Source organism: Fibrobacter sp. (assembly GCA_024399065.1).
GTDB lineage: Bacteria > Fibrobacterota > Fibrobacteria > Fibrobacterales > Fibrobacteraceae > Fibrobacter.
This window is the reverse complement of record JAKSIB010000006.1, coordinates 1-57,671: the sequence shown is the minus strand read 5'-3', so window position 1 is coordinate 57,671 and position 57,671 is coordinate 1. Positions and strand designations below refer to the sequence as shown.

Annotated in this window: 42 protein-coding genes (1 of these 42 running past the window's edge); 8 read left to right on the top strand and 34 right to left on the bottom strand. The window is 48.3% G+C overall.

All coding sequences use genetic code 11. The features are described 5' to 3' along the window. From MJZ25_04395 to MJZ25_04350, 10 genes are all read right to left on the bottom strand, one after another. Positions 1-1,250: the 5' portion of a nucleotide sugar dehydrogenase gene (locus tag MJZ25_04395; protein ID MCQ2123406.1), read on the bottom strand. The gene continues 121 nt to the left of window position 1, outside the view; only the first 1,250 of its 1,371 coding nucleotides appear in the window; its start codon is at positions 1,248-1,250; the stop codon falls past the left edge of the window. Positions 1,251-1,293: 43 nt separating this feature from the next. Next, a complete protein-coding gene (locus tag MJZ25_04390; GenBank protein MCQ2123405.1) occupies positions 1,294-4,137 on the bottom strand; it encodes a CotH kinase family protein in 2,844 nt (947 codons plus the stop codon). A gap of 55 nt (positions 4,138-4,192) precedes the next feature. Continuing rightward, complete coding sequence (locus tag MJZ25_04385) at positions 4,193-5,059, bottom strand: EamA family transporter (GenBank protein ID MCQ2123404.1); 867 nt, start codon at positions 5,057-5,059, stop codon at positions 4,193-4,195. A 20-nt stretch (positions 5,060-5,079) separates the two neighbouring features. Further along, positions 5,080-7,518: a lytic transglycosylase domain-containing protein gene (locus MJZ25_04380; GenBank protein MCQ2123403.1), complete on the bottom strand. Its 2,439-nt coding sequence runs from the start codon at positions 7,516-7,518 to the stop codon at positions 5,080-5,082. A 13-nt stretch (positions 7,519-7,531) separates the two neighbouring features. Then, positions 7,532-9,355, bottom strand: a complete 1,824-nt coding sequence (gene ptsP, locus MJZ25_04375; GenBank protein MCQ2123402.1) for a phosphoenolpyruvate--protein phosphotransferase — start codon at positions 9,353-9,355, stop codon at positions 7,532-7,534. Further along, positions 9,327-9,599, bottom strand: coding sequence for an HPr family phosphocarrier protein (locus tag MJZ25_04370; GenBank protein MCQ2123401.1), 273 nt, complete (start codon positions 9,597-9,599; stop codon positions 9,327-9,329). The genes ptsP and MJZ25_04370 overlap by 29 nt, the downstream gene beginning before the upstream one ends. A 9-nt stretch (positions 9,600-9,608) precedes the next feature. Further along, on the bottom strand, positions 9,609-10,529 hold the full coding sequence (locus MJZ25_04365; protein ID MCQ2123400.1) for an MlaD family protein: 921 nt from the start codon (positions 10,527-10,529) through the stop codon (positions 9,609-9,611). A gap of 83 nt (positions 10,530-10,612) precedes the next feature. After that, a complete protein-coding gene (locus MJZ25_04360; GenBank protein ID MCQ2123399.1) occupies positions 10,613-11,281 on the bottom strand; it encodes an RNA methyltransferase in 669 nt (222 codons plus the stop codon). Beyond that, positions 11,278-12,342: a hypothetical protein gene (locus tag MJZ25_04355; protein ID MCQ2123398.1), complete on the bottom strand. Its 1,065-nt coding sequence runs from the start codon at positions 12,340-12,342 to the stop codon at positions 11,278-11,280. Before MJZ25_04355 ends, MJZ25_04360 begins: the two co-directional genes overlap by 4 nt. Positions 12,343-12,360: 18 nt before the next feature. After that, positions 12,361-13,863: an insulinase family protein gene (locus MJZ25_04350; GenBank protein MCQ2123397.1), complete on the bottom strand. Its 1,503-nt coding sequence runs from the start codon at positions 13,861-13,863 to the stop codon at positions 12,361-12,363. A 99-nt stretch (positions 13,864-13,962) separates the two neighbouring features. Between MJZ25_04350 and MJZ25_04345 the strand changes: the two genes are divergently transcribed. Continuing rightward, positions 13,963-14,871: a glutamate--tRNA ligase family protein gene (locus MJZ25_04345; protein ID MCQ2123396.1), complete on the top strand. Its 909-nt coding sequence runs from the start codon at positions 13,963-13,965 to the stop codon at positions 14,869-14,871. A 42-nt stretch (positions 14,872-14,913) separates the two neighbouring features. Then, on the top strand, positions 14,914-19,029 hold the full coding sequence (locus MJZ25_04340) for a hypothetical protein (GenBank protein MCQ2123395.1): 4,116 nt from the start codon (positions 14,914-14,916) through the stop codon (positions 19,027-19,029). A gap of 85 nt (positions 19,030-19,114) precedes the next feature. Here the strand turns inward: MJZ25_04340 and MJZ25_04335 are convergent, their stop codons facing one another. Continuing rightward, positions 19,115-19,531, bottom strand: coding sequence for an SPOR domain-containing protein (locus MJZ25_04335; GenBank protein MCQ2123394.1), 417 nt, complete (start codon positions 19,529-19,531; stop codon positions 19,115-19,117). Positions 19,532-19,597: 66 nt separating this feature from the next. Continuing rightward, positions 19,598-24,376, bottom strand: coding sequence for a fibro-slime domain-containing protein (locus MJZ25_04330; protein ID MCQ2123393.1), 4,779 nt, complete (start codon positions 24,374-24,376; stop codon positions 19,598-19,600). Positions 24,377-24,628: 252 nt separating this feature from the next. On the opposite strand from MJZ25_04330, the gene MJZ25_04325 reads away from it, so the two are divergent. Both MJZ25_04325 and MJZ25_04320 read left to right on the top strand, forming a co-directional pair. Continuing rightward, positions 24,629-25,513 (top strand): diguanylate cyclase, encoded by an 885-nt coding sequence (locus tag MJZ25_04325; GenBank protein ID MCQ2123392.1) that lies wholly within the window; start codon positions 24,629-24,631, stop codon positions 25,511-25,513. A gap of 88 nt (positions 25,514-25,601) precedes the next feature. Beyond that, the gene (locus MJZ25_04320) at positions 25,602-26,987 is read left to right on the top strand and encodes an MATE family efflux transporter (protein MCQ2123391.1); all 1,386 of its coding nucleotides are present in this window, start codon (positions 25,602-25,604) and stop codon (positions 26,985-26,987) included. Here MJZ25_04320 and MJZ25_04315 read toward each other — a convergent pair whose 3' ends face one another. From MJZ25_04315 to MJZ25_04285, 7 genes are all read right to left on the bottom strand, one after another. Beyond that, positions 26,988-28,001, bottom strand: a complete 1,014-nt coding sequence (locus MJZ25_04315) for a hypothetical protein (protein MCQ2123390.1) — start codon at positions 27,999-28,001, stop codon at positions 26,988-26,990. Positions 28,002-28,162: 161 nt separating this feature from the next. Then, positions 28,163-28,651 carry a hypothetical protein gene (locus tag MJZ25_04310; GenBank protein MCQ2123389.1) on the bottom strand — a complete coding sequence of 163 codons (489 nt, stop codon included), beginning with the start codon at positions 28,649-28,651 and terminating at the stop codon, positions 28,163-28,165. A gap of 35 nt (positions 28,652-28,686) precedes the next feature. Continuing rightward, a complete protein-coding gene (locus MJZ25_04305) occupies positions 28,687-29,499 on the bottom strand; it encodes a hypothetical protein (protein MCQ2123388.1) in 813 nt (270 codons plus the stop codon). 31 nt (positions 29,500-29,530) lie between these two features. Then, positions 29,531-29,842 carry an AzlD domain-containing protein gene (locus MJZ25_04300; protein ID MCQ2123387.1) on the bottom strand — a complete coding sequence of 104 codons (312 nt, stop codon included), beginning with the start codon at positions 29,840-29,842 and terminating at the stop codon, positions 29,531-29,533. After that, the gene (locus MJZ25_04295) at positions 29,842-30,588 is read right to left on the bottom strand and encodes an AzlC family ABC transporter permease (GenBank protein ID MCQ2123386.1); all 747 of its coding nucleotides are present in this window, start codon (positions 30,586-30,588) and stop codon (positions 29,842-29,844) included. The genes MJZ25_04300 and MJZ25_04295 overlap by 1 nt, the downstream gene beginning before the upstream one ends. Positions 30,589-30,778: 190 nt before the next feature. Then, entirely contained in the window at positions 30,779-33,922 is a 3,144-nt protein-coding gene (locus tag MJZ25_04290) for a cellulase family glycosylhydrolase (protein ID MCQ2123385.1), read from the bottom strand. A 218-nt stretch (positions 33,923-34,140) separates the two neighbouring features. After that, entirely contained in the window at positions 34,141-34,578 is a 438-nt protein-coding gene (locus MJZ25_04285) for a hypothetical protein (protein ID MCQ2123384.1), read from the bottom strand. Between the two features lie 97 nt (positions 34,579-34,675). Between MJZ25_04285 and mltG the strand changes: the two genes are divergently transcribed. Then, entirely contained in the window at positions 34,676-35,707 is a 1,032-nt protein-coding gene (gene mltG / locus MJZ25_04280) for an endolytic transglycosylase MltG (protein MCQ2123383.1), read from the top strand. Positions 35,708-35,790: 83 nt separating this feature from the next. Here the strand turns inward: mltG and MJZ25_04275 are convergent, their stop codons facing one another. The 7 genes from MJZ25_04275 to MJZ25_04245 form a co-directional block, all read right to left on the bottom strand. Then, the gene (locus MJZ25_04275) at positions 35,791-37,128 is read right to left on the bottom strand and encodes an MATE family efflux transporter (GenBank protein MCQ2123382.1); all 1,338 of its coding nucleotides are present in this window, start codon (positions 37,126-37,128) and stop codon (positions 35,791-35,793) included. A 91-nt stretch (positions 37,129-37,219) separates the two neighbouring features. Next, positions 37,220-39,535 carry a patatin-like phospholipase family protein gene (locus MJZ25_04270; GenBank protein MCQ2123381.1) on the bottom strand — a complete coding sequence of 772 codons (2,316 nt, stop codon included), beginning with the start codon at positions 39,533-39,535 and terminating at the stop codon, positions 37,220-37,222. Positions 39,536-39,569: 34 nt separating this feature from the next. Further along, a complete protein-coding gene (tadA, locus tag MJZ25_04265) occupies positions 39,570-40,568 on the bottom strand; it encodes a Flp pilus assembly complex ATPase component TadA (protein ID MCQ2123380.1) in 999 nt (332 codons plus the stop codon). A 12-nt stretch (positions 40,569-40,580) separates the two neighbouring features. Then, positions 40,581-42,194, bottom strand: a complete 1,614-nt coding sequence (tadA, locus tag MJZ25_04260; GenBank protein ID MCQ2123379.1) for a Flp pilus assembly complex ATPase component TadA — start codon at positions 42,192-42,194, stop codon at positions 40,581-40,583. Continuing rightward, positions 42,191-42,994, bottom strand: a complete 804-nt coding sequence (locus MJZ25_04255) for an ABC transporter permease (GenBank protein MCQ2123378.1) — start codon at positions 42,992-42,994, stop codon at positions 42,191-42,193. Before MJZ25_04255 ends, tadA (MJZ25_04260) begins: the two co-directional genes overlap by 4 nt. Continuing rightward, positions 42,981-43,892 (bottom strand): ABC transporter ATP-binding protein, encoded by a 912-nt coding sequence (locus MJZ25_04250; GenBank protein MCQ2123377.1) that lies wholly within the window; start codon positions 43,890-43,892, stop codon positions 42,981-42,983. The genes MJZ25_04255 and MJZ25_04250 overlap by 14 nt, the downstream gene beginning before the upstream one ends. 12 nt (positions 43,893-43,904) lie before the next feature. Then, positions 43,905-44,207, bottom strand: a complete 303-nt coding sequence (locus tag MJZ25_04245; protein ID MCQ2123376.1) for a hypothetical protein — start codon at positions 44,205-44,207, stop codon at positions 43,905-43,907. Between the two features lie 202 nt (positions 44,208-44,409). Between MJZ25_04245 and queC the strand changes: the two genes are divergently transcribed. Continuing rightward, a complete protein-coding gene (gene queC, locus MJZ25_04240; protein ID MCQ2123375.1) occupies positions 44,410-45,099 on the top strand; it encodes a 7-cyano-7-deazaguanine synthase QueC in 690 nt (229 codons plus the stop codon). 79 nt (positions 45,100-45,178) lie between these two features. Here the strand turns inward: queC and MJZ25_04235 are convergent, their stop codons facing one another. Together MJZ25_04235 and MJZ25_04230 are read right to left on the bottom strand one after the other, a co-directional pair. Further along, complete coding sequence (locus tag MJZ25_04235; protein ID MCQ2123374.1) at positions 45,179-46,849, bottom strand: putative transporter; 1,671 nt, start codon at positions 46,847-46,849, stop codon at positions 45,179-45,181. Positions 46,850-46,869: 20 nt separating this feature from the next. Continuing rightward, positions 46,870-47,400 (bottom strand): hypothetical protein, encoded by a 531-nt coding sequence (locus tag MJZ25_04230; protein ID MCQ2123373.1) that lies wholly within the window; start codon positions 47,398-47,400, stop codon positions 46,870-46,872. 229 nt (positions 47,401-47,629) lie between these two features. On the opposite strand from MJZ25_04230, the gene MJZ25_04225 reads away from it, so the two are divergent. Then, on the top strand, positions 47,630-48,523 hold the full coding sequence (locus tag MJZ25_04225) for a LysR family transcriptional regulator (GenBank protein MCQ2123372.1): 894 nt from the start codon (positions 47,630-47,632) through the stop codon (positions 48,521-48,523). A gap of 89 nt (positions 48,524-48,612) precedes the next feature. Here the strand turns inward: MJZ25_04225 and MJZ25_04220 are convergent, their stop codons facing one another. Both MJZ25_04220 and MJZ25_04215 read right to left on the bottom strand, forming a co-directional pair. Then, positions 48,613-49,368, bottom strand: a complete 756-nt coding sequence (locus tag MJZ25_04220) for a geranylgeranylglyceryl/heptaprenylglyceryl phosphate synthase (GenBank protein ID MCQ2123371.1) — start codon at positions 49,366-49,368, stop codon at positions 48,613-48,615. A gap of 71 nt (positions 49,369-49,439) precedes the next feature. Continuing rightward, positions 49,440-51,419, bottom strand: a complete 1,980-nt coding sequence (locus MJZ25_04215; GenBank protein MCQ2123370.1) for a family 43 glycosylhydrolase — start codon at positions 51,417-51,419, stop codon at positions 49,440-49,442. An 80-nt stretch (positions 51,420-51,499) separates the two neighbouring features. Here MJZ25_04215 and MJZ25_04210 point away from each other — a divergent pair, with 80 nt between their 5' ends. Further along, the gene (locus MJZ25_04210; GenBank protein ID MCQ2123369.1) at positions 51,500-52,477 is read left to right on the top strand and encodes a GSCFA domain-containing protein; all 978 of its coding nucleotides are present in this window, start codon (positions 51,500-51,502) and stop codon (positions 52,475-52,477) included. Between the two features lie 20 nt (positions 52,478-52,497). Here the strand turns inward: MJZ25_04210 and MJZ25_04205 are convergent, their stop codons facing one another. From MJZ25_04205 to alaS, 4 genes are all read right to left on the bottom strand, one after another. Beyond that, positions 52,498-54,120, bottom strand: coding sequence for an ABC transporter ATP-binding protein/permease (locus MJZ25_04205; protein ID MCQ2123368.1), 1,623 nt, complete (start codon positions 54,118-54,120; stop codon positions 52,498-52,500). Next, entirely contained in the window at positions 54,117-54,386 is a 270-nt protein-coding gene (locus tag MJZ25_04200; protein ID MCQ2123367.1) for a PqqD family protein, read from the bottom strand. Before MJZ25_04200 ends, MJZ25_04205 begins: the two co-directional genes overlap by 4 nt. Positions 54,387-54,389: 3 nt before the next feature. Next, positions 54,390-54,836, bottom strand: a complete 447-nt coding sequence (locus tag MJZ25_04195; GenBank protein ID MCQ2123366.1) for a S24/S26 family peptidase — start codon at positions 54,834-54,836, stop codon at positions 54,390-54,392. A 193-nt stretch (positions 54,837-55,029) separates the two neighbouring features. Continuing rightward, positions 55,030-57,666 (bottom strand): alanine--tRNA ligase, encoded by a 2,637-nt coding sequence (alaS, locus tag MJZ25_04190; GenBank protein ID MCQ2123365.1) that lies wholly within the window; start codon positions 57,664-57,666, stop codon positions 55,030-55,032. Positions 57,667-57,671: the final 5 nt, after the last annotated feature.

The window sequence follows — 57,671 nt, the reverse complement described above, 5'->3', positions numbered from 1 at the left end:
CGTTTCCAATCCAATTCAGCAAAGCACTTCCATTCAGTACAAACTACTACAGCGTGGGCACCTTCCGCAGCCTTATAGGGGTCTTCTTCAAACTGAACCTGTTCCAGCACATCCTTCAGGTCGCGCTTGGCATCAGGGATGGCCTTCGGATCGGTAACAACCGGCAGTGCATGTTCGGCCAGCAAATCACGGACGACCAGGTTAGCAGGACTTTCACGGGTATCACCGGTATTAGCCTTGAAAGCAAAGCCAAACACGGCAATCTTCTTGCCTGCGATGGTGTTGAACATGGTTTCAAGCATTCGGTCCAGCACACGGTGAGTCTGCCATTCGTTGATCTTCACAACGCTTTCCCAGTAGTCAGCCACTTCCGGAAGGCCATAGTAGCCGCACAGGTATACCAAGTTCAGGATATCCTTCTTGAAGCAGGAACCTCCGAAACCGATGGAAGCCTTAAGGAACTTGGGACCGATACGCTTGTCCTTACCCATGACGAAAGCAACTTCATTCACATCAGCACCAGTACGTTCACAGAGGGCGCTGATGGAATTGATGGAGCTAATACGCTGAGCCAAGAATGCATTTGCCGTCAGCTTGGTAAGTTCAGAACTCCAAAGATTGGTGGTCAAGATGCGATCACGGGGAACCCAGTGAGCATAGACGTCCACCAACTTCTGGCAAGCAGCAAGACCGGATTCAGTCTGGTGGCTACCAATGAGCACGCGGTCCGGTTCGAAAAGGTCATTAATTGCGGTACCTTCAGCCAGGAATTCCGGGTTGGAGAGAACTTCAAAGTGAAGTCCCTTGTCGTTGGAATTCAGGATTCGTTCCATGGCGGCAGCGGTACGAACAGGCAGGGTGGACTTTTCCACGATAATCTTGCCTTCATCCGCAATGTCCAAAATTTGACGAGCAGTCTTTTCCCAATACTGGAGGTCGGAAGCCTTGCCCGCACCGTGACCGAATGTCTTGGTGGGGGTATTCACAGACACGAAAATAATGTCCGCTTCCTTAATGGCAGCCGGGATGTCAGTGCTGAAAAACAGGTTGCGACCGCGAGCACGGCTCACCACATCATCCAAGCCCGGTTCAAAGATCGGAAGGTTTTCGCTATTCCAGGCATCAATACGGGACTGGTTAATATCAACAACAGTCACTTTAACATCGGGGCACTTATCGGCAATAACGGTCATAGTGGGGCCACCGACATAGCCCGCGCCAATGCACACAATATTAGTTTTAAAACTCATAGTAATATAAATCTAGTTAATTTCCCAAAACAAGGCCTAAAGCCTACTTGAAAACGGCTGTTAAAGACGGGATTTCCCCAGGATCTACCACACGAACCGGATCCACGACACCGTCATCCCACCCCATCCAGATTTTCCCAGGATTAGGTTCAGCAGAAACCACAACCGGGGTTCCCTTAAAGAAATTTACCGTGATTGGATATTTGTCTATCGGCAGGTCATGAACGAGAATGGAACCTCCGCCATTTACAGACAACGTAATAGGAGTTGTTTCACTCAGGTTGAAAAATTCCTGCATTTCACGAGCAACAACTCCAGGGCGATTCTTGACAAAAGTTCTGATGGCGTTCAATTCACGATCCATATGGGAACTGCTATGCCCCCAGCGCTTTTGATCCCTGGATATCTCAGCAGAGATTGCGGACATCAAAGTATTTATCCTAGCATTGACGCGAGAAGTTTCAAAATTCATGGACAACAGGGTTGTCATCCTGTTTATAAAAGCCAATCTGAAATTGTAGTTTTCCAACAGCCTCCGAAGCAGCAAGGTAGAGTTGGGTCCATTGGGCCAGCCATCTGCAGAGCCCTCGGTATTTGTTGCAAACTCGAAAATATTGTTCGTGTATTCGCTATAGGTATTTCCTAAGCCGAAATCAGTATCGTAGATAAACCATTTCCAAGGAGTATTTTGCTTGGAATTACGCCATTTCTTCAAATTATTGCTGGGCCAGTCTCGATTATTCACAAACATTTCCAGCTGCACATAATTCATGAAATTGTTCACATCAATTTGACTGGCTACTTTCGCGTAATTTTCTTCTTTGTCCAAGTGGTGGGATTCCAGCCAGTCCATCATTTGCTGGTATTCTACAGAAGATCCGTTTGTTGCAGAATTGTCGGCTTTCAGCAGGTCAATGTCATCCGGATCCATTCCATAATGGGTTTCAAAGTAGTACTCCGTCGACCTTTCACGAATATTGTGAATTCCAAAATACTCGCCGTTGTAATACACAACGGAAGCGCGGCCGCGCTGGTAATCTACACCAAGGCCTTCGCTAATGGAACTTGCCAGCATATCACGGATATAGTCATTGGTAAAGTTGCTGCCATTGTTACGCAGCACAAAAACCTTGAATTTTTTCAGTTCGGGGAATTCAGGGAAAAGTTGATACTTTAATCGCTTATTTCCATACTTTTCCCGAAAAGTAATGGACACGGATTTTTTGTCGTTGGCCCTGCTATAATTGCCAAAAATTTTAAACCCTGCATTTTCTGCAAAGGCCGGCTGATTCGTACCGGTCTCGATCAGTTCCACAAAAATCGGAAGTTCCTTGTCTTCCCAATAATTGGCGCCATAGTGCGGATCTGCGGAAGACGCATTCGGGCCTTCCATATAAATTCCAGTATCAGGGTCAAACAAAGAATTAGGATTACCCGTAAGGAACACAGCCGGCAAAGTCGGAGCCTTTTCAAACACATAGGTTCGATTCGTAACCTCGCCAGAAACCGCCCCAGGAGCAAAACTTGCACAACGGACAACCTTTGTTGAAGAAACCTCAACCTTTGTTACCAAAGGGCTTTGCGGCGAGGGTTCTGCGCCACCCATTTCACAACGAATGCTCAGGTCCGGCGGGAGGGAAACCACAAAGGCGGAAGAATAAAAACCCGAAGGCGGGAATTCCACCAACGAATCAAGGGATGGTGAACGCATTCCATTCACAAAACTCGTTGCAAGAGCATTGGGGCTCGGATCCGCATAACCCCAGCCGACATTATCCGCACCCGCAGCCAAGTTATCCGAAAAGAAACCGTAAGACCAACTTTTCCCCGCAGGAACATCCTTGTAATCGACGAATGCCACAACGCCACCCTCATCATTCATGAGATAAAGACTGCCTGGAGCATTCTTTATTTTGAAGGATGCATGAGGTTCATGCCCACGATTACGAGCAATGTAGGAGAAAGCCTTGAAAGTCACTTCCTTACGTTCGTTCGATTCTGGGCTGAATCGGGTACCATAAATATTTTCAAGGTCCGGAAGGCTCTTTCCCTTCGGAAGCAAGAATCGGTATACAGTAGAGGAATCCCCCGTTCCCGTCAAAACCGTTTCATATCCTTTCCAATCGTCAAGGCCAGCCTGCACCAATCGCAACGAGATTTTGCGATCCTTGGTAATGTAGGCATTCAAAAGAACTTCATTGGAATTGGACAAGTCTACAACATCGGATTCAGATCCACTTTTAGCACCCACAAAATCAGAAATAGAAGTCCACCCTAGTTCTTTATTTTCACCAAACTGCATTGTGGCACCAAAACGGCGAATCCCATTTTCGGTAAAGCAGAGGTTCTTTTTTCCCGGCAAATTCTTCGTAGTACTTTCGCCCGGAGGGTCTTCGTTCTGAGAATCCGTCCATGTCCAGCAACCATTGCCTGCAAGATTTACCGTATCCGACGGAGCAACATAATCGGGATAATTCTTTTCAGAAAGATAAATGAGCAAAAAAGACTGGGGTGGAACAACAACATTGCCCAATTTCCATTTTTGAGGTTCACTCAAAGAATTGGTCAAGTACATTCCTGTAAGATTCGCAGGTTCCGACGTCGTATTATAAAGTTCAATCCAACCCGCGTCATCTCCTTCATGGTCCTCGTAATCCAAATTTATCGGATCCACTTCCGTAAAAATAACAGGGCCACCCACAAAAGGATGCTTCAAGGAATCCAAAGGCGACGGGTCGGAAGAAGATCCACCCCCGGGAACAACGATCTCGGAAATAGACTCTTCTGCAAAATTATCGCTACTACAAGACAAAAGAGAAAACGTCAAAAGGACTGCGCTTCCTAAAAGGGCGCAACAAGCCATGCCTTTTTTATTGACGATTCCCATACTACGAAAATATACTTGATTCTTTGAAGAAAAGAACCAATCAAAAAATCACTTGCTAGAAACTGTGATTTTCATTTCTTTTTCTTCTGATTTTTTTACGACCGGGGCGACGAACCACAAAAAGGCAGGCGCCAATCAACACCAATGTAACGGATACCACTTTTTCTACCGGGAACGCTTCAGAGAAAACCACTGCTCCAGCGATAGTGGGAACAGCAGCTCCCACAGCGGCGCTGAACGGGATAATAAACAAGGCGCGGCCTCTGGAAAAAGAAATTTGCGAGTAAATGAACGCAATACCGTAGGTGGCCACATAAGCAAGGGTTCTGAGATCAAGGATCAAGGCTCCAATGGACGAAAGAGAAATGTTGTCCAAATCGAAATCCATGGCCAGGCTTTTATAGAACGCGGCAGAAATACCGAAGCCAACACCCATAATCAGGGAATCCACCATCTCCCGATCCTTACAAAGTAAATGGGCCAGCAAGGCGACTCCACAAACCACTCCGGCATAGATCCAAAGCATACTGACGTCCTGGACACTGGTCGCCTCACCAAGGGATTCCACAGAGCAAAGGAGGCCAGCAACCACAAAGCAGATAGCCACCACAATACGGCGGGTCAGAACTTCCTTCAAAATCACAAAGCCCATCAATGCGGTAAGCACCGGGTTCAACACCATCATGGGCTGAACCTGGCTCAAATCGTAGCGGGCCATGGCGATATAGTAGCCACCCGTTGCAAATACGGAGCAGGCGATTCCAAGCCACCAGAAACCGTTGGTAAAAACCCCCTTCCAGAACTGCCAGGGGTTGGACACACCACCAGTTCTTTTGCCCACGTTGGCCACTCCGGATTTCTCCAGGATGTTGCCGCAGGCAAAAAGGAAGGCAGGACCGATTGTCAGAAGAAGAAAGAGCATGATGAGCGATGAGTTTCGAGTTACAGTGAGTCGTAAATTTCCTGATAGATCCAGTAGTTACCCATGACGCGCTTCACGTAATCGCGGGTTTCCCAGTAGCTGATTTCTTCGGCACGAATATCCCAAGGAAGGCCCTGGCCTGCAGCCTGCCAGCGTTTGGTGGGCTTGGGACCAGCATTGTAGTTGCCGAGAACGTACATGTAGTCGTCCTTGTATTCAGCCTTCAAGTCGATGAGGTAGCGGACACCCAGACGGATATTCATGTAGGCATTGTAAAGCTGCTTCGGGTCAAAGTTTTCCAGGTTTTCAAGCTTTGCAAGCATCTTACCGGTAGCAGGCATAATTTGCAGAAGACCGCAGGCACCCACCGGGGAAGCGATCTCAAAGTTGAAGATGGATTCCTGACGCATCACGCTGTACACGAAGAAGGGGTCGATCTTTTCACCGGAGTGATACTTCACCTGATCCTTGTACGGAATCGGGTACAGGTAATGCAGAACATCGATAGGCGGCGTCATGAGGCGACGGCGATCAATGTTGTTCTGGAACTGACGAGCCAAGCGATAGCCTGCAGCTGTTTCACCCATCTCGTAGAAGAGCTGGCCGTATTCGTACAAGAAGTCCAAACGCTTTGCGTTCTTCTTGCGGGCTTCATCATAAAGGTCAAAGGCCTGATCACTGAAGCCGTAGAGGAACAAAGTCTTGATTCGGTTATAACGTTCCGGGCTGTAGGTAGCGTCGGGTTTACCCAACTTCTGGGAATCGCGAATCCAAGCCAAGGTCTGTTCCGGAGTCATCTGCACGCCATGAGCATAGGGCACATCGGCAGCGGCCATCAAGTTATTTTCCACAAGTTTCATTCGGCTGCGATGAGCGTAATAGGCCAGCGGGAAATCGCGGATACAGTCAAGGTAGGCTTCACGTGCCAAGGAGTCCTTGCCAAGTTTCATGTAGGCGTCACCCAGGAACATGCGGGCGCCACTACCACTCCATAGGAACGGTTCCTTGGAAGCATCGATGAAAGCTGCCACCGCTTCTTCCCATTTTTCCTGCTTGAAGAGCACAAAGCCTACGCGGAACTTGGCCCACTGACGCTTCACGTTATTCTTAAAACGCTTATGGGAAAGCTGCCTGAAACAAACCAGGGCGCTATCGTACTTCTGGTTCTGTTCGTATTCAATACCGCGAACCCAGAGGTTGTTTGCATTTTCCTTGCTGTACTTGCTTACATCTGTAAGCTGAGCGTCCAGTTTCTTGATAAGCTTCGCATTTCTTGTAGAGTTGTTACGGAGCAAGCGCAAGGTGGACTGAATCCAAACCGGGCGAACTTCCACGGAATCCAGCAAGAAACGGAACTGGGCAATGGATTCATCATCACGCTTCAAACCGCGAAGGGCGACAGCGCGCTTTTCCCACAGGTTGATGCGGGTTTCCATATCCATAGTGCTGAGAGGAAGCTTGCTCTGAATGGAATCTTCCGGAAGAGCTACTGCACTTTGCGGGTTCTTTCGTACCTGTTCGGCATCAAGAATAAAGATGGAATCTAAAAGGGTCAAGCAGCTCGCAGCCTCATCCTTAGCGCAAGCCATTTTCGCATAGGCAATCTTCTCCGCCAACGACTCGGGCGCACCCTGCACCTTACGGAGCTTACGGATGCTGGCGAACGCAGAATCCTTATAGAAGGAAGAACTGGTCAGCAACTGCATGTAGATGCGCTTGGCTTCCTTCAACTGTTTGAACTGTTCCAGGTAGCGGCCGTAGCGGAACTTCAAAGCAGCCGCATCATCAGACTTGGGGTACTTTTCAATAAAGGCCTTCAAGGAGTCGGCGTGTGCGCGATCGCTTAATGTAGAGTCAGCCATGGCAGCTTCAATACGCAGGCGAGAAGCGCTACGGTCCCAGGAAGCATTCTTTGCCAAAGCCGGATTCAGGTTCAGGGCGGCACGCATCTTGGCAAAATCCTTCTGATAGAAACATGTCTTTGCCATGCGCAAGATTACGGCGCCATCAAGTTCAGAATCGCGACCGCGCAAAGAATCATAGGCAGCGTAGGCGCTATCCCATTCTTCCTTGTAATAGTACTGAGCTGCTCTTGCAAAATCACGGATGTTCTTCGGCTGACGCGGATCTTCACTAGCAGCCTTCACGCGTTCGTAACGAACCACCATATCCTGGAAACGGCTAGGCGGAATCTGTTCCAAATCCGTATAAGGATTTACAGGTTCCATAGGCATGGCAGCAATGATGCTATCCGTAGCCTGCATAGGAACCGGAGTTCCATTTGAAGAAGATGCAGGAGCAACTTCAGCGACAACGGATGCCGATGATTGAGCCACAGGCACGGAAGCCTGGGTATCCACGTTTTGCGGAACCGCATTTTGAGTGCTATCAACAACAGGGCTTTGAGCAAATGCACTCAATGTGCAAATGCTTAAAAGGGTCACAAGAGATCGAATCATGACTTTCTAAGTACTACTTCTTACTGTTTTCAACTTGGCCCACCACACTGGAAATACCCAAGTCCATAATGGGCTGAGCGTATCTCTTATGCAAGTAGGCATTCACGCTTTCTGCATCGTCCATCTGCAAAACAGTCAAAGCCGTTTCACGAACGTCTTCAAAATTGATGGAACGAATAATCTTCTTGGTAGACATCACACTCCACGGAGTCATGGAAAGTTCATCCACGCCAAGTCCCACAAGCAACAGAACGCTCATGGGGTCTGCTGACATTTCACCACAAACTGCAACAGGAATACCTTCACGATGCGCAGCACGAACTGTCTGGTAAATCATGCTCAACACAGCCGGATGATGAGGCTGGAACATGTTGGTGATCAATTCGTTGGTACGGTCTACAGCCAAGGTAAACTGAATCAAGTCGTTAGTACCGATGCTAAAGAAGTCCACTTCCTTCGCTAATTTGTCCACAATCATCACTGCGGCGGGGACTTCAATCATCACACCAATCTTCACAGGTGCGAGTTTGTGTCCTGCAGCTTCCAATTCCTGGCGGCACTTACGAATGTAGTCCTTTGCACGGCGCAGTTCAGACATGCCCGAAATCATGGGCAAAAGAATGCGGAGGTTGCCCTTGGTGTTTGCCAAAAGCAAAGCCTTCAACTGCGCGCAGAACAAATCTGTCTTATCCAGGCAAACACGGATGGAACGCCAGCCCATAAAGGGATTGGATTCGTTCACCGCATTGATACCGCTAACCAGCTTATCGCCACCTGCATCCAAAGTACGGATCATCACCGGGCAGGGAGACATCGTTTCCAAAATATAGCGGTAGGCGTCCTGCTGCTCATCCTGGGTGGGAGCGTTCTTTCGCAGGAACAAAAATTCAGAACGGTACAAGCCGATACCCGTAGCACCGAAGTCGGTAACTCTGTCCGCTTCCGACGGCAATTCGATGTTAGCATGCAAGGTAATGTACTTGCCATCGCGGGTCATCGGTTCAAGCTGGCGCATGGTGAACAATTCACGGCGCTGCTTTTCGAAAACTTCCTGACGTTCATGGAAATCGCGGATATCTTCTTCATTCGGATTGATGATCACGGTTCCGCGAGAACCATCCAGCAAAATCGTTTCGCCGGCCTTTGCCACGGCAGCAAAGTTTCTCAGGCCAGAAACCAAGGGAATCTGGAGAGATCGGGCCAAAATAGCCACATGGCTAGTACGACCACCGGTATCCATGGCGAGACCAGTTACCTGACCAGGCTTGATGGACATCAGCAAGCTGGGCAAAAGTTCATGGCCAACTAGGATTACGCCATCTTCAGCAGCCACATCCTCCAATACAGGTCCGGAGTCTTCCATGGCCGCCATGAGACGGTTATACAAGTCTCTAAGGTCCGCAGCCTTGTCTCGCATGGCCGCAGAGTCAATAGATTCAAACTTGTCGATGTAGGCGCCAAGCACTACGTGAACAGCCCAGCGGGCATTCTTATGGTGCTTGCGGATCTGATCCAGGACTCCGTTCAAAAGACCCGGGTCCTGCAAAATCATCAAGTGGGTTGCAAAGATGAGGCTATCCTTCATCCCTGCACGAGTTTCGGAAATTTCCTTGATCTGGGCAATTTCCTTGGAGGTCATATTCACGGCCTTCAGGAACAACTGCTCTTCATCTGCCAATCGGCTTTCCGGGAGAGTTTCCTCAACAACGGAAATCTCTCGGTTAATAACCGGGAACACCCGGCCCATTGCAAAGCCGGGAGAAGCAGGAACACCGGTCAAAACTGTACGGACCGGCAGCGCTTCGTTATTAGCAGGGTTCTTCGTTGAAGTGGTCATTGAACAGGCTTTCCAACTGAGAAGCAACGTTTTCTTCGTCTTCACCGTCGATTTCGAACTTGACTTCGGAACCGGCAGGAATAGCGAGCATCATAACGTTAAGAATGCTCTTGGCGTTAGCCTTGGAACCTTCATAGACGATGCTTACATCGCTCTTTGCTTGTCCGGTAACGTCAACAATCATCCCAGCAGGGCGGGCGTGAATGCCCAACTTGTTAGAGACCACCAATGTCTTGACTATCATTTTTTTTCCTTAGAAAAGATCCACGTTGATGTCCAGGCCGTCCTTAAGAATTACGCGGAACAAGCTGTCAGCAGAATGCACCGTCTTAATCAAGTCATCATGGAGAGCGCGATCATTCAACAAAAGTCCTGCGGTGTTGTCCTTGGAATTGATCTTATTCTGGACCTTGGCAAGCAATTCATCCAAATGCTTTGTAACACCTTCCAGTTCGCCGACCAGTTTGTCGGCATTGCCCATAAGCTTTTCGGTATTGGCGAACAGGTTGTCCACCGGAGACTTAACACCGTCAATCAGTTCGTTAACCTTCACGGTCACCTGATTCAAACCGTCCAAGCTCTTCTTGAGTTTCGGATCGGTGGTGTTCAGCATAGTCATCAAACGGTCTTCAAGATTTTCTGCCTTGACCAGGAGGGTCTTGAATCTTTCCTGGAAATCCGGATTCACGATAGTCTGATTCAGAGCCTGCTTCACAGATTCAAGCAAAACCTTGGTACTGTCGCAAACTTCACCAGCCAAACCGATTGCTTCAGCAATACCGGCATCGAACTGGCCGTTGATGGTATCATTCGGAGCGAAGTATTCTGCAGAATCGCCCAAAATCATACCAATCTGACGTTCACCCATGATACCGATGTTCTGCACGCGAATTTCCGAATCCTTAGGAATCTTCACGTCGGTACGAAGGCGAACCGTAACCACCACGCGGTGGCCAGAAAGTTCAATGTTTTCAACCTTACCCAGCTTGACGCCGTTTACCTTGACAGGGTCATCGAGAACAAGGGTACTGACCTGTGTAAAACGCAGGTAGAAGGTATTGTAAGTTTCACGCGGGTCCTTTTCATTAAGGAAGAACACGCCAAAGACAAGAATGATGACGGCCAGTATGACTACAAGGCCAACAGAAAAATAGAGTGCAGAATACTTTTTCATTTCGTTCTTAATCTAGTATATTCCGGCTTTTTCCACGGGAAAGCCCCCTTAAAACAGGGGCTCTTTAGGGAAAAAACGCCTTTTTAGCCTTCGATTCGGGTAATTGAGCTGTTATTTTCGATGCCATTTACATGGCGATCCAGCCAATCCGTCAGCAAGGCGTCACGTTCGGCCTTAGGCAAGAGGAACTTTTCGCGGCCTTCCTTCTGCATAAACACGTCCAGATAGGTCATCAAGACACCACCAGCAACAGAAACGTTCATAGATTCGGTAATGCCGTACTGGGGAAGTTTGAATTCATAATCAGCATGAGCCAAGGTATCCGGGTGGTTACCGTGGAATTCGCTTCCCAGGTAGAAAGCGGTAGGCTGGCTCAAGTCCAGATCCAGTACGGAATTGGTGGTGTTGGTGCTTGCAACGGCAATCTTGTAACCCTTGGCGCGAAGCTTTTCCATGCAAAGCATGCGCTTCTTGTACAGGTAAAGATTCATCCACTTGTAGGAACCCTTAAGAATGGACTTGTTCACGCTATAGGCGTTATCTTCTTCGATAATGTGAACATCCTGCAAACCAAAGACTTCTGCAGTACGGATCACTGCGGAAATATTATGAGGGTCGAACAAATCTTCGAGAACCATGCAGAAGTGTCTCGTACGACGATCGACAACAGAGGTCAGCAATTCCTTGCGACGGTCTGTCACACGGGCCAAGAGGGATTCCAACTTTTCAGAGTTTTCGTTCATTTCGCTCATTTGTTTTCCTTGATTTTTTGAAATTCTTCAACACGCAGCGGAGCTGTCTGCGACGGGTTCTTGCGTTGTTCTTCACGCAACTTTTTCAGTTTCATATAGTCGCCAAGTTTCCAGGGAGCGCCATTCACAACCGCTTCGAAATCCAAGACATTCTGAATATTTTCCTGGGATTTCAAATTGGCATTTTTCAGCATAGGCTCCTTATTGCCGCTAAAATACTGACCCGAGGACTTTTTCACATCATCTACAATATGGTCAATTTTCGCATTCACCACATTTTTGAAGACTTTCATTTGCATAATGGAATTCAACACAGAATTTCCAGGGAACACGATTGCCGTTAATTTGTATTTAATCGTATTGCCGGGCACAGGATCCATATCCAGGTATGCGATTGCAGTGCCATGAAGAGCCCACTTCAAAACCTTGGCATGACCATAGCCAAAGAACAAGTTTCTCAAGCCAAGCTTCTGACCAGCGCTGTCCTGAAGAGCCCAATAGAATTCACCTGACAAGCTACGACCATTGCTGCCATTGAAATACCTACGGTTCGGATGGGTATATTCAAGAACATAGTTGGATTCCAAATAAGCGTTCATCAACTGAGCGGTGAAGGGCATATTGTCGAACAAATAACTAATGATGTTTCCATCCGAGGGGAAAGAACCAACATTTTCGTAGACTGCGCGGTACTGACGACCAAGACGGGCAAAAATTTCCGGAGCATAGGGAGTCTTCATATCCGTGCTTAGGCCACGGGCAACCACTTCGTGGTAAGGAGCGCAGTATTCTTCATCATACTTCACCCTTGTCATGGGCTTCTTATCAAGTTCATCACAGCCAGGGACATCCATATTCAGGCAGCCCTTCATACCGGAGCAAAGGGCATGCAAATCATCATGGCCCAGTTTGTTCTGCAAACGGAGACGTTCCGCCTTATCCACTTGGTTCAGCTGCGAGGAAGAATCCGACGGAGACGCTTGAGCGGGTTCTGCGGCAACAGCATAAACACCGCACAACAGAATTGCGCACAGAAGTCTCAGCGTGTTTTTCAGAACCATATTCAAAATTCCGTCCTCTTAATTTCTGAATTCCAGACTATCCATTGGGACCACGGTAAACGGCTTCAAGGCATCGAACTTGGAAACCGGTCCCACAATGGAAATGGTCATCTTGGATTTGTCAAAGTACTTGGCAATCATAGCCTTCACCTGATCAGGCGTTACCGCATTGATTTCCTTGACATAATCCAGGTAATGGTCGTCGGACTTTCCAAGAAGTTCACCCTTGGCAAAGATAATTGCGGTGGAAGAAGGACTATCAAACAAGCTGGGCAGGCTTTCAATCAAGGATTTCTTGGCCTGGGCAAGTTCTTCTTCAGAAGGACCATCCTTCGCCAGCTTTTCCACTTCTTCAAAAATCAGCTTCAGGGCAAAGTCTACAGATTCAACCTTAGTCTGCAAGGCGATGGTAGACATGGCCGTATCGCGGTAATCGTTTCCTACAGAGCTATAGATGCTGTAGGCCAAGCCTTCGTCGCTACGGACTCGGTTCATCAAGCGGCTAGTAAAACTGCCTCCGCCCAAAATGAAACTGGCCACTGCAGCAGGATAGTAGTCCGGATGGGGACGCTTTACAAAAGGCTGGTTCATGGAAATGTTTGCCTGGGTAATGTCCTTGTCCACCACATAGACACCGGGCTTATTCAAGAAAGCAAGGGGCGTAGGTTTTGCCTTCTCTGCAGCAGGTTCAACCTTCCAGCCAGCAAAGAAATCCTTCAATACGGCAACAGCGGAATCCTTGTCCACATCACCAGAAAGGGCAAAAATAATGCGTTTGGAAGAGAACGCACCAGCCGCCAGACGTTTCACATCATCCGCAGTTACACCCTTGTATTCTTCAGCATTGGCATCCCACAGTCTCGGGTTAGGAGCGTAGTTTACCTTGGCCTTCAAAGCAGAAAGGACCTTGGCCGGGGTGTCATAGCGGCGATCATAGGAGGTTACATAATTGGCTTTAACCAGTTCCAACTGTTCCTTATCAAATTCCGGAGCCGTAAGGACCTGTTTTGCCGTTGCCATCATGTTCTTGAAATCCTTGGACATGCAGTCGATATCGAACATGGAGCTAAAGGTTCCCACAGAGGTGCTGAGACCTGCGCTAATAAATTCCAGGGAATCGTCCAAGGCATGGGGATTTATGCCACCGCCACCGCCACGACGAAGCATGGAGCTCACCATGGAATTGGCAGCTTCGTCCTTCAACACGGAAGGAATGAAGGATTCTTCAAAATAGACTGTAAAGTTTACCAACGGGAGGGAACGATCGCTGACAATATAGCCTGTAATGCCCGGGGCAACTTCCACACGATAGTCCTTCGGATAAGGAGCCACATACTTGAATTCCGGGAACTGGATATCCTTGTAACTTACAGGAAGGTCCGAAGCCATTGCAACAGCAGAATTTGCGTTTTCCGTTGTTACAGAATCAGCCTTCGCCACGGTAGCATCCGTCTGTGGTGCAGGTGCAGAAGAACAGGAAGAAAAGGCCACGGCAGCCAAGGAGGCAAAAGCCGAAGACATCAAAACTTTCAAAACACAGGAAACATTTCGCATTAAGTATCAAGATAGCAAATACCAAAGAACAAAACCGCCATCTATTTCTAATTTCAGGGCTGTTCTATGACAGGAAAAATCAGATTCGCCCCCAGCCCCACCGGATACCTGCACGAAGGCCACCTGCTTTCGGCTCTTTATGTGTGGGCCGCAGCAAAAAAATGGGACCTTCATATCCATTTGCGAATCGAAGACCATGATAGAGGCCGAACTCGTCAAGCCTATATCGATGGCATCCGAGAAGACCTGGAATGGATGGGCTTTAAACACCATAGCGAAAGTATTCAAAGCGAACGAACAGCAATTTACCAAGGCGTTCTTCAAAAACTAATCGAAAAAGACCTTGTCTACCCCTGTACCTGCAGCAGAAAGCAATTGGAAGCAGAAAACCCCAAAAGCGAAACCGGCGAAATTATCTATCAAGGAAAGTGCCGTTGCTTAGCAGAGACGTTAAAGGCTGAAGGCGAAAAAGAGACGGAAGGCAGTCTTCCCCCGCACAACCTGCGATTTAAACTTGCAGACAAAGTAATAAACTGGAATGACTATCGCCTTGGCCCGTTCGCAGAAAATCCCGCAAACCAATGCGGAGACTTTCCCATCCGCGACCGAGAAAGATGCTGGACCTACCAATTTGCCGTCTGCGTCGATGACATTGACCAGGACATCACCCACATCATCCGCGGAGAGGACATTCGCAATTCCACCGCCCGACAAATCGCCCTTTCCGGATCCATTTGCGACGTTCTCGGCAAGCCCTACAAGCAGCCCCTTTACCTTCACCACGCCCTCATCGTAGACTCAACCGGAAAAAAGCTTTCTAAACGTGAATTAGCCCACAGCATCAGGCAGGACAAGGAAGAAGGAATCTCCCCAGAGGAACTTTTGGGACGAGTTCTTTTCAAGGCCGGTATACATTCTGAAGATTGCCCCACCTCCATAAACGAAGCTATAGGCGAAATCGCCGAATCTCTGTGACAATAAACAGCACGAACCTTCAAAAAAAAGTATATTGAGGGCATGTCTCAGGCATTATCATCTTCTATCGTATCCAACATTCGTCAAGAAGCAGCTCTTTTCGATTCTAAAGATCGTTTGCTCATCTTCTCTTCCAAGGCAGACTTCCAGTCTCCCCTGATTATGGAAGCGGGAGATTTATTCTATGAGAAATGGAAACAATCAGAAGGTCCTTTGCCCCTGGATTCCTTTTTCCCGATTTCTGCAAATTTTACCGCCCAGCAGAAGATGGCCATGGAAGACTCCATGTCCGCAGTTCTTCGCGAAAAGTACGAAGATTTCGGAGAATCTGATTTATACCTCGTTCTCGGTTTCTTGAAATGGGACGGCAATGCCCTTGCCCCCAGCCTTTTGATTCCCGTAGACGCCGATGTAAACAAGAAGACTTTAACTCTTGCCAACCGTCAGCCCATTGAAAACGTCGTTCTCAGAGAACGCCTCAAGGACAAGATTGCCTTGCCCAAGGCTGAAGACGCTATTACCAACGGCAAGTTTAGCATCCTGCAGTATTTCTCCCTCTTCGAGAAGGCCATTGCAGGAGAACGCAACTGGAAGTTCACCCGTCACGGTCTTTGCCTCGGATTCTTCCACACCAGCCGCCTTCTTTTCAAGAAGCGTTACGAAATCGGCTGGACAGACAAGAAGATTGAATCTAACGCCGCAATCCAGCCATTCCTCAATGGCGACGGCTACGACGTAACAGAATCCTTGTTTGAAAACGACGCATTCGACCACGTCTACTCCCCGGCAGATCACCACTTCCTGTATCAGACTGACTCTCACACTACGAAAGTCACCATGGACGCTCTCGACGACAGAGCCCCCGCCTATGCAATCCAGGCTCTGCCCGGCACCGAAAAGATGAAGGTGGCAGCCAATATCGTTGCAGAAGCAGTCGCACAGAAAAAGAAAGTTTTGGTGGTCACTCGCCGTGCAGTTTCCGCAAACGCATTCAAGAACGCATGGAAGCCTCCTTTCCGTACATTCGCCGACGCCGATCGCGACGCCCTGGCAAACGATGTAAGAAAAGCACGAAAGGATTTCCTTGACTATTACGAAACCGTCAACAACCCCATTCAACCGTCCGGCGTTCTTCTGGCAGACTTGCTGAAAGAATTCATCGCAGCCAAGGCACCAAAGCGCAAGTTCCCCGATTCCATTTTCCAGGGAGTCAGCGAACTGAACTACGCCAGCTATCTTGCACTGAAGGCTGACCTGGAAAAGATTTCCGACCTGTACTTCAACAAGAAGGGTTTTGAAGCACGCCAAGCGTTCCAAAGCGTAAAGGTACCTAGCCTCACCGCCGAAAAGAAAGCTTCCATTTCCGAGGAACTGAAGCTTGCCGCGGAAAACGTTTCCAAGCTAGACACGACCATCAAGCTTTTAAAAAATGCAGGTCTGTTCCCCACCGGAATCTTCCTTGCGAGCTTGTCTGACATTCTTGAACTGATTCAAGACAACTTCGACCAGGACACTCCTGACTTTGAAGATTGGGAACTCCGTTCTAGCAATTGGGCAGCCTACAAGGATACCCTCCTTGAACTTTCCGAAGCTGGAGACAAGTGGGTCCGCTACCGTCGTCAGACCTCTGAAATCTATACCGACGAAGCAGTAGACACAAACGTTCTTGCAGCCCGAGACGAATTTGCAGAAAGCCAGAAGGCTACCTTGAAAGGCCTTTCCGACAGATACCGTTCTTCCAAGAAGCAGTTGCTTCAGGTCATCCGCAATCCCAAGGACGTTTCCTCTGACATCCAGTTGCTCGATTTGATCGATACTTTGCTGGAACTGCAGGAAAACAAGAAAGCCTACAAGGAAAGTGCCGTGCTCGGCAACCATCTGTTGGGCAAGGACTGGCAGTACGAACGTTCTAACTGGGTGGAACTCCACAAGAAGATTCAGTACGTCTTTGAATTCCGCAAGAAGTACGAAGACAACCCCCGTCTTGACTTGCTGCTCCAGATCCTGGAACAGTGGCACAACATCAAGCCAATTCTCGACGACTTTGAAACCATTTCCGGTTCCGTAAAGAATCTACAGAAGTCCATCCGCCAGATTTCCAAGGACATGAAACTGGAAACTCCGCTGGACAGCTTGGACATTAACAAGTGGTTGGACACCATCAAGTCCTGGAGTGAAAACTGGGACAACCTGGACGTCCATTTGGAATTGACATCCTTGTTCAACGAACTTGAAAACTACAACTGTCCTGGACTGGTATCCTTCGTTGAAGATACCGCCAATGTCAACAAGGACATTCTTCAGGCGTTCGTTCATCATTGGTCCGGTGTTCAAATCCAGGCTGCCACACGTAGCTGCCCGGACTTGTTCTCCTTGAATCCCAAGGCTCGCTACAAGAAGAACAGCGCCTACCGCGACCTTTTGGATAAATTCAGTAACGCAAATTTCAAGGAACTCCACAACGCCGTCGAACAGAGTCCGGAATTGCTAACTGTGGTCAACGTAAACGGCTCGCTGGCCCTTCCCGTTGACAGTAAGTTTGATTTGACAATCCTTCTCGACGCTGATTGCATCACCGTCGTAGAAGCCCTCCCCAGCATCCTTAGTTCGAAAAAGGTTGTCTTCATCGGCGACCCGCACAACCCGAACCACGAGATGCTGCCATACGACGCTTATCAGGAGAACCCGCTCAAGCACACGCCGTTCTTCGTAGAAAGCATTTTGTCATCCATCCTCCGTCAGGGTGTCCCCACAAGAGAACTGTGGCTTTCCAGCCAATACGCCGATGCGTCCTTGATTGGATTTGCAAACGACAGAATTTACAATAACAGCATCAAGCAATTCCCTGCACCGAACCGTTCTGAGTTCAAGGGAATCCGCTTCAAGACTGTTATGGACAAGGTAATGACAATTGCCCAGGCAGCAATTCGTCATGCCGAAAAGAATCCTAGCCAGACCCTCGGCATCATCGCTTTCCATCAGTCCACCTGTCACGAAATCGAAGCTGCCATTAGAGCCATGCTCGCTTCCGGTTCCGGCGCAGCAAGATTCTTTGACCAGCAAAACCAGGACATCCGTTACTTTATTAAAACTCCGGAACGAGCCATTGACCGTTTCCGTGATGTAATTTTCGTCTGTGCCGAATCTGAAAATACAAGCGGTTTGGCTAACGACAGAAAGATTTCCGTTTGCACGACGTTGGCAAAGGTTGAAACCAGGGTTTTCATTTCCGAATCAGACATGTCCAAGAAGGGAACCTCCAGGACATCCCTGTTCTGGGAATGGATTTCTTACCTGCAAGAAAAGAACTTCACTGTCAAGAGCGAAGGTCATCCCGCAGAATCTGCCATCAAGTCGCAGGTTCTCAGCGCATTGGAAAAGGAAAACATCCAGATTGAAGAATCCTTCAACCGCGGAGGAATTTCCATTGGACCTGTGGTTGTTGACGCCAACAATGCAAACCGATTCCTCGCCCTCATTGAAGACGACTGTACCGTTGAACGTTTCTGCGACTCTGTTGAAGACAAGACCTGCATCCGTCCGATCCTCCTGAAAAGACTGGGATGGAAGGTTCTCCATCTGTGGTTGCCCTTCTGGTACATGATGAACGCCGACGAAGTCGGACACATGATTGCAACAATCGCTATCGAACAAAGCGTCGCTCCGCCGCCTTCTGCAGAAACCGAAGCAGAAGATGACGACGATGTTGCAGAAAAGATGGCGGGAGAAGGCACTGCCGTGGTGCCCTATGCAGTACAGCATCCGAAAATCGAAGGCACACCTCATGACAAGCCTATCGCAGAACTTCCCGCAGCCGCCCTCATTACGCAGCTCAAGTTCTACGTGGACCACGAAGCCCCGATTCATGAAGACATCCTTAAGCACCGCGTGCTAGAACTTCACCATGTAGACCGAGCAGGTCCCATGCTTGAAAAGGCTTTGACTGACGCAATCAATCAGGGCCTCCAAAAGAAGCGCTTTGTGAAGACCGGTCCGTTCTACTACTCCCTTACTCCTATGGAAGTACAGCCCCGCGATCGTTCTTCCCGTCCGGACTTGGAACGAAAGCTGGTCTACGTATCTCCGGAAGAACGAGCCTTGATGCCCCAGTCCTTGAACGAGCACAACCTCAAGCAGGCTCTGGGTTTGCTAGAATAAACGGCAGTCCGTGATCTTAAAAACAAAAAGCCCCACTCAAACGAGTGGGGTTTTCTTTTGCAAAATCGGCGATTCTACTTGAGGCTTACTTCAACTTGACAACGAAGGCGTTGATGTTATAGGCAGATAATTCACGAGCCTTGTCTTCAGCAGCCTTCTTCGTCGTCCATCCACCGCCACGAAGCTTGTAGAAGGGAGTATCAAATACAACCTGGATTGCATAACCAGTGCTTGCAGAAATCTGTGCACGGCGACGCTGAGCGGCATCAAAATCAGCAACAGCTTCAAACTGAAGGACATAGTAGCCATCAGACTTGCTGGACTTGGCATTAGAAGACTTGCTGGGAACAGCCTGATTGGAAGTAGTATCCCTCAAGGATGCGCTCAGAGCAGGCTTGTATTCCTTGCCACGGAACAGGGAATCAAGATCAGTAGGCTGGTCAGCAGCCCAGCCCATGGCGCAACCTGCGGCAACAGTCAAAAATGCAACAATCTTTTTCATGCCTCAAATATAATAAAAAAAGACCTTCCGGCTACTAACCGGAAGGTCTTATTTAGCAACTAGATGCTAGAACTGTTCAGGGAAGATTTCACCCTTGGGAGAGTAAATCTTGGAATTGTCGGACTTCTTCACACCAATGGTAGTAGTAAGATCCTTCTTTCCATCCTTCTTGCGGCCAATCTTCACATAAGTCTGAACCTTGGTGATGTAGACGCCGGTACCAACCTGGCGGCCTTCATCAGAAAGCATATTCCAGCCAATGTAGAAGTTACGGTTGGTACCTGCTTCGATACAGGTCTTGTTTTCAGATTCTTCACCAAAGAAGGTTCTGCCACCATTCAACTTCTTATTAGTTTCATCCTTACAGTAGATCTTTCCGCTTGTACCAGCAACATAGTTACCAAGGTTAGTGAAGTATTCAACCTTGTAGTAGAAGTACACCTGGTCAAGATCAAGGTTAGCACGATCTTCTGCAGACAACTTGTTGTAGTAAGACATCAAGTCAGCCTGGACAAAGTGACCCGGGATACCACCTTCCTTATCAATGATTTCATTGAAGGTTCTACGCTTGTTGTATGCGTTGACAACAATCGGAGTCTTTGCATCATTTGCGTAACTGGTGTATGCGAACTTGTTCACGGTAATGTTGTTCACAGCATCACCTTCAATTTCAACCCACGGAGAAGGCAGACGCATAGTTTCTGCATAGCCCGTCGGAGCATTCCAGTAGTATTCTTCCTTCAGGTAGATATCATCGCTGTTCTTAAGAGCAACAACCTTACGGATACTATCAGCACCAGCCACGTTGGTTTCAGTCAAGTCACTCCAGAAGAAGAGCTTCTTTTCCACATTACCGCTAAGACGCAGGTAGTCATCCTTCTTCGGAGTCATGTTCTTAGCCATACCATTGGATTCATCGATCACAATCTTATAGATAACCTTAATGGTATCATTGCTGGGAGTCGGAGCCATCAACGGGGTAACTGTACTTGTGGTGCCTTCGGTCGGAGAGACAAAGCGCTGAGAATCATCCCAGTGACCACCGGTAATGTAGAAGTCAAAGACATTGAACTTATCAACATCGTCAACGATTCTAACCGGTTCAGACATGATAATGGTCATAACATCCTGGTCAGAAGACTGGCCCTTGGAGTTCTTGGAAGTAAGGACTCGTGCAGAGACCGGAATCGGAGCCATACGATCAACCATAACTTCAGAAGTAAAGCCCTGCTTAACGAGGCCGCCCTTCTTTTCTCTATAGGCAGAGAAGGAAGTAACCTTACCCGGGCCAACAGTCTTCGGAAGCTTGGACAAAGCAAGATTCTTAAGACGTACGCGCTGATCACAGTACATAACCGGCTTGCCAGTTGCAGAATCCGTTACGACAGAGCCATCTTCACCATCGGTCATAGTCTGGTCACAATTGGTGACTTCCATGTCATCGGTGGTAACAACTGCGTTACAGAGAATGTAGTAGTCTTCCGGATCTCTGGTAGAATAGAGAGAATCCTTTGCCGGATAGAACTTTTCAGCAGAAGAAGTTTCCCATTCGATACAGATTGCCAGCGGGACAGAGTCCTTCGGAACCAGGCGGTTGTAGTACACATCCACCATGTCAGCGATACCATCCTGATATACGGTTTCCGTGCTGAAGTACGGACCAGGAATCTTCATATCAATAGAAGACTTAGCACCTTCAACATCGAACACGTCAGCAAATGCCGGAATCGGGCAAGGCGGTTCAGCAAAGAAGATCGGGGTATACTGAGCATTACTCAAGGAAGTCGGGCCAACAACAACGAGCTTAGCCGGGTTGTTATCAGCAATGCGATACTGTCTCAAGGAGCGAACCTGGAAAACAGCACCACCGTTAACAATCTTCAGCTGAGTAGTATCGATTGCTTCGAGACCCGGAGAAGTACCCGCCTTGGTGCTGAACTTGAGGTTACAATCATCACAGATATCGTACTTGCCAGCGTCATTGGGCTTAAGAGCAACCAGGAAGAAGTTGTAACCCATACCGGTCAAACGTTCTTCAATCTTGCCATCAATGGTATCACCCTGAGTGCGGAAGTTGGTGCTGAACACCCACTTGTTTGTTGCAGAATCCTTGTACAAGGTATCAACAAAGGCAAGACGCGGAACGTAGAAGGAAATAACAGCCGGAGTCGGTCTGTTGACAACCTTGATGCTGTAGGACTGCGGGTTGCCCTTCTTTGTATCCATCATCAAGGAGGAGACAAACACGTAGATGGTATCAACACCAGTATCATCAATTGTGTTGGAAGTGGTGGAGCTGATTTCGTCGTAACCACCGCTTGCATTCTTCTTATAGACCTTCATACCGCTAGGAATATCAAGGCTATAGGTAAAGCCCTTGGAGTCATCCGGCTGCATCACGATTCTGTCTTCGCGCTTTTCAGATGCAACTGCGGAAACGTACATCGGAACGAGGTCGGTTGCGACCGGGTTCTTGCCACCACCAGCCATAGCAGACTTGGTGTAGTTGTAGTACTTGGTCTTGGAGGAAATTTCCTTTTCAGTTTCTTCATCGATATAGACAGCCACAGCATTGCCATAGACAACGTCAACTTCACCGGCCTTACGGAAAGAAGCAACCTTCTTCTTTTCATTGCCAATCTTGAGGTACAAGCTCCAACGACCAGAGGGAAGATCAATAGCCTTCTTATCAATCTTGGGAGAAATGGGGTTGGTCAGGTCAATACCACTGTAGTGAACGGCACCAGAAGCAAGAGCCTTGGCAGAATCATTCCAGGCAGAACCGGCAACAAGGTAGTATTCCAGGGTAAGGCCTTCGCAGCCTTCCTTGCCACCGAGCAATTCCTTACCACAGCACTGCACAGCATCATTGGAACCAGAAGCAATAGCTTCGCAGGAACCGTCACCAGATCTGTTATAGCACATGGCATAAGAAGTAACAGCCGAGTTACCCTTTTCCTTAACCGGCTTTGCGGTAATGGAGGTGTTCTGCACAATGTACATATTGGTCTTGATACGAACGTTACTCATGTCGGTACGACGGTCGCAGAAGAAGATATCAATATCATACTGGGTGTTTTCAGCAAGCTTACCGGAAGCACCAGTGAAATCATCCAAGTTCACATAACCCGGAGCAGCAAGGTGGGTACCGCCAAGGTCCACGGCCAGCTTGTTATCGATATAAACCCAAATGTCATCGTCACCACGGAAGGAGAACTGCATGCCCGGGCGATAGACAAAGTTTGCATGGGATTCGAAGCAGAACATCTGGTTGTTCATGCCTTTGGTACGCTTATCCCAAGTGGAGTTATCATAAACGTTCGGATTCTTACCGTCACCGAATTCACCTGCAGCAACCGGATAGAGGTCAATATACGGAAGACCACTGTTCGGTTCAATGGCAGACCAGTCCTTCACAAAGCCAAGCAACTTAGTAGCTGCAGCGGAAATACCTTCAGGTTCTTCCCGAATAACTTCTTCACCATTGGTAAACTGGATTTGCAAAGCACCAGTACCATAGGACACGTTACCCATACCAGCACGCGGAGTCGCAGCAACTTCGCAATAGTCAGTGCAAACGCCAGCCTTGACAGAGTCAGCAAGATCGTTCAAGATAGTGAAGGCACCTGTGGGTTCGTTATAGCTATCATATTCCCACATACCGTCCTTCTGCAAGCCAAACTCAACGTTACGGCAATGCTTAAAGTTCACGCCCGGAGTTTCCTTGAACATCACATCGAAAGCTTCCTGGCTAACAAAGCAGCCACTAGCAGCATTGTAGGTCGGCTTTTTTGTTTCCTTGTTCAAGATGTCAGCAACAATACCCTTGGTCACACCAATACAGGGAACCGTATTTGCAGCACCAGCACCCGGGTAGTTATACTTGGATCCAGCATTATAGCAACCGTTAGAAGCCACAGCCGGGTAAGCATCACAGGTGAAAGCGCCATGCATAGAGGCATCTGTATCGTAGAGGAGTGCAGCCAAGCTATACTTACAGTTACCTTCAATGCCAGGATCCTTGTCAGAGAACAATTCACCAGCCATAGATTCAGGATATTCTTCTGCAACTTCAGGAGAGGTCACAAAGTAAAGGCGTTCGCCATAGGCAGAGAAAAGCATGTCAGCCGGAATGGGAGTGGTGGTAGATGCGCCAGCACCTTCAAAGCCGATGGCTTCTTCCAAATCAGGGTCGTCATCACGGACAATAAGAATGCTGCCCGGAACTTCTTCGTTCATCCAGACATAGTAGTACCAACCGCACATGCGGGTGTCAACACTCATAGCCTTACGATTTTCGAAGGAGCCGTCAAGACTAACCTTCGGAGGAGTAGACTTCCATTCTTCTTCATCCGGAACAAGAACGTAGAGGTAATGAAGGTCCGGCTTGGTATAGGAAACCAAGGTGGTATTAGGCTTCTTCGGGTTTTCCATAACCCAAACATCCTTACCTTCACCCGGGCACTTAATACCGAGAGTATTACGGTTATTCACGATGAAATTTGGATCGTTAGAGTTTGTGCCATTCCACGTATTGGCCAAAATATAATTAATCGAACCGCCCTGCTGATCTGACAGAGGAGGAGCTGTCTGCAAGCCGAAGTAAAGTTCCTGGGTTTGAGCCTTTGTATTGGACAAATCATAGTCGTAGAAACCAGTGGTCGCATTGAGCGTGGAGGCCGGAATCTGAACGGCGGTGTTTATTGTAACATAAGCAACCTTCCAATCATCAGGTCTCTGGAAATGCAAGGTACCAAGACATGCAGCGCAGACGCTCTGCACACCAGCAAAGAGCAAGCTGGTACCAAGCAACCACTTAAGCAAGGTGTTTTTCGTGTTTTTCATAATTCTCTTTTCCATCGATGTAAAACCTTCCAACAACGGCATAGCAAAAAGACCGGCCTTTTTGAAATGCCACACCGGGTTGAAATCTATTCTTTTCTTTTCAAAAATGCCAATTATTTTTGCAAAGAATAGTTAAAAAAAAGGTTTTTTCTGTAAACAAAATGTGAATAATTGGCGAAAACGTGCAAATATCACATATTTTTGCAGAAATTATATTAGATTTCCATTTCGTAAGACACTCGGAGACCCCAAATGCAGGACCTAGACCAGACTATCGCAGCCGGTAATAACACTATTAAGTTTTCCACGGTGGAAATGCGACCGCACCTGATCGTCCTGTACCCCCAGAACAAGTTTAAGCAGATTCCCCTGGAAAAAGGGACCGTAGTCCTTGGTCGAGGCGCCGACGCCGACATCAAGCTGGACGACGAGCTTGTGAGCCGCAAACACTGCTCCCTGACCTTTGATGGCCGAAATGTCACTGTACAGGACATGGGCAGCACCAACGGGACCTTTGTGGATGGTTCCCCCGTCCAAAAGATGCAGTTGGACTCCGATAATCGTCTGCAGATTGGCAAGATGGTGCTCAAGGTGGACTTCAAGGATCCGTCTGAAGAAGCTTTTGACCGAGAACTGTACGAAGCCGCCACCATGGACCCCCTGACCAAGATCAGCAACCGCCGCACCTTCATGGACCGTAGCCTGGGCGAACTGGCTCTTGCACGTCGCAACAACTATTTTGTACATACTATAATGGTGGACGCTGACCATTTCAAGCGAGTCAACGACACCTGGGGCCACCAGTGTGGAGACATGGTCCTCAAGGAAATCGCACGCATCCTCAAGGAAGAAAAGCGCGAGTCCGACCTCCTGGCCCGCTATGGTGGCGAGGAATTCGTCCTTCTCCTGGCAGGAATCGGCCCGGAAGACGCAAAAAAGAGCGCCGAACGCCTCCGTTCCGCCGTGGAACGTCACCGTTTCTCCTGGAAGGACACCATCATTCCGGTGACAATCTCCCTGGGGCTCTGCAGCAAGCAGGGCGAAGAAATCGGTAAAATCGACCAGATGATCGCCGAATGCGACAAATTGCTGTATATTGCCAAGGAAAACGGCAGAAACCAGGTCGCAACCGCCTAAAAATCGCGATTTTTGAACAAAAATGCGCTTTTCATGAATTTTAGGCCCCTTTCAACCAGGGGGCTATTTTTCTATCTTGCGCCCCGAAATGAGCGAATTACATTCAAATAAGTTAAAATCCTTCGGTACCGCCAGCATTCCCAAGCTGGTTCTGCAGTTTTCAGTACCAGCCATCATCAGCATGGTGGTCAATGCCCTATATAATATAGTGGACCGTTTTTTCGTGGGCCAGGGCGTTGGTAGCCTGGGTATCGCAGGTATCACCCTCTGCTTCCCCATCGCTCTTTTCATCATGGCCATGTCCATGATCGTAGGCGTAGGCGCCAACACCCTCTTTTCCATCCGTCTTGGGGAAAAGAAGTACGAACAGGCCGCCATCATCCTGAACAACGCCTTCGTATTGCTCATTATCATGGCCGTGGGAGCTTTTGCCGTGGGCGAAGCCTTCATGGAGCCGTTGCTCCGCCTCTTTGGCGCCAGCGACCAGACCCTCCCGGTGGCTACAAGCTACATGCGCATTATTTTGCTTGGCGCTGTCTTCCAGACGGTGGCTCCGGGCATGAACCACTTTATCCGTTCCATGGGCCACCCCAAGACAGCCATGTTCCGAGAAATCATCGGTGCGGGCACCAACGTGATCTTGGACTACGTTTTCATCATGAAGTTGCACTGGGGTATTGAAGGCGCCGCCTGGGCAACCATCTGTTCCCAGCTGGTCAGCAGCCTCTTGATTACCCACTTCTTCTTGAAGAAGACCACTCCCATCAAGATTAACCGTCGCTACATGAAGTTGCGCTGGCCCTACGTTCGCAAGATTTACATCCTGGGCCTCCCCCCTTCCGTGATGCAGATTTGCAACAGCCTGATGAACGCAATTCTGGCATGGAGCCTCACCACCTACGGAAACCAGAGCCTCAAAGCTACAGAAACCATGAGCGGTGGCGACATGGCCATTTCCGCCTTCGGTATTCTGAACAGTATTGTTTCCATCATCGTAATGCCGCTACTGGGATTCGTCAACGGAACACAACCTATTATCGGTTTTAATTACGGAGCAAAGCTATTTGACCGCGTCAAGGGCGTGGTAAAGTTCGCCTACATCTATTCCTTGGCATTTATGATTCTCGCATGGGCCCTGGTCCAGTGGCAGGCCGAAGCCTTTGTGGCTCCCTTTGCTCCCGGCGACTTGACAATGCAGCAAGTGGCAGCCAAGGCCATGCGTCTCTTTACCTGCACCATTTTCATGGTCCCCTTCGGCATGATTGCAGGAAGCTTCTTCCAGGGTACAGGAAAGGCAGGTCGTTCCATGTTCCTGAACGCCTGCCGTCAATTGATTTTGTTTATTCCATTCTTGTTGATTCTTCCCCTGTTCTTCGGCCTTACGGGCGTGTTCTGCGCACAGCCCGTTGCAGACGTGGGAACAGCTTTCATCGGCATATTTATGCTACGCCGTGAATGGAAGCGAATGAAGTAGTTACGGTTTCTTGAAGACTATATTCGCAGTACGGTTTCCGCCGACAACACTCAAGTGTGCATCAAGGGTTTCACCGTCAACATCCTTCGAGAACGCAGCCACGTAAATAGTGTCAACTCCGGAAGATCCAATTCTAAGAACGCTTGATTGGTAGATTTCGCTGTATTCTCCACCTACACGTTTATACAGATGGACCGGTTCTTCAACATGCAAAGTATATTCTACGTCCACAGCATTATACGGGTTCATAAGCAGTTTTCCATCTGCTGTGCTCGACAGAGCCGAAACATACACCGGAACAAGGTTGGATAGGGTCAGTTCATCGGCAAGCAGACCTTCCCCAACAAAGTCATAGTCAGCACGCCTCTCGACAATTTCCTTGCCATCGTCGTCAAAGAAATGGGCGACCGCATTTTCGGAAACAACATCCACAGTTGCCGACATTCGGAAGCTGGCAATTTTTTTCAGGTTATCATCGATAGAAATCCACAAGGTAAAACGACCCGGAGGGAGCTGAACCGCATTCTTTCTAACAACAATTCCGTCCGTCAGGTCGATGCCGCCAAAGTATACCTTACCGTATTCAAGGACATAACCTGAATCAGCAAACGTTAAACCCGCAACCAGGTAGAATTTTACCGACAAGTCGGAACCGTCAAGATTTGCCGGACATACCTCTACTGTTTCTGCGTCCGGGGATTCAACCTTGTAATAGCAAATCTCGTAAGTAGATTTATCCCTTTCATGAGGATCCATAATCCTCTTGGCGACAATCGAAAACATCGGGTAAACATCTTCTTCTTCGCAGGACGCATCATCTTCATCACAAAGACTGTCCTCATATGTACTGATCTTATCCAGATCAGCCTTGCTCATGACAACAAGGGATTCAGAATCGCTCTGCGGCAATTCAGCAACATCGCCGTTAGTCGGAGTCGATTCCGAGCATGCGCTAAAGAAACAGCCTGCGACAACAGCAGCGCTAACAAGAGTGGCCTTGACCATTTTATTCATAATTAAACCTCCTAACCTTTTTCGATTGAATTTTAATATACATTCTCAAAAACCAGTTTTTTAAGGTTTTCTTTACATTGCAAAAAACCGTGACATACTATACGCAAAAATGCCCAAAGCAGAGGCTTTGGGCACTTCTATTTTGAGAAAATCTGTTTTGACTAGAACAATTTCTTCATGTCGGTGAGTTCACCTTCCGCATTATCATGGAAGAGGATCAAGGAACCGCCACCCATCTTCTGGAAAATCTTTGTCATCTTTGCAACAGTTTCGCCTTCATCAAAACCGATTTCGTTTGCAGCCGTAGAACCGATAACCAAACCAATCTGAGTCATCTGGGGAGCTGCACGGCGGAGGTAGTTCAGGAATTCTTCGTCGCTGTTGATGACATTGGTTGCAGCGGGCTTTTCAATTTCAGCCGGGTCGCGGGTGCTTGCATAGAGAGGATACATGTCGTCGGCAATAACCTGCTTTGCATTGAGGTAGAACGTATTTCCCACATACAAGCTAATGGTGTCATTCAGTACCTGACGAACTTCAACCATGACATCACACATGGAAGACTGTTCCTGCATTTCAAGTTTGGAGGCACCACAACCCATAAAGAAAAGGGAGGCTGCGGCCAAGAGAGAAAGAGCGAGTTTTTTCATATATACTCCTGAGATTGAACTCTTCTAATATATAATTATTTGTCCAAAATACCCAATGCCTGGTCAATAAGCTCCGGCTTTAGACCAAAAATACGGCTCAATGTTTCAACACGGTTCGGAGCTTCAATCTTTTCCATGCGGGATCCATTGGCATCACGGGTCACCAAATTTCCTTTTTGGTAATAATATTGAATTCCCTTTTCACGATCCAGACGATTAAGAACCGGATAGGTCATCATTTCGCGATAGAAGCTTTCGTTCCAATGCTGTTTGAATTCTTCTACGGAAACACCTTCCACCGGATAATCAAAACGAAGCTTCATGGGAGCGCCAGCACCACCCGTCCAAAGTTCCATGGATTCGTTGTTGGGGCGGTCTAGGCGCACGCAGTTGGGAACCAACGGAAAAAATGCAGAACCTGTTCCAAAGGGAGGTGGAAGAGGAATAGGCAGGGGTTCAAAAATCAAGTAGCCCGGGTCAAAAAGGTATTCGCGGGCAGGGACCGCGAAGGGAGATCCCGGCACAAGGCCGGGATGACATGCGGAGGGTTCTTCGTCGGGCAAAATGAGGGCGCAGTGGATGTTACGTTCCTTACGCTTATGGCCCATCACCAATCGAGGTTTCAAGCCCATGTCCGTAAAGGTTTGATACAGATGCCAAGTCATGCTGAAACAAGTGCCGCCACCCATCCAGGCATCAATATCATTCTGGAAACTGTCATCCAGCTTTTGTGCAGCAGAAGAACTTCCCGTCTGGTTAAGACGGATAATCTTCGTCAGATTTTCGTAGGTGACCTTGGACAACTTGTCGCAAAGTTCATTAATCTTTTTCCACTGTTCTTCCAACATAAGTACGGCTTAAGTTAGAAAACTTTGGAGATTACAGAAGTCCGTCTACAAAAAGAACGGTAACGCAAGCCACCACAGCAACCACTACAAGGCCTCGGCCAAGCAAAGAAGCGATTGTGGCAGTCACCAAGGCAAGAATGCCGGAAAGGCGGCTTTCGGTAGCATAGAAAATTGCAGGCACCGTCATTGCACTCAAAACCGTGTAGGGAATGTAGGCCAGGAAGGATTTCCAGAAGGGGCTCTTCAATTCCTTTTTCAAAAGAACAAAGGGAACCGCGCGCAAAAGGTAAGTGACACCAGCCATCACTGCAAGGAATTCAATGTAAGTATTGAAGTCGATCATTACACCGTCTCCTTGGAAGAGGTGGATTCATTGTCGGAGTTGTTCGACTCACCTGCATTATCCTTCACAGGGAACAGTGCTGCACAAACAAGGGAAGCAACCACTGCGCAAATGATAATGGCAAAGCCGGAACTTACATCGCGAAGCACGGGTGCATAGAAGAAAGCAAAGCTCAGGGCAATGGCAATAAGGACGGCAATCAAAGTGGGGCGATCAGACTTCATGGGAGGAACAACGATGGCAATGAACATTCCGTACAAGGCAACGCCCAAAGCATTTACCACCATGTCCGGGAGAATCTGTCCGCAAACGGCGCCAGTCAATGTACCGCCACTCCAGCCAATGTAAGGAAGCGTCATAAGACCGAGGAAATACAACGGATTCACCTTTTCCTTTTGGGCCATGGAGACTGCATAAATTTCATCGGTAATACCGGTAGCCAGCAAAAGACGCTTTGCAGTATTGAAACTAGGAGTCACCTTTTGGGAAAGGGAAATAGCCATCAAGGAATAGCGGAGATTGATGAAGAAGCTGGCAATGGCAAGTTCGATCAAAGTACCTGTAGCGCTGGACATAATCTTGAGACCGGCAAACTGACCTGCAGAAGTCAAGTTGGTCATGGAAATAAAGGTTGCCAACAGCCAGGAATTCAAAGCGGCGCCAGCGTTGATACCAAAGGCAAAGGACACAGCAAAGTATCCAATGCCAATGGGCAGACCGTCTTTTACACCTTTTGAAAATTTCATGGGTCGTAATATAGAAAAAGCCTATTAGTTTTTGCAGCGTTTAGCCAAACTTTTTATGCAAATATGCATATACATGCATAAAAAGTTAAATATCGCAGAGATTTTACCTCGTTGGTCAAAAAAAAAGAGGCCCCGCCCATTTAGGAGCGAAGCCTCATGGAGGAATTGAAGTCCTATTTGTGAATCATGTTTACTTGATGGAGATTCGAGCCACCTGAGCAGCGCTACCATCTATGACACGAACCATATAGTTGCCTTGGCGCATATTGTTCATGGGAACAACTGCGTTTCCTGATGTAGCAACCTGCTGAGACATAACCATGTTACCCATCATGTCGAACACCTGCACGGAGACGGTTGAGGACTTGACCATGGAAAGAGTCAACTGATTGTTTGCAAAGCTCATCTTGAAGGCGCCAGCCATATTTACTGCAAGTGCCTGAGATACCACGGAACTGGAAGAAAGTTCCAGGTCAGCGTCCGGGATGTCACTGGAGGAGGACTCTGCCGGAATTTCGCTGCTAGAACTGGATACAACAGAACTGCTGGATTCCACAGAAGAACTAGAAACAGGCTTGGGAAGAACATGGAGCGTGAAGTAGATTTTTTCTCCATTCACCTCTAGCGTTTCAGTGTAATCGCCTTCTGGGCCCCAAGACTGAAGTACACCAGAAATAGTGATCGTATTGTCATCGGCAACATTCTGCGGGAACGTCAGGAAGTTGATGATCCAAGACTTACGGGAATAAGTGTTCACGCCCGTAATGACGACGGTTTCAATCGTCCCGCCTCTTACAACACTTTGTTCCAGGCTGCCAGTCACTACATAAGTTGCTACACTACTGGAGGAAATCTCAGAGGAAGAAGATTGTACTTCAGAGCTACTGGAGGAGGACTCTGCCAAAGCTTCGCTGCTAGAAGAAACAATCGGCGTTTCGCTACTGGAGCTCGGCGCAACAGAGCTAGAGGACTTCACAGAACTGGAAGACTTGGGCACCTCAGTCACCTTGATTACGCCAGTAGCCGTAGAGTTGTTATCCACACCGGTCACAGTTACGGTGAACGCGTAGTCCTTGGTTGCAAGGGAGGCATCTACTGTACCGCTGATGGTAAAGGTCTTCTTGTCGCTTGACAAAACGCCTTGCAGGCCCTGAGGCAATCCAGTAACCGTGGCGGATGTGCCGTTGGTGACGGTGTATGTGATATTCTTGATTGCATTGCCGGCTGTAACACTCTGTGTTGCATTGTTGCTGGTCAAGGCCACACTGGTGACGATAGGTGCTCGAGTCACCTTGATTACGCCAGTAGCCGTAGAGTTGTTATCCACACCGGCCACAGTTACGGTGAATGCGTAATCCTTGGTTGCAAGGGATGCATCTACAGTACCGCTGATGGTAAAGGTCTTCTTGTCGCTTGACAAAACGCCTTGCAGGCCCTGAGGCAATCCAGTAACCGTGGCGGATGTGCCGTTGGTGACGGTGTATGTGATATTCTTGATTGCATTGCCGGCTGTAACACTCTGTGTTGCATTGTTGCTGGTCAAGGCTACGTTGGTGACGATAGGTGTACGAGAGCTGCTGGAAGGTGTCGAAGAACTGCTGCTCTTCACAGAGCTAGAAGAAGATTTCGGAGCAGAACTGGAGCTAGAAGCAGGCTTAGCAACCACAGGCTTAATGGCAAGGCCGTTGCAACGAACATCGTCGATATAAAGGTAGTTAGGAGAAGGCTGAGAACCCTTCAAGTCACCCTTCACTTCCCATGTGAACTTTGTAATTCTCTTCTGAGAAAGAGTAACGGGATCACTTGTCCAGGAAGGCTGATTCAACATATCCCAAGGAACATTTGCCTGCGTCCAAGAAGTGGAAGACGTCTTGGAAATCTGGTGGAAGGCATAATCCTTGACGGCAGTGTCCTCCACCTTGAAATTATGGCCGGCACCCTTGTACTTGTAAGAAATAGTCTTGCAAGCAGAAAGATCGTAGGCAGTTTCATCGGCATTCAGCTTGATGCCCAATGCCACGTAAGGTTCATACTTATTCTGCCCTTGGACAAGCTTGATACCGGTAATGGCACCCATGCCCTTGGTGTTGTTATCGCCATTGACAACTACATCGTAGCCAGAATTTTCTTTAGCATCCTTATTGGAAGTATTGGTGATGGAGGATCCACCAAGATCATCCTTATCGGTATAGGCATACCAGATGCCACCTGTAAATGCCAAGGAGTCGCCGTCTTCAAAGTCATCGATATAATCAGTGTAACCTGCCGGCAAAGAGCTGGAAGAACTTGCCACAGAGCTGCTAGATGCAGGAGTGTTGCCGCCAGCGGAACATGCAGAATAAGACTTAGGCAGTTTGCTAAAGATGTTTTCGTTTACCCATTTACCACTTTCTGAATAATTCCAGGCGGAGCCGCTAAAGTAGGAAGCACCTTCGTTCTTATTGGAAACAGCCCAGTTTGCACCGGAAAGCTTATGCTGGTTCATCCAAGAAAGCCAACCGGAGTTGGATCCGCTCACGCCACCGTCACCGTCAGCATTCACGGTACCCCATTCTGTCACAAACACGGAAAGGCCTGCGTTCATAGCCTGAACTGCGTTTGCGCCTTCGTTACCTGTAGAATGGGAACCTGCGTAGTAGTGGAATGTGTAAGCAACGTTCTTATCGCTGATCGGAGCAGAAATAGCTTCATTCGGGTACTGGTCCCAAGAACGGTTGCCAACAACAATTAGGTTATCGGAGTACTTACGGATTTCAGAAATCACCTGATCTGCATAAGTCTTGATGGTACCCCAACTTTGGGAAATCGGCTCATTAAAAACTTCGAAAATGACGTTGTCGTACTTTCCCCACTTCTGGGCCATATAGCCAAAGAAATCCTTAGCGTTATTGACATTGTCAGAAGCCTTGTGGGAATGGTAGTCGATAATCACGTAAATATCATTATCAATTGCAGCCTGAACAACGGTGTTCATGAGGCCCTGGTAGTAACCCTTGTTGGTAAAATAGTTACCGGAACCCCAGTCTTCATCAACTCCCATAGGAGCACGGATAATCTGAATATTCTGTTTATCTACAAGGCCCTTGACATAGTCTGCTGTCCAGAAAGGAGAACCTACGTCACTGGAAATACTCCAGAAAAGGCTCATACCCTGAACCTGAACTTCGTTACCAGAGGTTACGCCCTTGCAAGCACCGTAAATCTGGCCCTTGCCACTGGAATTCTTGCCAGCCTGAAGCTGACCATACTGGCTAACAGGACCTACTCGACCAAAAGCGGAAGCGGCCAAAGCCAAAGAGAGGGCGGTAACGCCTAATACCTTAGAACCAAACATATTTCCTCGTTTTTTATCAAGAAAACCCTAACCAACGAGCAAAAAAATATATAAGGAAGCCCTTTTTTCCACGCTATTTAAAACTTACTCCAAGTAAATTCGGTTACAGCGGTAGACAACGTGAAAATAATCACGCAAAGCGGAGCAAAAAGTTCCAAAAACAAAAAAGCCCCGCCGAAGCGGAGCTTTCTTTAAACTCTTGAGATGTTCAACAGCGATTAGTTTTCGTTGTTGCGCATTTCGGTCTGTTCACGGTCCATAGTGTGCTGGAGGTATTCCTTAAAGTCACGGTCGATGTTCACGCCGTCGAAGTCAAGGTCATCGTTTTCCAACACGAACACTGCAGACGGGTTATCGAGCCAACCGACCACGTCCACACCTTCCAACTTCATGGACTTATCGCCAGCGAGCTGTGCAACGTATTCAATCTTGGACTTGGGAACCCAACCCTGACCGCAGTTACCCTTAACGAGCACTTCGGTTTCACCGTCCTTAACGATGGTAAGTTCATCATTGAAGCCTGCGGTACAAACAACAGCACCGCCGTCTTTTTCCTTAGTCAGGTCGATATCGCCCAGCTTGGACTTGACCTTCTTGCCGGCACCAAAGGAAACGCCGACCATAAGAACGAGAGCAATTACCAATACCTTTTTCATAATCTCTTCCTTAGAAACATGGTAAAAATTCAAAATGCAATAGGAATATACCTTTTATTTTTCCATTTCGGTAATTTTTCTTTTAAATTTTTAGTGTATGAAGAAGATTTTACTTGTTTTTGTCGCCATTTTGGCCCTAATCGCCTTTTTTGGGTACTCTTCCGTGAACTCCAGAATGGGCGCAACAGCCCAAAATCAGGATTCCGTGCTTATCCAGGTCCCCAAGGGCAGCTCCCCCACCAAGGTTTTCCAGATCCTCAAACAGAACGGAATTTGGGACGACGAGGTGGCCTATAAGCTGGTTGTCCGTAAAAAGAACCCGTCCTTGAAGGCCGGTTGGTACGAAATTCCCAAGGGACAGTCCCTGGAACAGGTTCTGGACATCATCGCCAGTGGCAAGATTGCCGTTCGTAAGGTGACCATCCCCGAAGGTCGAGCCTCCTGGGAAATCCCAGCCTATGTCAAAAAGGCTTACCCGAACCTGGACGAGGACCGCTGGAACAAGCTGGTCCAGGACCCGAAGTTCGCCCGCAAGCTGGGTCTCGAAGCAAACAGCTTGGAAGGCTACCTGCTGCCGGACACCTACCCCTTCCCCATCGACGCCGATGAAGAAGTGATCCTGAAGCAGATGGTGGCAGCCAACTTGAAGCTCCGTGACGAACTGAAGGCCAACCTGAAGTCCGGCTCCAAATGGGAAACCCTTGGCAACTGGCACCGCGTGTTGACCCTGGCCAGCGTGGTGGAAGAAGAAACCGGTATGCCGGACGAACGTCCCATCATTGCAGGCGTGTTCCACAACCGCCTCCGCATCGGCATGCCTCTGGGTGCCGACCCCACCGTAAGATTCATCTTCAAGAATTTGACCGGTCCCATCTACAAGAGCCAGTTGAACAGCGACAGTCCTTACAACACCCGCAAATTCCCTGGATTGATGCCGGGTCCCATTTCCAATCCGGGTCGCAAGGCAATTACCGCAGCACTCTACCCTGCAGAAACCAAGGCATTGTATTTTGTAGCCAAGGATGACGGATCTATGACCCACTTCTTCAGCGACAACCTGGCCGACCACAACAAGTACAAGGACGTTGCCGCAAAGAACCGCGCAAAAACCGGCGCACCGCAGTTGTAATACAGAACCCCGGACGATACCGGAGTAACAATTTAAAACCCGAGGCAATCGCCCCGGGCTTTTTTCAAACTATAGCTAAGGCACTAAACGACGCCCAGTTCTTTCCAGCGACCGCCGCGCCAACGGATGTAGTTCACGATGGAGCGATAGAATTCATCGGCAGCCATGCCCAGCCAAATACCGGCAAGACCAAGATCTAAGCCAAAGCCCAGAAGAAGTGCCGTGCCAAGGCCCAAGGTCCACATCATGGTGGAGCCCACAATCGCGGGGAACTTGGAATCACCGGAAGCACGAAGTGCAGAAGTGATGGTCATGTTGGCGGCCTTGAAAGGTTGGAGAGCAACGTCGCACCAAAGGCAAATCCTGCCCAACCTCTGGATTTCAGGATCAATGGAATAAAGGGACATTAATTCCGTTCCAAAAATCGCAACGATAATGGCTACGATCAAGCTGCTAGAACAGCCCGCAGCAAGGCTCTGGTGTAAACGGCGGTTGGCCTTGTCGAAATCATGGGCGCCCACCAAGTGAGCTACAAGAATCTGGCTACCACTACTCAACCCCACACTTAAAATAACCGCAAGCATGGCGAAGTTTGCCGCAAAGATTCTCGCCGTCATGGCAGTAATGCCCAAATGCACGATGATGGCCGTAAGCACCACCTGGAAAATCTGGAAGCTGACCGGTTCCACGGCGGCAGGTACGCCAATGCGAATCCAGTCCGGAAGAATCACGCAGGAGCGTTTGAAGTCTGTGCTACGAATCTTATGATGAACCTTGTACTTGAGAATCGCATAAAGCACTACGGAAGAAATCAGCCAGGAAAGCATGGTGGCGAGAGCAACACCCTTTACGCCCATGCAAGGCAGGCCGAAGTATCCATTCAGGAAAATCACATTCATGATGGCATTGGAAACGATGGTGATAATGTTTCCGATCAAGTTCCAGCCGGTAAGGCCGTGGGTTGCAATCAAGGAGGTCAGCGTCGTTTGCAAGGAACGGAACGCAAAGCCAAAGGAAACGATGAACATGAACTCGTAACCGTACTTGGCAGCGTCTCCCGTAAGGCCCATCCAGTTGACAATGTTTCCTGCCAGCGGAATAGTCACCAGCATGATAGCAACACCTAAAAGCAAGCTACCCAGAAGAACCATAGTCTGGGTGGTGCCGGCCTGTTTGGGACGTTCCGCACCCATGAATTGAGAGGCGATACTTGCGCCCGCCTGAGAGAAGGCGGTAATAGCCATAAAAATGGCACCAAGAATAGGGCCCAGGGCACCAACACCGGCCGCAGCAGTTTCAGAAGTGCGGGAAAGGAACCAACTGTCCATCATCGGTTGGCAGGTTGCGATACCAAACGTTATGAACAAGGGCCAAGAAAGACTCAAAAGGGAGCGATCTTTGACTTGCACTTTAGACTGCATAAAAGGGCCTTCTTAAATTTTTTGTCAATTTTAGAAATGGCCCAACCTAATTGCTAGAGTGGCTCAAATATTTTTTGTATACAAGCGGATACTAGAATTGGTAATTGCCGAAACGGACAAAGTAGGTATAGTTACCAAAATCGGTTATGCCACTGAAGCCATCCTTATCCACAATGCGATTCATGCCCGCATAAATGTCCAGGGATTTGTACGACAGACGAAGCGCGGGTTCAATGACAAACTTGTTCTTGGACAACTTGGCATAAGGACTATCTTCAAAGTCGTGATAATAGGCAGCGAACAACCACAGGCCAAAATACTTGCTATGCAAGGCTGCGCTACCGCGAATCAAGGCATACTCATGGGAAGACAGTTCCTCGTTATACCACTCTGTTGACCAGGGGGTAACCTGGGCGTGATAACGGTAGGCAATATCCAAAGGTGCGTATTCAAAAGATTTCGGGCTCACGTAGCCATGGCCTTCCTGACGATAACGTTCGATTGCCGCTGCAACCCCCGCAGTAAAGGTCGCGAATGGTTTCGGAGATACGGAATAACGTAAATCACCAGAGAATTTCCAGTAAATCGGAATCAAGTCGCTTATTCCGAAATTAAACCCGATGGACTGCAAGCCTGCAGAAGCATGAGCCGCAAAACCCTTTTGAGAAAACCATTGGTCATCATCGCCATTCAAATATTCATAATTCAGGCTCGGCGACACCGGGAAGGTTTTGACACCATCGTAACCATAATAAATGGGATTCAATTCAAAAGTACGATTGCCAAACAAGAAGTTCGCAGAAACTTTTTGATTTACGTCTACGTCATAAACAACAGTCATGGAGAAATCGCTGCGTTCTTCCGATACGATTCGATACTCGCCACGAAGATCATTATTGTAAGTCTTCAACGGACGCAGCATAAGGTAATCGTAACCGAACTGAAGTCCCCAATGTTTGCTCCAAAGCTTTGAAACATTTAAACGAGGTTGAACGCCATAGGACGAGGTGCCCCAAAAACCAGACAGGACCAATTCCATTTCCATCTGGTTCACAAAATTCATCGTTCCTTCAAAGTACGCATTAGCACCCAAGGCATTGGAACCAAACCCACCCACAGCCACATCAAAGGTGGGATGAACAGCCGCAGAAACCATCAAGTCACCAGAAGGCAACATATCAAAATCCAGAGAGTCATAACCGGGACGCTGCAGGATTTTTTCAGCGAAATGTTCCAAAGCGACCAGGCCCGTATCGGAATCATCCCAATACGTCTTCACCGCACTATGGGTTTCTGAAGACAAACTGTCGAAAGTCGGATTGAACTTAAACCAGGACTTCCTTACGTCCTTACCACCAAACAGGTCCTTATAAGAAACACGGCGGTTTGTAAAAGGCGCAAAATCAGAAAGATTGTGTTCAAAACTTGAAAAACCAAGTTGAATCATAGCCGTGTAAGACGTGTCCAAAACGGTGTGCGGACGAACAGTTGATCCCGGCAAATTGTTCAAGTTCGCTCCAGCCATTTGTTTCAAAAGCTTGGAACGAGAATCACCCGTTAAGGTTCCTCGCAAAGGGTCTGCCACAACGATGATCGGAAATTCCGCAGCATTATCTTCTACCGGCAAAGCGTAATGAGGGCACAGTTCACCTGAAACTTCATTTTCCCACAAAGGCAACGAAGAAATCACATTTGCGGAAAGTTTGCCCTCGTCCTTTCCATCGCAACCCTGCACCGAGAACGGAATCCTGAAAATCACATCTTGACGATAAAGGGTTTCCTGAAAACGCAATTTCGCGATAGAACGCTTAACACCCATGGTATCCGGGTACAGGGATTTTTTCTCGCGAGTTACCTGAAGTTGTTCATCAACGTTCATGGTGAAACGCTGACGGAGACTGGGGATTCCCTTTTTTGAAATAGGCAATTCGAAAGCATCGCGGTTATCATAGCCCAGCTTGTTTGTCGGATCGGAAAGATCATGACCCACGTAGGATGCAATTGCTGGGTCCTTCATGATTCTCTGGATTTCATCCAGAGGAACCCCCTTAGCCCACAGGGAACCAATCCAGGCACCCCAGGAAGTACCAACCACAGAATCAACAGGGATACCGTATTCTTCAATAGCGTAGAGCACGCCCAAATGGAACCAGGTAGAACGTTCACCACCACTAAGGTAGAGAACAGTCTTTAATGCAGGTTTTGTTGAAACAACAGGTTCTGCAACAGGAACAAAGGCTGTCTCCGGAACGGAGTCAATAACCTCGGATTCATTCACAACAGAATCCCTCACTGTTTCAACCGAAGCAGTTTCTGTCGCATCAAAAGCGCTCAGCATGAGTTCTGCATCTGCCGCAGTTTTATCTTGGGCAAATGCAGTTACTGCCAACGCCGAAAAGGCAGCCACGGAGGCCGCCATCCTAACCACCCTAAAGGATGATTTAGCCAAGACGTGCGGGATTAGCCACATATCTGGAAGCATCCTCTGCTGCGACATAACCAGACTGCACAAGACTATTGATGCAGTCGTCCATCAGCATCATGCCATCTGCTGCAGAAGCGGCAATGATAGAAGGCAAGGTGAAGTGTTCGCCACCACGAATTCGAGCAGCCACATTCTGGGTACCATAAAGGATTTCCCATGCTGCAGTGCTGCCACCCTGAGTAGACGGCAACAATCGCTGAACCACAATAGCCTTAAGTACAGAGGCCAGCATGTTGCGGACCAGGTCGCGATTTTCAGCAGATTCAGAAGAGAGCAATGCATCAAGAACGCCTACGGCATTGCCAGCAGTCACATTCAAGACAACAAGAGCGCCTGCTTCTGCTGCATGCAAAATCGGAATCAGGGTCTTTCCGTCGAAATCCCCAAGCCAAATCAAGTCCGTGCCACTGCGAAGAGCCTGATCAATCTTCTGGGAAACATCACCAGAAGCATCATCCAGAACCAAACTGGGGCCGCGCTTCACAGGAATTTCTTCAGCACCATTCAAGAAGCTGACTCGAAGGATCTTAGACTGGCAAAGCGCAGAAACATAGGACGTTGCAGTGGTAGTTTTACCACTGCAAGAAGGACCTGCAAAAACAACCAAGCCGGAACTCAAGCCCAGCAAGTTGTTCAAGGATTCCGGAGCGCCGATAGCAGTAAATTCAGGACAGTCTTCAAGAACCGGGCGGAATACAGCGGCATTGCCCAGAGCAGCACGGTAATAACGTACGCGCCACTTGGATCCGCACCAGGAGCCCATCACAGTTCCGGATTCGCCATCCATAGAAGTCAAGATTTCGCGGAGGCCACCCACTTCAATAGCGGGGGCATCGGGAATAGCACAAACCTTTCCAGCCAAGCGAACTGCAGAGGGGGCACCTTCCGTGATAATCAATTCACTGGCACCAACATTCAAGGCATATTCCAACAAAGATTCAATTTCTGTCGCCATGATAAACCTCTTTTAGTTAGCAGAACGATATGCCGCAAAACGACGTGCGTCGTTTGCACGCTTCCAAGCTTCATTACCTTCGATGTAACCAGATTCCACGCACTTCTGCAAGGAATCATCCAAGGAAACACCCTGATCCTTCAAGCTGTTGATTGCAGCAACAAGCTGGGCGATTTCACCACGGCGAAGGAGGTTGGCCATGGGAGACGTCATCTTCATTGCTTCCACAGCAAGAATCTGGCCCTGGTTCTGCACAATGGGAATCAAGTGCTGAACAATCACACCCTTCAGCTGGTCAGCCAAGGCGTTTGCAAGAGCCGTACGATTCTGTTCCGGAACGGAACTGAGCAAGCGGGAAAGCAGAGAATGAACGTTGTTGCCTGCGGTTACAGCGAACACCAATGCGCCAGCATTTGCAGCCTGGAGCAAGGCATAAAGTTCGTCTGTATTTTCCAGATGGTCAAAGAGGATAACGTCTGCGCCGCTCTTCATTGCAAGATCAACACCTTCAATTCCAGAGCGTACCTGCAAACCGACTTCTCGCTGGGCGATAGCGCCACGGGCATTCTGCAAAAGACGTTCAATAGGCTTTTCCACCGTCTGAATATAGACGTCACGATTTGCAGCAATAGTTTCTGCGAAGGTGGTCATAGTCGTAGAACGGCCGCTTGCGGCAGGACCAGCAATAAGCACAAGGCCACAGTTCAATTCTGCGAACTGGGCGCAGAATGCGGGCAAGTAAAGATTTTCAAGTGTGGTGGATTCAGACGGAATCACGCGCAGAGAAATGCTGGGCGTGGTTCCGTTCCAGGTCACGGTGATGCGTGCGCGGCCAGCACCCTTCAGGCCGATAGTCTTGCTGAAGTTCTGACCGACCACAATCTTGTAGCCATCGGAGAAACCCTTGGAGGCTTCGTCCAGACGTTCATTCAAGCGGGACAAATCCAGAGGCTGTTCGGAAGCTTCGAACAGGGCGCCCGATTGTCGCATGACAATGGGGCGGTCCGCAAACAGATAGATGTCTGTTGCGTTAAACTTGCGAGCAAAAGCAATAATCTGCGGCAAAGTCGTCATGGGGCGGAGAGTTTCCGGAGCCTCGATGGGAGTACCTTCACCAGTTGCAATAGCAAAGCGAGACGGCAATTCGTCGCTTTCTGCAGCAAGATCTTCTTCATCAGAATCGCTCTTCACCTGGAAAGTGCTGATGCTGGTAGCTTCCAAACCTGCGACCGCCTCAACATCCATATTAGCGGTAGAAATTTCACCATAGGGATTGTTGCCTTCGATCTGCAAGCCACCCTCGGAATCTGAAGAACTGGAGGAACTTGCGCTGGATGAGGCAGCGGTAAATGCGGGTTTTGCGGCAGGTGCGGCGGGAGCAGGAGCAGCAGCGGGAGCGGCCGGCTTTACAGCAGGGGCAGCAGGAGCTTCGGCTGCGGCTTTTGCCTCAAGATTCTTGACAAAAGCAAGAACCTTAACGTACATTGGCGGCGGGATAACACCTGCATCCACCAAGACCTGACCAATATCCTTTGTATCTGTTACCTGACCCCAATAGGTCTTAATCTGGTCTTCAGTCACAACCTTATTGTGAACAAGGACCTTTGCCATATACTGGTTTCTCATAGGAAATCCCTCCGGCTAAACCACCAACTTGCGATGGCCAAAAACACACCCACATAGCCCAAGGCGTAAACAGTATTCCAGAACAAATACATGTCCGGAAGAGCGACTCCATGAACCACATAGTTGGTTACGTTAAATCGATAAAGGCCCGGGAAAATTGCATGAATAACCACGGCTGCCTTTTCAAAAATTGCACTGGAAGTTTCGTTCATTTCGCCCATGCGGCTTGCAAAACGAACCTGTTCCAAAAGCTGGTTGCTCAGGTGACCTGCAAAGTAGACGCCTAAGGTGAACAAAGCACTAAGAACCGTGCTGCTAAAGCTGCTGAACAAAAGCGCCACTGCAATCACCACAGCCATTTCGCAGAAAATCAGGTAAATCGCCGTAAGCAAGCTAAGCGTAGGATCAGCACCAGTAACCGCAAGCATCAGGTAGTAGATGCAAGTGAGAATAGCAAGATGCACAGCGACCACGGCAAGCAAGCCCAAGTACTTTCCAACAATGAATGTGGCGCGGCTAATAGGCTTGGAGAGCAAGGTCAAAACAGTTCTACGTTGAATTTCCTTTTGTACAAGGCTAATGCCCACAAAAATGGAAATCAGCAAACCAGACAGGCTCATCACTGAAAGGGTGGTGGATTTGATGACGTAGGCGCGATCAAACACAGACCATTCACCAAGAACAATGCTGAACAAGGTGAGAGCGATAGCCAGGAATACGATGTTATAGAGAATCTTATCACGGATAGATTCACGGAAAGTATTGAGGGCAATAATGCCAATATGCTTAAGCGTCGGCACGGGCAATCTCCTCTGTCAAAATATCTTCAAGGCTGGGACGCTTGTGGTCCATCTTTTCTACAGCAACGCCATGAGACAGGCAGAAACTGAGAAGACGATCGCGGGCAGCATCATCAGCACAAACGCATTCCTGAGGATGACCTGCGGGAGTCACTCCTTCCGGAAGGTCCGCAGCAAGAATTGCTTGACGAGTACGGACATGGTATTCCACACCGCAGGATTCCGTAATTTCATCCACGGTACCTTCGCGGACAATCTTGCCATCAACAATCATGGCAACCTTATGGCTAATGCTTTCCACGTCACTCAGCAAGTGGCTGGAATAGAAAATAGTCACACCGTCGCGATTCAATGTCTGAATTGCTTCACGAACATCACGACGTCCCATAGGATCAAGACCACTCATGGGTTCATCCAAGATCAACAGTTTCGGCTTGCCAAGAATAGCCTGAGCAATGCCCACGCGCTGCATCATACCCTTGGAGTAGGAACGAAGACGACGATCAATCCAATCCTTATCAGCGTGAAGAAGTTCCAAGGCCCAATGAATGCGAGAATCCAGTTCCTTACCTTCGAGACCCACAAGCTTTCCATAGAACTGCAAAAGTTCACGGCCAGAAAGATAATCGTAGAAATACGGTTGTTCCGGAGAGTAGCCCAGGAAAGTTCTGCTCTTTACATCACGAGGGCTAATGCCGTTAATCAGCACCTTACCAGAATCAAAATTCAAAAGACCGGTAAGAACCTTAATGGTAGTAGACTTACCTGCTCCGTTAGGACCGATAAAACCATATACCTGACCCGGTTCCACATTAAAACTTACATCCTTCAATGCAAGCTTGGGTTTCATCAGAAAACCGCTGTGGTAGGTCTTATGCAAATGTTCAATCTGAATCATACAAACACCAAATTACTTATCAGAATCCTGTTCGTCGTTTTCTTCTGAAGTATTGCGTTGACCGCCAAAAGCACGTTCCTCAGCTTCCTCAATTTCACGACGGCGGCGATCAGCCCTTTCCTTTTTATTGATAAAGAAGTAGATAACCGCACCAACCAGGTACACAACGATACCGGAATAGAAGATCGGGTTAATGGACTGACCTTCGAGACCCGGGAAAACATTCAGGATCAAGGTATGGCCAAACAGGCTGAGAAACACCAAGATAAAACCCAGAGCACGAAGCACATAAGTCGCGATGGCAAGCTTTTTCATCAAAAACCTCTAAATAGACAACAAAACACCGTATTCCCATACGGTTTCTTTTCTTTTGAAAAAATACACTTTTATGGAACAAAGAGGAAAGGCGCGTAAGCAAAATGGGCGTTTTATTGATGTTATTTCAGGAAAATTTTATCTATTTTTAGAATAAGACAGTTCGAAACCATCCTGTCTAAAAACAAAACTAGGGAACATAATGAAGAAAGCAATCGTACTCTCTTCAGGCGGTGTGGATTCTACCGTCTGCGTGGCAATGGCCGTTGAAAAGTTTGGCAAGGAAAACGTGGCCACAGCATCCATCTTTTACGGACAAAAACATCGCAAGGAATTGGACTGCGCCAAGGCGGTTGCGGATTATTACGGGCTCCCCCATTACGAGTTTGATGTAGCATCCATCATGCAGTTTTCCAACTGCTCCCTACTAGCCAATTCCACAAAAGAAATTGACCACAAAAGCTACGATCAGCAAATTGCCGAAAACGGCCGCGGGAAGGTTTCCACTTACGTCCCCTTCCGCAACGGTTTAATGCTTAGCGTTTGCGCAAGCCTCGCCCAAAGCATTTACGAAAACGACGATGTCACCATTTTCCTCGGAGCTCACGCCGACGACGCAGCAGGCAACGCCTACGCAGACTGCAGTGAAGAATTCGTCAGCACCATGAGCGACGCCATCGGCATCGGCACTTACGAACAAGTTCACGTAGCAGCCCCCTTTACAGGAGTCAGCAAATCTGAAGTCGTTAAAATCGGTCTTGAGCTAAAGGCACCCTTTGAGCTGACCTGGAGTTGTTACGAGGGCGGAGAAAATCCCTGCGGCACATGCGCCACATGCATTGATCGTGCCAAGGCATTCGAGGCAAATAACGCTAGCGATCCCGCTTTATAGTGGACGCGCGTTTCTTCTAAAGCAAAAAAGGCCCAGCATGAAGCCGGGTCTTTTTGATTGGAGCACATGAAAAATCTTGCTAAGCCACAGCGTACAAGAGTATCGCCAAAACCTGGCCACTTAAAATTCGAAGTAACATTGTCAGCGGATATACAGAAGCGTATCCCACATTCACCGCTTCGCTATTGGAAAGTCCGTTGGCAAAAGCGAGAGCCGGAGGATCCGTCATAGAGCCCGCAATAGCACCACAGAGGCTCAGGTAATTTACCTTAAAGACTACACGGCCCACGACGCCAGCAACCATCAGCGGGACGAATGTAATGAGAGCGGCAAGGCCCATGTAGTAGAAACCGTCTCCATTCAAAAGAACATCAAAGAACTTGATACCAGCATTCAATCCCACACAGGTTAAGAATAAAGTAATTCCAAGTTCACGAAGCATTAGGTTTGCGCTTGCAGCCATAAAGAAGTTCAGCGGACCAATCTTACGCTTGCGAGAAAGGATGATTGAAATAACCAGCGGACCACCGGCAAGGCCAAGCTTCAGCGGAGTAGGCATTCCAGGAATGGCGATAGGGATGGAACCTACAATAATGCCTAGGAAGATACCGACAAATGCCGGAATGATTTCAGGATGGTCTAGTGCCTTCAAAGAATCGCCAAGTTCCTTGGTTACAGCGTCAATACCAGCCGCAGGTCCCACAACCAAAAGTTTGTCTGCAAACTTCAATCGAAGATCTAGGCGACCCGTAAACTTAAACTCACCGCGAACCACACGGCTAACGGTAACACCATAGCGTTCTGCAAAAGCCAAAGATTCAATGGTTTTGCCAAGCATTTTTTTATTTGTAACCAAAATAGATTTGGTGGTCAAATCGCTATTGGCGGCAGTAATGGGCGTTGTCAGGCGAGAGCCAATAACCTTTTCCATGGTAGCGACAGCTTCAGGCATTCCTACAATATGAATCTTATCACCCTCATGAATCTTTGTAGAACCCTTCGGAGTAATAATTGTTTCATCACGGAGAAGTCGGGTAATCACCACACCACTAGAAATTAAATTGGGAATTTCCTTGACTGCGACGCCGAACAGGTTCTTGTTTTCCACAAGAAGGCTGCAGGAAACAATTTCTTTTCGCGTCGCTGCAATTTCCGCCGTATATTCCTCAGCAGATTTTGCAGGATCCTGCTTGAAGAATACACGAATCAAGATCATCACCAGAATAATTCCGATGACACCGAAGGGATATGCAACAGCGTACCCGATACCCGTCAGGGATGTGTCCGCCCCGGCCGCGACAAAGGCTGAATTTGCGGCTCCAAGGGAAGGCGTATTTGTGACAGCGCCACAAAGCATTCCAATGAGCACGGGTACGTTGTTATGCATATCCGTAAAGAAGTACAAGCAAAGCGTTACAAGAACGCCCATAAGCACCACGCTTACCGCCAGAATATTAAGCACCAAGCCATGGCGACGAATGGAATCAATAAAGCCTGGTCCCACCTGCATACCAATGGTATACACAAACAGGATCAAGCCGAATTCCTGCATAAAGTGGAGTACACTTGGTTCCAGGCGAAGTCCCAAGTGGCCCATCAAAATGCCAACAAACAGTGCGCCCGCGCCACCAAGGCTAATTCCCTTCACCTTGATTTTTCCGACCATAAGGCCTAGCGCCGCAGTGACGGAAAGAACCACCACTTGTTGCGCCACCGATGAGCCTGTAAAAAGATCAATTAACCATTGCACGGGAAAACTCCTGGGTTTAATTATTTCTTGATGCAGCGTACAGAGTAAGCGATATTCTTGCTGAAGTGTTCAAAGGAAACTTCACCATCCTTGACACGGACCATGGTACCACGGGCATCATCGAAAGAATCCGCAGTCCAGAAATTTGCGCTTTCGCCTTCGCCAGCAAACTTGCCGTTGCTTGCATAGCGGTAACCACCAAGTTTCACATCAAGAGCCTTCATGTCGGCAGCTTCGAAATCCGCCCTGGAAGGAAGAACCCAACCATCGGGGCAGATGGTGTTTGCGGATTCGTAAGGATAGAGACGGCCATACTTTTCGCAGTTGTCATGATTGCTGCCATAGCAGAAGCTAGAATCAGAATCGAAGCGGGCCAGATTTTCTGCCATCCAAACCTTGTCACCGGTCTTTACGGTCTTATAAGTCTTTTCCTGACAAGACAAGGTATTTGTCGCATCATCGTAAGAGCAGGAATTTGCCTTATCGCAAGCGGTGAAAGTGAAAGCAGCGAAGGCAGAAAAAGCCATAGCAGCGATGAACTTGAGCTTCATAAATCAATCTCCTTAAGATTGTTTTTAGTGATAATTTTTAGAGCTCTTATTTATACGTTGCCAAATGTAGATGGATTCATCACTTTTGACTAATATTTTCTTCTAATCAAATTAATAAGAAAAAGTGATTACATTTTTTGTAATTAATCGAATTTTATTATTATTATATAAATTTAAAGTATCATTATCAAACCTTGTGATTTCATCACATTTGCCTATATTTGGAATTATGGAACTTACGCAGCTCAAATATTTTCTAGAAGTCGCAAAGAACGAGCACGTAACGCAAAGTGCCAAGAACCTTTGCATTGTACAGCCCGCTCTCACCCAAGCCATACACAAGCTAGAAGATGAGTTAGGAGTTTCACTATTCAAAACCTCCGGCAGAAACATTAAGCTTACAGAAAGCGGCAAGTACTTCTACGAGCAACTACAGCCCATTTATAACGAAATGATGGCTTTGCCCAAGAGGCTGCAAGAAGTCGCAAATCAGCAGAACAACAACATCAAGCTAAATGTTCTTGCTGCATCCGCACTGTTTACCAACGTGGTGATTGAATACAAGCAGACTCACCCACACATCAATATTGACATGATCCAAAACGAAGAAACGGATCTTTCCGATTTCTGCGTTAGGACATTCAGTGCATACAAACCGGAGCTCGACAGTTTCAAGAGCGACGAACTTTTTGTTCGCTCCGAAAAGATTTTCCTCGCCGTACCCAATACAGCAAAGTACAAGAAGATGGATTCCATTTCTCTCTTTAATCTGGGCGATGAAAAATTCATTCGTCTTTACGGTTCCAAGCAGTACCGCAAAATTTGTAACGAACTTTGCGAAAAAATCGGTTTCAAGTCCGAGACCACTTTTGAAAGCGATAACTCTACCGCTATCAAGGAAGCTGTAGCTGGCGGTATCGGCGTATGCTTCTGGCCCGAAGTGTCTTGGGGAAAAATGGACCACAAGAAAGTCAAACTTCTTGAAATCACAGATACGGAATTCAAGCGCGACATTGTTGTGTCCTACAGACGCAATAAGCAGAACAGTACACACACCGACGAGTTCTACAACTTTATGCTAGGCTACGACGCAAAGAAGCGTTGGAAAAAGAAAAACGTCTAATTTGTTTTAGTACTCCACAAAAAAAGACCTGCTTTTTAGCAGGTCTTTTTTTATGCTTTTGCGAACAAGTTTTTGCGACGAACCTGTAACTATCCCTTAGTATGAATAGCAGCAGCGAATTCCTTCAAGAGGATGGGATCCTGGACCTTTTCCCAAAGGGTGCCTGTCACAATAATATTCGCACCCGCAGCAACACGAATCGCAGCAGTCTGAGGATCCTTGATTCCACCACCAGTAATGATGGTCATTTCAGTAGCCTTGCGGGTATAGGCAATGTGTTCTACAGGAACCGGATTTTCTGCGCCGCTGCCCGCTTCCAGATAAACGTAGCGCATACCCATCAATTCTGCAGCGATAGAATGAACCATGCTAAGTTTCGGTTTGTCGGCAGGAATAGGCATAGTGTTGCTGACATATTCCACTGTAGTACGACGACCGCTATTTATCAACTGATATGCGGTAGGAATAGCTTCCATATTAAGAGCGCGAACGAGGGCTCCGCCACGAACCTGTTCTTCAATCAGGTAGCTGGGATTGCGGCCACTAACGAGGGTCATGAAAAGCATGGCGTCAAAACCGGGGACAACCTGGCTAGCACCACCCGGGAACAAAACCACCGGCAAATCCACTTGGGCCTTGAGAGCAGCAACCTGACGAGGCAAGTTGAAGTTTCCCATGAAGGAACCACCAACAAGAATCAAGTCAGCGCCATTTTCCTGAGCCAAAACACCAGACTTCAAAAGAGCTTCGTCATCAGAAGTATCCGGATCGAGAAGCACGGCGAACAATGCACCGCGTTTTTCGATTTCTGCATTCAAACGAGCTTCAGTCTTTCCGATTTTCATAACACGCCTTAAAAGCTAAAAGTACAGGTTTAATATAGTACATTTTAGCTTTTCACGCCATTAAAACCAAATTAACGGACCTTAATAACCCTTCCACCGGCACGAACGAGGTAGGTTCCGTGATTTAAATCATTCAAATTGATTTCACGGCCAAAGCCCTTACGAGCCATAACGCCATTCAAATCAAAAATCATCCAGTCCATCGTGTCAACCAGATACACCTTACGGGATGCAGCATCGTAATGCATTGGATTTGCGATTTGAGTAATTGAGCGTTTTTCAACAGATTCGGAATTTTCCGTAGAATCCGCCATAGAGAACTTGATGTTTCCCACGAGAAGTTCTCCGCTAACGCCGCTAGCAGTCAAATAGAAATCCTGAACTCCAGAAAGCTTTGGAAGATCAGAGCACTTCACATCCACCCACTTAGTGTCGCCGCACGTTGCAGGGATTGAGCACTTGGAAATTTCATCACCCTTCTTTCCATCCTTGCGAAGAGATAGTGTACCGCCTGCGCAGTTTTTCATCTGCACGTGAACAGAAGAACCTACAATGGAATCAGTAATGACGTTTTCGTAAATGGCGTAGCCGCCATCCTTGATGATCATTTGATCCTTTTCATCCAAACGAATACGAATACCATTGTCAAAACCATTTGCAGGAATGGTGTCACGGATAATGCGAAGGAAATCCAAGCGATCCAATTCACCATAGCTCTTGCCCTTTGTAATTTCCACGTAGTTGCTACCACGTTTTAATTTTGCCGGAATATAGACAATAGACTTTTCCGGGAATTCGCCCCAGGCTCCCGTAATAGGCAACTTGACTTCGCGAGTTACACCATTAATGTCAACAAAGTGAGAACCCTCATCGGTCCAATCATTGGCATAGCGGTAACGGATCAGGTAGTCACCAGCCTGCGGAATAATCATAGGCAAACGAATGCGACTGTCCGCATAATTGATGTAACTAACATATTCACCATTGGAAGCTTTTTCACCTTCGGTGATTTCAACATTACTCAAGATACCATGTTCCGCTTCGGCACTCAAATAGCGACCCACAAAGGGCTGGCCCAGTTCCGGCCAATTGTCTTCAGTAAAAACAATATCGCGAACCTGGATCTTTGCACGACCGGTATCATTCTTATCGTAATAATGGTTCACAAAACGAAGGCGATTGACATCTTCAAAGGCTTCGCCACCGGCAGGACCATAATAACGACCATAACGCTGGAGGAGGATTGTTCCACCACCCTTCAGAGCTTCTTTTCCAGTACGGTCCAAATACGGACCCGTAATGGCGTTAGCTCGATTCACGACGGTCTTATAGGAATTGCCTTCGAGGTTGGCTCCAGTCTTGCAGCAATTATCCCATGCAGTAAAAAGGAAGTACTTGCCATTATGTTCAATGACGCTGGCACCTTCCACACCGGAACCACCGCGATTGGCGATATTAATTTGTTCAGCGCCCTTAACCGGCTTACCTGTTTTTTCGTCAAGTTCAATAATGTGAATGCCCGTGCCCCAAGAGCCGAAGGCCATCCAAACCTTACCTTGCAAGTCCTGATAGACTGCAGCATCGATGGCATTATAAGCATCGGTCTTGACAGTATGAATCACTTCACCCTGATCCGTCCAACCGTAACCAGGTTTCGTCGGGTCGATTTCCTTACTGGACATAAAGCCCATTCCAGAGGAACGAATTCCCATTTCAGAGCCGCAATAATACACGCGATATTCGCCACCAATATAATGAATATCGGGAGCCCAAATATCAATCATATTGGGAGCGTAATTGAAAAGCCATTTTTCAAAGGTGGGCATAGCTGGCTCACCCTTCTTCCAGTTCAAAGCATCTTCCGAAGTTTGCATCAAAAGATGATTGTCCGTGGTCATCAAGGCATAACCATCTTCATAACGGATAATATCCGGATCATGGCCGGCCCACTGGGTTTCCTTGGCATACCAATCGGCAGCAAAAGCCGGGGTCAAAACCGTCGCAAAAATCGTCAACGCAGAGACAGCGTTTTTGGCGCACCCAAATTTCATATAGTCCATCCTTTCCCTAATCCATAAAGAAATATAGGCAAATGTTTTGAACATTCCTACAAATAATTACATTTAAATGTATGGATTTTTCGACCAAAGTTACGCTTTCTGAATCAAATTTTAAGATTGATTACAAATCCAATCTGGTTTTTATAGGATCCTGCTTTGCAGACAACATTTCCAAACGTTTTACGGAACGAAAGTTTCATACTTTGGTGAACCCCCTGGGTGTTTTGTACAACCCGCTGTCCATTGAAAATTTCTTCAAGAAAATCGCTGGGGGAAATGGGGACAGTACCGAGACCTGGTGTCGCTGGGATTATCAAGGAAATTTCTCTGAAGCAGAATTGCAAGAAGTTGTCGCGGAGACCCGAGACTTTTTAAAGAAAACTGACGTTGTCTTTATTACCTTAGGAACGGCATTCGTTTACTTCTTGAAGGAATCGGGAAAGGCCGTGGCCAATTGCCATAAGGAACCCGCAGATTTTTTTGAACGTAGGTTAATTTCTGTGGAGGAAGCCGCAGAGGCGTTGAAGAGAACGTGTAAGTGGATCTTTCGCTTCGCTCAGGATGACGTAAAAATTGTTTTCACCGTTTCACCGATTCGCCATCTAAACGACGGAGCCCACGGAAACAATTTGTCCAAGTCTACGCTGCACCTTGCCGTTGATAAAGTTTGTCAAGAATTCGCAAACGATGCATCTTCCGTAAACAAAGTTTCATCCGCAAACATAGGCTGCGCCGACGTCACTTACTTCCCCAGTTACGAAATCGTTATGGACGAATTACGTGACTACCGTTTCTACGCCGAGGACATGACTCACCTTTCCAAAGTTGCTGAAGACTACATCTTTGAAAAAATGTGTAACGCCTACTGCAGCGAAACTACTATTGCCAACATGAAACGGGTTGAAAAATTCATGAAGACCGCAAACCACCGCGTCATCAATCCCGACTCCGCAGAGACCGCAGCACTTGCGCAGCAAATCCTTGAAAAAGCCACGTTGTTGGAAAAAGAAATCAACGGATTGGATTTATCTCAAGAAAAAGAAAGGTGAGCTGTCGCCCACCGATTCTACTAGGAAAGATGAATCACATCGTCGCAGAGTTCACAGACAGCCTTGCGATGGGTAATAAAGATCATAGTCTTTTGAGGATAGGCTTCGAAAATTCTACGGAAAAGTTCGTGTTCAGTCTGTTCATCCAAAGAAGCACTGATTTCATCCAACAGCAGAATGTTACCCGGGCGGAGCAAGCCGCGGGCAATGGCAATACGCTGAGCCTGACCTTCGCTTAGACCGCAGCCACGCTCACCAAGAACAGAATCAATTCCATTGGGAAGTTCGTTTACGAAATCGGCACAGGCCGTATGGAGAACTTTTTTCAGTTCTTCGTCGGAGGCGTCGGGCTTTGCAACTTGCAGATTAAAACGGACGGAGCCGCTAAGCAAAGTGTTTCCCTGAGGCACAAAAACAAAATCGTTCTTGTTGAGATTTTCGGAAACAGAGCCGGACGCAGGTCTTACAAGGCCTAGCATCAGGCGGAACAATGTGGTCTTGCCACTGCCAGTCTCACCCATCACCGCTGTACGGGAACCCGGCTTAAAATCATAACTGAAATGATCAAGGACGTTGTTTTCGCTGTCGGCGTAACGGAAGGTGAGATCTTTGACACTGATGCCCGACGCGTTGGAGGTTGCGGCGACGTCCGCGGAAGCGTCTGCTGTCGTGTCTGCGGAATTTTCTGCGGAGGTTCCAACGTCCGCAAGTTCTTCCAATCGATCAATGCTTGCCGTCGCATGAATTATGCGAGGTGCTTCGGTCAGCAAATTCAAGATAGGCTGTTGCACCTGCATCACTAACTGCAGGAAAGAAGTCATGACGCCGAAAGTAATGGCACCGCTACGAAGGCCGATACCGCCCCACACGAAAGCTAGCATATAACCCAAGCTAAAAGCAGAACCAATAAAGAGACGTGCCGTTACCGTAAAGCGGGCGCGATGCAGCACGCGGCTTTTCAAATCGCTTTGTTTGGAATTCAATTCTGAGCTCATCCAGTTTTCGCTGGAAAGGGAACGGAGCACAGCGTTATGCTCCACCGTTTCCTGCACATGCATCTGGATCTCACTTTCCTTCTTGCGAATTTCAGATGTCATATTGCGGAGCTTTCTGGCAATGAGCTTTCCGAAGAACGCAAAAGCCACCGTCATCAAAATCAGAGCCCAGGCAAGACGCACATCAAAAAAACGGAGCATCAGGAAGGCGCCAACAAACTGGCAGCAAGTTACAATTACCTGGGGAATAGATTCCGCAGTTACACCGCAAACTTGTTCCACATCTTTGGACATGCGGGACGTCACATCGCCAGACAAAAGGACTTTTTCACCAAAAAGATTTCGTTTGAATAAACTGCCGAACATTCGTAGGCGGACTTCATTCTCCTTGCGAATCGTCGCAGACGTGGTCATATAGGAATAAATCTGGCGCAAGATAACACCGCCAAGAACAGTAGCCAGCAAAAGGACCGCCATGCGAATTACGTCTGCGTCCGAACCCGAGCGAATGGTATCATCAATGAACTGCTTGCTAAGCCACACTACATACAAGCCAAGGACAACTCGTACGACGCCCACAAGGACGCGCACCACAATATTGCCTCGGATTCCCGAAGTGTTATGCCATAGCCAAGCTAGATATTTCATTCAATCACACCGACCTTCTGCCACTCGCCAACAATGGCGGCGACATCAGTTTTTGCCTGCTCCAGAGAAACGTTGTATTCCTGGCACAGGGCTTCGCTTAAGCTGTCAACAGAAAAGTCACCCTGTTCAGCTGCACGCTGCCAGAGCCACGCAGCAGTCTCGTTCAAACAAAGCAAACGGCCAAAGTTGAGAGCACCAAGGCCCTCCCCCATAATCACCTGTTCTCCACAAACATCACGCAGTACATAACCGCTTTTCAATTTCATAAATCAATTCCTGTGAAAAACTCTATAGATAAAAAGTAAATACTTTCTAATAGGGCGAAGAAAGATCCACGCCCGAGAGCCTATCTTGCGGGGTTTTGAATAAAGGTTTCGGCTTTTTCCGTCGGAGTTCACCACATGAGTGGCCAAGGCCTTTACGTCTGACATTTTGCAGCGTTCCCCAAAGGCAAGGTTGCCATCGCCCATCAGGAACACATTTTCGTCCACAATTTTGGACACCCGATGAACCACGTATCGCTTATTATCCACCCACGCAAGCACAATGTGTCCAACCTTTATATCGGTCGGTTTTACGAGAATCACACTTTCCTTGCCCCCCACAATAAAGGGAAGCATGCTACGGCCATTCACAGGGAAAGTTACGCTCACCCCATCCTCTACAAGCCTGATGGCCTCGGCAATAATGTTTTCATCGGAAAAAGCGGAATTCATACTTGTTAGTTTATTATAGAAAAACAGGTCCCCGCTGAGTTGCGGAGACCTTGTTTTTCCGAGGAGTATTCGAGCCTCAGACCTCGTTCCTGGAGCCTAGTTAACCGAGCTTTGTGAGCCACAAGCGACTCATATTAATGAGTCGTGGTGGCGAGAGCGAAGCCCAGTCGTAGGTTCTTTTTTGAATTTTGGGCTAAGCGGTCAGTTTAGCACGGATCCAGTTGTTAGCGTCCTTGATAGCAGCGCTAATCTTTTCGGGTTCGCGAGTACCGGCCTGTGCGCGGTCCGGACGGCCACCGCCCTTACCGTTACATGCAGCAGCCAGGTCGCGAACCATGTCGCCTGCCTTGATGCCCTTGGCCTGAACGTCCTTGCCAACGATCACTGCGATGGAGCCAGCGCCATTTACCTTGTTCGCAATGACAGCTACAGCGCCCTTGTCCAGCTTGTTCTGGATACCGTCCAGGAGTTCCTTGTACTTATCTTCCGGCATATCAAACTCGCGAATGTAGAGCATGACACCCATAACGTCCAGACCGCCGTTCAGAACGTCGCCAGCAATCATGGTAGCCAGTTCCAGCTTCACGGACTGGAGAGCCTTTTCAAGAGACTGGGTCTTTTCGAAGGACTGCTGGATACGATCCAGGACTTCGGCATCCTTGCAACGGAGACGGTCGCGGAGAGCGTTCACAATCTGGGCACCTGCACGAAGCATTGCCATGGCACCGCGGCCAGTGACGGCTTCGATACGGCGGACACCGGCAGAAACGCTGGATTCAGAAACGATCTTCACCATACCGATGTTACCGGAATTCACAACATGCAAGCCACCGCAAAGTTCCTTGGAGAATTCTTCGCCAGCGGCACCCATCTTCACAACGCGTACGGTATCGCCATACTTTTCGCCGAAGAGAGCCATAGCGCCAGAAGCCTTGGCTTCGTCAACGCCCATGACGTCGGTGTGGACCGGCAGGCATTCCATGATCTTTGCGTTCACGATGTCTTCGACCTTCTGAATTTCTTCAGCAGTCATGCCATTGAAGTGAGTAAAGTCAAAGCGGAGGGAATCCGGAGTCACCAAGCTACCCTGCTGCTGTACGTGAGTGCCCAGCACTTCGCGGAGAGCGGCCTGAACCAAGTGAGTAGCGGAATGGTTGCGACGGATGTCCATGCGACGTTCGTCATCGACGGTTGCCATGAACACGCCACCCATGGTCTGTTCGTTGGCTTCACCCTTCACCACCTTACCGCGGCAGAGAGCGGTGTCGTTCACCTTCACGGTGTCGAACACGGCGATTTCAAGATCCTTGGAAACCAGCATACCCTTGTCGCCAACCTGGCCACCCATTTCGGCATAGAACGGGGAAGTTTCAAGAACGATGGAAAGAACGCCCTTGTCTTCGCGGTAGCGGACAACCTTAGTTTCGCAAGCGGACAGTTCGTAACCAACGAAGTTGGTAGAAGCTTCGGAGTACTGGGTCCAGCCTTCGGTACCCATGGTATTGATGCCCTGCTTCATGTTGGCGCGGGCACGTTCCTTCTGTTCTTCCATGCACTTTTCGAAGCCGGCTTCATCGATGGTGAGGCCCTTTTCTTCGGCGAGGATGCCAGTGAGGTCCGGCGGGAAACCGTAGGTATCGTAAAGCACGAAGACCTTGTCGCCCGGCACAACCTTTGCGGAACCCATTTCAGCAACGATGGCTTCGAAACGTTCGAGACCTGCGTCCAGAGTCTTGATGAAGCGGTCTTCTTCACTCTTGATGACTTCGGTAACGAAAGCCTGACGCTGACGGATTTCGGGGAATGCTTCGCCCATGGTATCAGCAAGAACCTGGACCAGCTTGTAAATGAAGGCTTCCTTCTGGCCGAGGAGGCGAGCAAAGCGGCTTGCACGGCGGAGAATGCGGCGGAGCACGTAGCCACGGCCTTCGTTAGACGGGAGAGCGCCGTCGGCAATAGCGAAGGAAACTGCGCGGATGTGGTCTGCGATCACGCGGTGAGGAGTACCGTTTTCGTCGTCGGTGTAAGGAACACCGGAAAGTTCAGCAACCTTGGAAATAATCGGGGTGAACACGTCGGTGTCGTAGTTGCTACGCTTGCCCTGAAGGATGGCGCAGATACGTTCGAAACCCATACCGGTATCCACGTTCTTTGCCTTCAGCGGAATGAGGGAGCCGTCGCTAATGCGTTCGTACTGCATGAACACATTGTTCCAGATTTCGATGTAGCGGTCGTTTTCGCCGTTCACGCCCAAAATCGGGTCCTTGAAGGTTTCAGCCTGGGTAGCCAGGTCGCCGCGGTCGTAATGAATTTCGGAGCAGGGGCCGCAAGGACCGGTATCGCCCATTTCCCAGAAGTTGGAATGAGCGTCGAAGCGCATGATGCGGTCATCGGGAAGACCGGAAACGTCCTTCCAGATCTGCCAAGCTTCGTCATCGTCCTGATAGACGGTTGCAAAAAGGCGTTCCTTGGGGAGCTTCCAGACTTCGGTCAAGAGTTCCCATGCCCAAGCGATAGCTTCCTTCTTGTAGTAGTCGCCGAAGGACCAGTTGCCCAGCATTTCGAAGAAGGTGTGGTGGTAGTTGTCGCGACCCACAACGTCAAGGTCGTTATGCTTACCGGAAACGCGGAGGCACTTCTGGCTGTTGCAAGCACGCTTCCAGCCCTTGGGATTATCACCCAAGAAGATTGCCTTGAACTGGTTCATACCAGCGTTGGTGAACATCAAAGTCGGGTCGTCGTGGGGCACCACCGGGGAGCTGCGGACGAACAAGTGTTCCTTGGATTCAAAGAACTTGATAAAGGATTCGCGCACTTGCGCAGAAGTCATAGTAG

What these genes read in the sequence shown, in the direction of transcription:
- MJZ25_04210 (MCQ2123369.1), top strand. Translation starts at nt 51,500, where the DNA reads ATGGATTTTTCGACCAAAGTTACGCTTTCTGAATCAAATTTTAAGATT.
- MJZ25_04305 (MCQ2123388.1), bottom strand. Translation starts at nt 29,499, where the DNA reads ATGTTGGAAGAACAGTGGAAAAAGATTAATGAACTTTGCGACAAGTTG.
- MJZ25_04275 (MCQ2123382.1), bottom strand. Translation starts at nt 37,128, where the DNA reads ATGCAGTCTAAAGTGCAAGTCAAAGATCGCTCCCTTTTGAGTCTTTCT.
- tadA (MCQ2123380.1), bottom strand. Translation starts at nt 40,568, where the DNA reads ATGGCGACAGAAATTGAATCTTTGTTGGAATATGCCTTGAATGTTGGT.
- MJZ25_04370 (MCQ2123401.1), bottom strand. Translation starts at nt 9,599, where the DNA reads ATGATAGTCAAGACATTGGTGGTCTCTAACAAGTTGGGCATTCACGCC.
- queC (MCQ2123375.1), top strand. Translation starts at nt 44,410, where the DNA reads ATGAAGAAAGCAATCGTACTCTCTTCAGGCGGTGTGGATTCTACCGTC.
- mltG (MCQ2123383.1), top strand. Translation starts at nt 34,676, where the DNA reads ATGAAGAAGATTTTACTTGTTTTTGTCGCCATTTTGGCCCTAATCGCC.
- alaS (MCQ2123365.1), bottom strand. Translation starts at nt 57,666, where the DNA reads ATGACTTCTGCGCAAGTGCGCGAATCCTTTATCAAGTTCTTTGAATCC.
- MJZ25_04340 (MCQ2123395.1), top strand. Translation starts at nt 14,914, where the DNA reads ATGTCTCAGGCATTATCATCTTCTATCGTATCCAACATTCGTCAAGAA.
- MJZ25_04320 (MCQ2123391.1), top strand. Translation starts at nt 25,602, where the DNA reads ATGAGCGAATTACATTCAAATAAGTTAAAATCCTTCGGTACCGCCAGC.
- MJZ25_04315 (MCQ2123390.1), bottom strand. Translation starts at nt 28,001, where the DNA reads ATGAATAAAATGGTCAAGGCCACTCTTGTTAGCGCTGCTGTTGTCGCA.
- MJZ25_04220 (MCQ2123371.1), bottom strand. Translation starts at nt 49,368, where the DNA reads ATGAAAATCGGAAAGACTGAAGCTCGTTTGAATGCAGAAATCGAAAAA.
- MJZ25_04250 (MCQ2123377.1), bottom strand. Translation starts at nt 43,892, where the DNA reads ATGATTCAGATTGAACATTTGCATAAGACCTACCACAGCGGTTTTCTG.
- MJZ25_04295 (MCQ2123386.1), bottom strand. Translation starts at nt 30,588, where the DNA reads ATGAAATTTTCAAAAGGTGTAAAAGACGGTCTGCCCATTGGCATTGGA.
- MJZ25_04290 (MCQ2123385.1), bottom strand. Translation starts at nt 33,922, where the DNA reads ATGTTTGGTTCTAAGGTATTAGGCGTTACCGCCCTCTCTTTGGCTTTG.
- tadA (MCQ2123379.1), bottom strand. Translation starts at nt 42,194, where the DNA reads ATGAGAAACCAGTATATGGCAAAGGTCCTTGTTCACAATAAGGTTGTG.
- MJZ25_04345 (MCQ2123396.1), top strand. Translation starts at nt 13,963, where the DNA reads ATGACAGGAAAAATCAGATTCGCCCCCAGCCCCACCGGATACCTGCAC.
- MJZ25_04195 (MCQ2123366.1), bottom strand. Translation starts at nt 54,836, where the DNA reads ATGAATTCCGCTTTTTCCGATGAAAACATTATTGCCGAGGCCATCAGG.
- MJZ25_04300 (MCQ2123387.1), bottom strand. Translation starts at nt 29,842, where the DNA reads ATGATCGACTTCAATACTTACATTGAATTCCTTGCAGTGATGGCTGGT.
- MJZ25_04200 (MCQ2123367.1), bottom strand. Translation starts at nt 54,386, where the DNA reads ATGAAATTGAAAAGCGGTTATGTACTGCGTGATGTTTGTGGAGAACAG.
- MJZ25_04385 (MCQ2123404.1), bottom strand. Translation starts at nt 5,059, where the DNA reads ATGCTCTTTCTTCTTCTGACAATCGGTCCTGCCTTCCTTTTTGCCTGC.
- MJZ25_04230 (MCQ2123373.1), bottom strand. Translation starts at nt 47,400, where the DNA reads ATGAAGCTCAAGTTCATCGCTGCTATGGCTTTTTCTGCCTTCGCTGCT.
- MJZ25_04285 (MCQ2123384.1), bottom strand. Translation starts at nt 34,578, where the DNA reads ATGAAAAAGGTATTGGTAATTGCTCTCGTTCTTATGGTCGGCGTTTCC.
- MJZ25_04245 (MCQ2123376.1), bottom strand. Translation starts at nt 44,207, where the DNA reads ATGAAAAAGCTTGCCATCGCGACTTATGTGCTTCGTGCTCTGGGTTTT.
- MJZ25_04310 (MCQ2123389.1), bottom strand. Translation starts at nt 28,651, where the DNA reads ATGAAAAAACTCGCTCTTTCTCTCTTGGCCGCAGCCTCCCTTTTCTTT.
- MJZ25_04360 (MCQ2123399.1), bottom strand. Translation starts at nt 11,281, where the DNA reads ATGAGCGAAATGAACGAAAACTCTGAAAAGTTGGAATCCCTCTTGGCC.
- MJZ25_04355 (MCQ2123398.1), bottom strand. Translation starts at nt 12,342, where the DNA reads ATGGTTCTGAAAAACACGCTGAGACTTCTGTGCGCAATTCTGTTGTGC.
- MJZ25_04225 (MCQ2123372.1), top strand. Translation starts at nt 47,630, where the DNA reads ATGGAACTTACGCAGCTCAAATATTTTCTAGAAGTCGCAAAGAACGAG.
- MJZ25_04380 (MCQ2123403.1), bottom strand. Translation starts at nt 7,518, where the DNA reads ATGATTCGATCTCTTGTGACCCTTTTAAGCATTTGCACATTGAGTGCA.
- MJZ25_04350 (MCQ2123397.1), bottom strand. Translation starts at nt 13,863, where the DNA reads ATGTCTTCGGCTTTTGCCTCCTTGGCTGCCGTGGCCTTTTCTTCCTGT.
- MJZ25_04215 (MCQ2123370.1), bottom strand. Translation starts at nt 51,419, where the DNA reads ATGAAATTTGGGTGCGCCAAAAACGCTGTCTCTGCGTTGACGATTTTT.
- MJZ25_04335 (MCQ2123394.1), bottom strand. Translation starts at nt 19,531, where the DNA reads ATGAAAAAGATTGTTGCATTTTTGACTGTTGCCGCAGGTTGCGCCATG.
- MJZ25_04205 (MCQ2123368.1), bottom strand. Translation starts at nt 54,120, where the DNA reads ATGAAATATCTAGCTTGGCTATGGCATAACACTTCGGGAATCCGAGGC.
- MJZ25_04325 (MCQ2123392.1), top strand. Translation starts at nt 24,629, where the DNA reads ATGCAGGACCTAGACCAGACTATCGCAGCCGGTAATAACACTATTAAG.
- MJZ25_04365 (MCQ2123400.1), bottom strand. Translation starts at nt 10,529, where the DNA reads ATGAAAAAGTATTCTGCACTCTATTTTTCTGTTGGCCTTGTAGTCATA.
- MJZ25_04390 (MCQ2123405.1), bottom strand. Translation starts at nt 4,137, where the DNA reads ATGGGAATCGTCAATAAAAAAGGCATGGCTTGTTGCGCCCTTTTAGGA.
- MJZ25_04330 (MCQ2123393.1), bottom strand. Translation starts at nt 24,376, where the DNA reads ATGAAAAACACGAAAAACACCTTGCTTAAGTGGTTGCTTGGTACCAGC.
- ptsP (MCQ2123402.1), bottom strand. Translation starts at nt 9,355, where the DNA reads ATGACCACTTCAACGAAGAACCCTGCTAATAACGAAGCGCTGCCGGTC.